A 45,040-nucleotide genomic window follows, 5' to 3' on the forward strand; every position below is an offset into this window, starting at 1 on the left:
GCACGGAAATCGTGCCGTCGGGCGACCATGGCCGACGGTGTCACTCCTCTGGTCCGATGTCCTACACCCCGCGACGAATCAGATCGTTCGCCTGCTCGATCAGTGTGCGTGACTTTCTGGTTCGGATCGGCACGATATTAGTCGTCAGATCAGTCTCGCTTAGTCGGGCAATCGCCCCGGCCACCAGGTGCGCCTCGTACTCGGATTTCAGGTCGAAAATCGCCACGCAGCAGGTCGTGTCACACTCAACAACTTCAACTCCCGCCTCGACCAGGCCCAGCTTGCTCAGGATGTCACACATCTGATCCTGGTTGAGCGCCAGCTCCCGGCTGACACCATCGACACTGAGATCATACCCCACCGTGTGATAATGACTGAATGGTACGAATACCAACGCCAGTACTGCGACTGCAACAGCACCCATAGTCCAGCGCATTCCCGGCCTCAGCAGAAAGGACCATCCCGAAGCAAACGCGGCCGCGGGCATCGTGCGGTGCACCACGCGGTGTCCGGCACGGAGCCTCTGGTCCACCAGCTCACGCTGTTGATCGAGCGATATGGTGCTGCCGGTGTCGTCAAGTCGAGCCGTCTCGAACGCAGTCTGAAGCATTTGACCGGTCCGGGCGTACTCGGCGCACTCTCCACAGTCATGCAGATGGACCTGCAAGTCGAAATCTGCGGTCCCGGCGCTCTCGTTCTGACCGAGCACGTCTATTCTGCGTCTGGCTTCGCGACAACGCATTGTTCTCTCGCGACAATAGGTTTCTTGTTCGTGGCGGCAACACGAGCTGCTTTCAGCAAAGCTGCCTTCATTTTCTTCCTCGCCCGAAAGAGCTGTAGTTTGATCGCTCCCTCGGATTTGCCGTAAAGAGCGGCCAGTTCCAGCAGCGGCCAACCCTCCAACTCATGCAGCGTGATCAGGGCCTGGTCGTCAGCGGAAACCGCCTCGAACGCTCGATTCAGCCATCGACGGGCGGAGAGGCTGTCGCCGGGGTCGGGGGGGACCATCAACGCTTCGTGCTCCGGGGCCAGCGCCACCTTGCGCCGCCACCACGGGCGGCGAACCGTCCCGTGGAACGTGGTTATGATTATCCGATATAGCCATGGGCGAAAGGCGGCCTGATCGCGGAGGTCGCCAAACCGGGTGCAGGCGACAACCAGGGCGTCCTGGTAGAGATCGTCGCCCTTATCGCGGTCGCCTATCAGCTTGCGGCAGAACATCATAGCACGATAATACTCCGCTTCCAGGAGCTTCCAAAAGCGGTCCTGTTCGCTCATGCTTCGTACCATAGACGCCCGACCGATCCGGCGGGTTACGGACAATGTTGATCGGTTTGGGAGATGGGTCAACGGTTATTATACGGAGACGGGCCGCCTGGGTGCCTCAGCGCTTGTGCTGGAAGGGCCTACGCGGTGCATCGAATGTAGATTTCGAGGAGTCGGCCACCCACAGCAAGCTGTGGGCTACCTGTTGGGGCAGACCGGAGGTCTGCCGCCCTCGAATACCTCGTTTGTGGGGATAGCGACGGGTCGAGCTAATTCCGTGCGAATCGCCGCCCCCAGCGTCTGCAGAGTGTACGGCTTTTTCACGTACTGTCCCGCGCCGAGTTTCTGCATCTCTTCGACTCTCTCAGTCGAGGAAAACCCGCTGACGACAATAACCTTCTGGCCCTGTCTGAACTGTATAATCTCGCGATAGGTGTCCAGGCCGTCGAAATCCTTCTCCATGATCATGTCAAGGACGACGATGTCGAACGACTCGCGCCGGAGGACTGCCAGCGCCTCGTGGCCGTTTGCAGCGCAGGCGACAAGGTAGCCCAGGCTGCCCAGCAGTTCCGAGGCCATCTCGCGCTGGTTGTCATCATCGTCGACCACCAGCACGCGTTCGGCGCCGCGAATTTCCGGAGCGCACTCTTTCCGGGCTTCCTCACCGACCGCCGTTATCGGCAGGTACATGATGAATTCGGTCCCCTTGCCGACTTCCGAGATGACGTCGTAGTACCCGTTGTGGTCCTTGACGACCCCGTACACAACCGACAACCCCAGACCGCTGCCGCTGCTGCCCATCTTCTTCTTGGAGTAGTACGGCTCGAATATCTTGTCGATATCGGCCGGATCAATGCCGGTTCCTGTGTCTTGCACACTGAGCACGGCATAGTCGCCATGCTGCACGTCTTCGTAGCCGCTGAGGAGTCGGTCGAGGTGTTGCCGCCGTGTGCTGATGGTCAACGACCCGCCGTGGGGCATGGCATCAAATGCGTTCACCACGAGATTCATGATAACTTTCGACAAGTGCGGCGCGGAGCCCATGATCTTGCCGATACCGGGATCGAGACCGGCACTGAAGGTGACGCTGCCCCGGGTCTCGCGCAGTTTGGCAAATCCCGGCGTGTCGAGATAGCCCTCCACTACGGCGTTAAGATCGATTGGCACCATTTCGTAGCGGCCCCGCCTGGCCAGAGTCAGCAGGTCCTGCACCACGCTGGCCGCCTCGTTGGCGGCCGTGCCGATGCGTTGGACATGCTTCCTGATCGGGCTGTCCTGCGGAAGCTTCAGGAGAATGAGCTCGGGATAACCGACCAGCGGCCCGAGCATGTTGTTCAGATCGTGCGCCACTCCGCCGGCCAGGACGCCGATTGATTTCATGCGTTCGGCCCGGTCAAGCTCCTCGCGCAGGTGACGCTGCTGTTCATCCGCGCCTTTGCGCTCGATTACTCTTGCGATTGGATCGGCGATCGACATCAACCAGTCAAGATCGGCGTCGCTGTAGGCCTCGGGGTCGTGGTAATTCTGCACCGCCAGCACGCCAATCGTGCCGGTGGCAGTGCGAAGCGGCACGCCCATCCACGCGGCCGCGGGTGTACCGGCCGACCTGATCTCACCGCGCTCGTCAAGAAGCCGCTGTTGCCGGTCGTCCACCAGCAATTGTACGCCATGTTTCCTGACATAATCGGTCAGGCTGCCGTCGAGTCTCTGAGGCGAGTAGTCCTCGTCCGGATGCTCGTCGTGGCTGTACGGGAATGTATAAAGTTGACGCTCGGAGTCCCAGAGCGCGACGTAGAAGTTCTTGGTGTCTATGAGCCCGCCGAGCTGGTGCTGCACGGTCTTGAGCAGGCTCTCGAGACTGTCGGTTTGGTTAGCCGCTTCCGCCACCTTCATCAGGATCGTGTGCGCCTGCTCAGTGCGGCGACGATCGGTAATGTCGCGCGCAAACGCGCAGTTATAGGCCTTTCCCCCGAATTCGACGTAGTTAGCGGTGATCTCGACCGGATATTCCCTGCCGTCTTTCCTCCGGAACGACGACTGAAAGGTCAGGCTCCCTTTGCGCCGCAGTTCGCTCCAGTGAATCGGCCAGGCTTCGGTGGGGAAATTCGGGTCAATGTCATGGATAGATTTGGCCAGAAGTTCCTGGCGACTGTAACCGAGCGATTGGCAAGCAGCCTCATTGACATAAAAGAAACGAGCGTCCTGGCGCATCCAGAAGGCCGATTCGGCGGCATGGTCGACCGTAAACTGGGTGAACTGCATGTGCTCGGTGGCGCGTATCCGCTCGGTTATGTCGCGGAAACTCCATACGCGTCCGGCCAGCGTGCCGTTCTGGATCAGGGGACACGAGTAGCGCTCGAACACCCTTCCGTCCCTGAAATTTAGGATGTCGGTAGATTCGTCACGAGAGTCGTACAATTCCCGAACCTTGCCCAGGAAAGCCGGAGCGTCGACGAGCTGGTCGAGGACATGGGCGAGCAGCCGGTTGTCGTCGCGCGTGGCCAGCAGCTCGTCGGGAATGTGCCACATGTCGGCAAATCGTTTGTTGCTGTGAGTCGCCCAGCCCTGTGAATCGACCACCAGGATGCCGTCGGCCGTAGATTCGATCGTCGCGCGAAGCAATTCGCGGCCTTCTTCCAGAGCTTTCTCCGCTCTTTTCCGTTCTGCCAGTTCCTCCTGGAGGGCGCGAGTGCGTTCCTGAACGAGTGACTCAGACTGGTCGCGCGCCTGGCTTATCTCTCCGAAAGCGCGCCCCAGGGCCGCCTGCATGTTGTTGAAGGAACTGCCCAGGGAGACGAAGTCCCGATGGAGGGGGGCAAGATCGATAACCGACTTCATGTCTCCTGAGCTGATGCGCGCCGCGGCCTGCTCAAATGTCTTGATGGGCTGAACGACGCGACGTGATACGACGATGCCGATCACGCCGGTGAGGACGAAGAGGCACGCGGCCACGGACAGGGCTATGCCCATACTCTTCCGCAACTGGACGAGCATTGCCTCCTCACTCACTACCAGCCACAGGCAGCCCACGGTCCGTCCCTTGACCGTGACCGGCCGCTCGATCAGGCACAGAGGACCGCGGCGAGTGATTTCCAGGGAGTTGACGAAATTACACGAATCGGGAATCGGGGCTTCCCGGTTGTAGCCTGCGGAACGAAAGACCTGTCGGCGGTCTGTGTCATAGATGCTGATACCGACAACATTGCTGTTGCCGATAGCCGTCGTCGCGATTTCAGCGACATAAACGCTGTCGTTGAACTCCAGGCCCGGGCCGATATTGTCGGCCAGGAGCCGGGACGTGCTTATGGCATTTTCGTCAAGGCTGCGGCGCAGATGGCTTCTGACCTGTACGATTGTCAGCAGAGTAAGCGTTACCACCACCACGGTAACCGCCATCAGAACCAGAAGGAAGATCTGCCATTTGAGCGACAGGTTTCTCACGACTTACGACTTTCCTTCCCAAATCTCACACAAGCGCAGCAATTGTGCGCCGAAGCGGCTTCCCTCGCTTTGAGCCGCAGCAAGATTTACGATGATGGCATTCTTTTTCTCGTCCGGCCTTACGCTGACCGCCACTCCAAATGGAATCTGTACGGCATCAAAGGCGAACGTCCTGATGCGGGTTCCGCTCTTGAGATCAGCAAGGAGGCGGGTTTGTTCCTCGTTCAGGCTTGTCAGCATCATGATGTTGTAATCATCGGGGGACAACTGATCGACTATCGTTCTGAGGCTGTCACAGCAGACCGGTTGAAAACGGATTCGGCTGCCCAGCACTGTCAGGTCGGCGTTCTTTTCAAAGTACCTCTGGGCTACCCGGTACTGCTCGTACGAAGGCGCTTCACGGCGGTCGTACGGCAGGTAGACCGTGACAGTGCGATCAGGCCCGCCTTGAAAGCTCTGATCGTACGACACGATTTTGAGAAAGAGCGGTATCGCCTGGGCTGGATCGAGAGCCTCTGCGACGGACGATGCGTGGCTGCCCAGCAGGAAAAGACCGATTATGAGTACGTTTCCGGGATGCTTCACGTTGTCGTTTTCCCGTACCGATCGAGCTGCTTCAGCGCAACTCGTGTCATTACCATTTCGTAGCCAGCCGCAAGCTCAGGAACGCCGAGCGACCCGGACGTTCGATACTTGTGGAGGGTGCGTAGTCAAACGAGAGCGGAACTCGATACTCTTTGTCGAACACGTTTTTGACTCCGACCCCGATGTCCAGGGCGCCAACAAGCCGGCGCGACTGCAACATCGCGTCCAGAAGCCAGACCTGTGCAAGCCGCCCACCATCCCAGGTGGTGCGCGTCGAGATGTGCTGGGCCTTGACCGAGAGAGCCAGTTTATCCTGCCGCAACTGATAGGTAAGTCCGACATTTGCGAGCCAGCGCGGCGAGTTGGGCAGACTTTTATGTATGCCGCCCTGGTCCTGAACCGCCTCCTGCCAGGTGAGGTTGGCGAAGCCGCTAAAGCGGTATGCCGGGCTGCTGCGAAGCGCCGCTTCCACGCTCTTCAGGTGCATCTCGCCGCCGTTGCGGAACTGGAGGATCTCCTCCTCATAGGGATTGCCGGGGTGGCCGGGATCGGTCGTGTCGACCTGGGTCAGTCGAATCAGATCGGTCACCAGGCTGGAGTTGACCGCGACATCAGCGGCCAGACCATACGGGAATTGCTGGCTGACAATGACCTCATAAGAGGCGATAAGCTCCGGGACCAATTCGGGATTGCGGTAGTAGAACGATGCGTCGTCGAACGCCATTTCATAGAAGGTGGGTGAGCGGAAGCCGCGGCTCGCGATGAACTTCCAAGTAGCCCCGCGATACGGCGTGACGATCAGCACTCCCTTGGGCATAACCTTGCCGGTGGTATAGCTGAAACTGTTGAAGTGCACGCCGCCGACCACGCTTGCGAACGAGGTCAGTCGGTAGTGATCCTGGGCGTACAGATTGTAAAGCCGACCATCCAACTCGACATGCGCCGCCGGAATGACGTTTTCCACTACGCTTTCACCGTCGGATTCGGTCTCGCCGGAGATTTGCTTCAATCGATGAAACTGGCCCTCGCCGCCGACTATCAGCCGGTGCCGGTCGCTGAAATCGAAGTCCAGGCGCAACTCCGCGCCGACGTATCGATCCTCTTCCCAGTCCGTCCATATCGGCCCGGGGAGATACGAGGGCGACGTTTCGAGGGACGCGTAATTGTAGAGGATGTAATCCTGGAACTCCCAGTAGCTGTAGATCAGGCGCGCGTTCATGCCCACACCCGGCGAGACGACTTTCTGGTAGGTGAGATCGGCATAGTGGCGGGCCTCCCAGTAACGGTTCTCCGGTCGCTGAAACAGCGAGCCCCAGGCGCTGTGAGCCAGCCCGGTCTCCAGCCGGGCCAGGTGCAGGGTGAAGCTGATATCGCCCAGGGTAAGCCGACTGTGGGTCGAGAAGTTGCGCCGCGTGTTCTTGTCTCTGGCCCAGCCGCCCGTAAAGGCTGACGAGTCCAGGTAGAACTGGTTGTACCCGTCATCGTCGAGGCGCAACAGGGTGCTGTCGCCAAGATCGCTGAATTCGCGGAAGAATAGATCGCTGCCCTGCTGATCCCGAAATGAACCGGTGATCTTAAGCGATACGTCGTTGTCGAAGCGGCGAAACAGCTCCATGCTGGTGGTGCGTGTGTCCGCGCCGCCGGAATAGCGTCCGGTTACACTCATGCCATCTTCTGTACTCTGCCTGGTGATCAGGTTGATCAAGCCGAAGAAAGCGTTGGAGCCGTAGAGCGACGATGCCGGCCCCTTGATAACCTCTATTCGCTCGATGTTGTCGATGTCCAGGCCGGAAACGTCGATCGAGGTGCTGCCGCTGTATTGCTCGTTAAGCGTACGCCCATCGATAAGCACCATCACGTGGCTGTTCCAGTCACCGAACGCGGAGACTCCCCGGATGCCGATCTGGGTCAGGGAATAGTCATCGGTGATATACATGCCCGGGGCGAGGGCCAGGGCCTCGGCGATCGACTCGCAGCCGTAGTTTTCAATCATGGCGCGAGTCACGATATAGACATTGGCCGGAGACTCCTCGAGTGTTTCCTCGTGCTTGGAAGCGGAGACCACGACATTGTCCAAGAGATTCTGCAGGTCGAGGTCGGCTACGTCCCGAGGCCGATCCGCAAGAGCGGTGGTTGCCGCCACGGAGACAGCCAGAGACAGAGCCAGCCGTATTGCCCTCCCGGCAAAGGAAATCGGTCGTTCGGTCATTTCAGATTCGTTCCTCCTGTCGAAGCCGCTTTTCAATACGTCTGATTATCGACAAAACTGCCTTAAACGTGACGTACCAATCCCGGTGTCGACTGCCCAGAAGGCGGCTGATGAGGCCGCTGAGCTGTCCAAAAAACGGTCAGGAAACACTCCCTGGTTTTGGTCGACAGGAATGAAGTCAAGCCTGTCCGGAGGCCCGGCGATAAGGGACCCACAGACATGATTCGACCGCTGTTTCAACTTTGCCTGAGGCGTCACCCCGGTTTTGCTCCATTGGCGCAAGGTCTTAGTTGACAAACGAGAAAACTGTTGTTAGTTAGGCATGTACCTGCCCGCCGGGTTCCGATTCGATGTCGAGGTTACTCGAAACGCCGGGCGGTGGATTCCCCACATCCGGGGCGGTAGTGAAAGCCACCGGAACCGAGCCCAGGTTGCTGTTTGTGAGACTTGCCACAGTGGAGTTACATCGATGCCCTGCCTGCTCAATTGTCGTGATCTGAAAAACAGGCTTCTGCTTGTTGCGCTGGGACTAATCCTCGGCACACGGGGGGGAAGCTCCGCGGAGACCATCAAAGCTGATTCCCTCAACTGGTGCGGCACCCAGAAGAAGTTCGACGATGAACTGCGGGTGCTGGGCCTGGGCGCCGCGTCGGCCGCCTACGCCTGCCCCGAGTACGGGCCGTGCGACAACCCTGACACCCGTGACGGTTGGATTCCCGACCCCGGCGCGCCGATCACGCGAGTTCGGCTGGCTATACATGTTCTGGCCAATTCCGACGGCTCCAGTCCGTTCACCACGCCGGCCTCGGTGCAGAACGCGGTCAATCTGATCAACCAGCATTACGCGCCCAGCCGCATTCAGTTTGATCACGTGTTCGACCAGGTCAATTTCACCGAGTGGCGCCTGCTCAGCGAGTACGAGATCGACAATATGAAGACCTACTCGGCGTTCGATGCGACCCGCTGGCTCAATGTCTGGGTGACCAGTGTGGACTACGGGTATTCATTCGGCACCTTCCCGTTCAGTTCCGATGCCCTCGGGCCGACCGGCGGGATTGTTTTGGGGCATTTTCACTGGGGCGGCAATTTCAGCACGTTTGCCCATGAGATCGGCCACTGCCTGGGGCTATGGCACACGTTTCACGGTGTAACCGAGGTCAACCGCTGCGGCCCGTGTTACGAATTCGTGGGCGCTGCAAATCGCGACGTGCTCGGCGATATGTGTGAAGACACCCCGCCTACCAATGTCTGGTACGAATGCAACTCGGCTACTGGTGTCGATTCCTGCACCGGCCAGCCATGGGGGTTCACCCAGCCGGAAAACATCATGGGTTATACGCCCAGCAGTTGTCGTACCATGTTTACGCCGCAGCAGCAAGCCCGCATGCGCTGCTGGATCGACGACAAATTGAGCGGGTGGATCAGCGGCGTACTGATACAGGCTGACACGTTGTTTGGGCCGGCGCCGCTTGGCGTCAATATCACTGCCCTCACTTTCCGCCAGGTGAATTCCTGGTCGTGGGACATGGGGGACCAGACAATCATCAATCTGTCGGCCGCTTCCCACACCTACGCACAACCCGGCATGTACACAGTCGGGGTGGCAATACAAACCCCGGACGGCCCATTCTCTGATACCCGTCCCGATCTGGTCTGGGCTTACGCCGACACGGTCGCGCTTGTCACCGGCGCCATAGTTCCGGAAGAACCTGTGCGGGTCGATATCAGCGTGCGGAACTTTGTCCCGATGTCCGAACTGCTCATTCCGATCACTTGGACCGCGGGCAACAGCCTCCGCCTCGACTCGATTTCTACCGCCGGTCTCCGCGGTGAGACTTTCGACACTCGCTCTTTGGTGCATGTAAACAACACGCTGCGCCAGGCGACACTGCTGCTGGTTCCGGATAACGACGGCCAGACACTTCTACCGCCCGATTACGGCCCGGTCGCGGCGCTGTACTTCACTCCCCAGGAGGCGTTGAGAGACACCACCTCTATCGCCGTTACCAGCTACGATTCCTACGCCCCCTTCTTTGCTACGCCTGTGGGCCTGTACCAGCCGAGTCTCCTGGCCGGAGAAGTGTATGTCAGAGGATGTTGCCGTGATAGAGTCGGGGATGCCAATAACTCCGGCGACGATGAGCCGACTGTGGGCGATGTTGCCGCGATAATCGATATGCTCTACATAAACGGCACGGCGGTCGACTGCATGGCAGAGGCCGACGTCAATCAGTCCGGAGGCCCTGACCCGTCGGTGGAAGATATCACGGTCGGCGACGTCAGCGCGCTCATCGACTACTTGTTTATTACCGGCCCTTCACTTGGCCTGCCCGACTGCCTCTGATCTCTGTTAAACGTGCCCCGGGCGAGCCTGCCTGGGGAAATCCGTGCGCAAGTTCACGCACCTTTTTCGTGGGCGGCAGACCTCCGGTCTGCCCCGTCTCGCTCGGATCCAAGCAGCTAACTCCTTGATCCTTGTTGCTTCGATCTAGCCCCGTGCCTACTTTGCCTTCAGGTGCACCAAGTCTATGATCTCACTTAAGGAATGGGTGAAAGCACACCCGCTCGGAGCGGTGCTCGCGGCGGCGATCGCAGTCCGACTGCTCGCGGTCATCTGGTCGCAGGGGTTTATCCACTCCGACGACCATTTCGAGACAGTCTCGGTGGCCTGGGATTGGTTGACCAGCGGATTATCGGGCGACGATGGTTTCCTTACGTGGAAACACAAAGGGGCCGAGACCATCACCCGCTTTCCGCTCTACACGCTCTTCCTCTTTGGGCAGATGAAGCTGTGCCAATGGCTCGGAATCGATACGCTCGGCGCCATGATGTACGTTATCAGATTTGTCCACGCCCTGCTGTCGCTGGTACCGGTTTGGGCGGCGTTTCAGATAGCGCGAACCGTTACCGGATCGGTCCGCTGGGCCGTAGCGGCCGGGCTGGTCATGTCGTTCCATTTCGCCCTGCCGTTTTTGGGAATGCGGAACCTTATCGAGGTGGTGGGCGGGGGTATCTGGCTCGCGGCGCTGGTTTATCTGTACCGCTATCATGATGACAAACGCATCTTTTGGCTCAATGTCGCGGGCACGCTTACCGGGCTCGCCTGGATGATACGGTTCCAGATCGCCTTTGCCGTACTCCCGGTGCCGCTACTGCTCTGGTGGAGGGAGCAACACATTCGACCGGCCGCACACTACTCGGGAGCGGTGGTGGCGACGATTCTGCTATCTGGCCTGGCAGACTGGTGGCTGCTGGGCGGGTTCGCCCGGTCGACCTTCACCGGTCTTGCCAGAAACTTCGGCCTTCAGGCTCACTACCACACGATCCCGCTGCTCTATTTCGTGATGCTTGTATTGCTGCTCGTGCCGCCGATCTCGCTTGTCATGCCCTTCCTGGCCTTTCGCCGCCGGTTCGTCCGTGAGCAAGCACTGTTAGTCTGGTCATCAGTCAGTTTTGTCGTGTTCCACACCCTCCATCCGTTGCAGCAGGAAAGATACGTCTTTCCAATCGTGCCGGCCGTGATCGTGATGGGCATCCTTGCCGTCTGGCACTACCTGAACCGCGACCGACAAACTGCGCTGTTGCCACAGTGGCTGAAGCTCACGGCATGGGCCTCGTTGGCGGTCAACATGGCCCTGCTCTTCTTTTTCACGTTTGCCTACGGCCACAAGGGGATGATCGAACCTCTGCGGTGGTTGCAGGACACCGCCCCGGACGCGCGCGTGATGTTCGTGCAGCCGGAGGTCAAGCGCTGGGTACCGATGGAATACGGGGGGAAGTCTTTGCGGCCCGTGTACGTTCGAGAATGGGAGTCTTTACGACAGTGGTCGCCGAGTCAGGCAGGGGAGCCTGAATTCGATTACTTTGTTATTTACCCCAAGACCGATACCCGTTTGCCGGCCTATCTCGATTCGCTGGAGATCAGATTCGGACCGCTGGAGCTGGTAGAGCAGATACCGCCGTCATACTATGACCGGACCCTCCACCTCTTGAACCCCGGCCATAATGATGACTTTGCGGCGTATGTCTACTGCCCGGCTGGCGGCCATCAGTAAAACCTTCGCCCCTGAACAGCGGAAAAAACGAGTCGGCCGTTTTGCGCAACCGGCTCTTGTTCCGTGCTGTTATCCGCTGTTAGTTTTGGATGTACTTGCCCAGGATACGGCTCATCCGATTGGTCATGATCGTGTTGGTCAGTACCTCGGTCGCGCCCGCCTTCATGGCAGCTTGCATCTGATCGGCCATGACATGGGGCGAGTAGCAGACAATAGGAATCTGACTGGTCGCCTTGTATGACCGCAGCTTATTGATCAGCGAGGGCGCCTCGATCCCGTTCAGGTTAAGATCCATGATGATAAGATCGGGCTGCATCTCCTGAGCCTTGGTGAATATGTCATCCGAGCGGATCGCCTTGATCCCCTCGGCCTCCAGATTGTCCAAAATGGACATAATCTTAGAGGTGAAAATCATGTTGTTTACTGCCAGGATAACTTTACGAGCCATACCCAACCCTCCCTTGGACACCTGTCCAAGATAGGTCTTCGCGTTCCGTGCGCGTTCGAATATAACTAAATCCTAACTCAAAATCAATACCGGTTCCAAAACAAGCCCGTCCGCGGCAGATAACGCGCAACGCGTTGTCATACAACCGGATAGTATCAGTCTCGAAGCGTCGAGCGTGGCCGGGATCGCCTACTTTTTGTTGATTTCGGCCCTCCGACGCGCTCTTTCTCCTTGTCCTTGTACCATTTAGAACAATAATGCGTTCGATCCAGATTGGCAAGAATGAGACAACATTTTGTAGGACAAAGCGTTAACGACACAGAACCATTCCGACGGTGGTTGACTGCCGGACGGTTTTCGTTGCTTCTGCTCCTTCTCGCCCCTTTGATCTCGCCGGGAAAAGCGTGGGCCGGGAAGCAGATCGCGATCACGTTTGATGAACTCCCTGCCGCGCGATCTTTTGACGAGGTCGACCGCCAGGCCATCAACGACACCATCCTGGCTGTGCTCAAGAGGCACAAAGTCAAGGCGGCCGGGTTTGTGATCGGGGAGCAGATTGAGGGTGCCTATGATATACTGGGCGCCTGGCTGAACCAGAGTCACCGGCTGGGCAACCAGACGTTTTCCGGACAGGACTACAACGAACTCACACCCGAGCAATTCATCACCGACATTCGCCGCGGAGCGGACGCCTTGGAGCCGATGCTCTCCGGGTTCGGACAGAAGAAACGGTATTTCCGTTTCCCGTTCCTCCACTACGGTGACACGCCGGAGCGGAGAAAAGCGGTTACGCCGTTCTTGAACGACCGGGGCTACGTGGTCGCTCCCGCGACTGTCCTGCCCGAAGACTACCTGTACAACCTGAATCTGCTCAAGCTGGGAAAGACCCCCGATTCGGCCAAGTTCGAGCGGTTGCTCAATGACTACATCAACCACGTGCTGGACGAATTGGAGCGCGTCGAGCGACTGGCGGAGAATCTTGTCGGACGCCAGATCCGGCACATTCTGCTGCTCCGGGCCAACCAGCTGAACGCCGCCTATCTGGATGAGCTGCTCATGGCATTAGAGGCGGCCGGGTACAGCTTTGTGTCGCTCGACGAAGCCCTCAAGGACAAGGTCTACAAGATGACCGAGGGGTATTACAGTCTCAAGGGGGTAGGCTACCTGGACATGATCGAGCAGAGCGACCCCGACCTGCTTCCGGCGAACTAATAGTCGCGCTGCGGCTGACCGGGTCACGTCGCGAATCCCATTGGCGCTTGGCCGACAGCGCGCGTATCTTCGAGTCGCGCTATGCGGCACCGAATTGTAACAGGCGTAATCCTGGCGGCACTGGTCGGGCTGTTTGTCTGGCAGTCGCTGGTGTTCGACTTCTTCCAGGACGACGCCTACATCTCATACCGTTTCGCGGCGAACTATCTCGATGGCCATGGGCTGGTCTATAATCAGGGCGAGCGGGTAGAGGGCTATACCAATTTCGGCTGGGTACTTGGCCTGGTCGTCAGCGGAGTCCTGGGTTTTGACTACGTTCTGGTTTCTCGCGTCGTAGGCATCGGGCTGGCGAGCGCTGCAATCATCTTGACTTTTCTCTTATCCCGGCGGTGTCTAGCGGGGAGTTCACCGTACTGGTCGCTTCTGCCGGCGGCGCTGGTGTCCCACAATCTGTCGCTTGCTTACTGGGCGCAGTCGGGGCTTGAGAGCACCGCGTTCGTATTTCTTAGCGCACTCGCACTTTACCTCTACCTGTGCCGCTCATGGCTGCTAATTGCGGTGCTGGTTGCGGCCGTGCTGATCAGGCCTGAAGGTGCGTTGGTGGCTGTGCTGCTGGTTCTGTTGGAGATACTGGTGCGGCGACAGCGGCCATGTTATCCCCTCCGTTCTGCACTGATTGCGCTCGCGTTCACTCTCCCGTATCTCGGGTTTAAGCTCGCGTATTACGGATCCATCTTGCCCAACCCGTTTCATGCCAAGACGGCGTTCGATATCGAACAGGTAGAGGCAGGGATAGCCTACGCTCAGACGTTCATCCAGCATTACCCAGTTCTGGCCGCCGGTTTCATTCTTCTGCCGGTTTTGTGGCGTCGTCTGAATACCGATTGCTGGTCACTGTGGCTTTTCACGCTCGGTTACGCCGCGTATGTCGTTTTGATCGGCGGCGACGTGCTCATGGTGCATCGGTTCTTCCTGCCGGTGATTGTCACGCTAGCGATAGCGTCATCATCGGCAATTGCACTGGCCGCGCGGAAGCTGAGGGTAATCTTCCAATACCCCCTGTTGATCGTTTCGGCTGTGGCCATGGTTTATCTGGGTATGGCGCTGCCGAACGAATATGTCACGCGGTACGCGAACCTCGAGAAGGGGCTGGTCATCAAGATGGGTTTTTTCGCCGAGCGATTGAAGGAGATCGGTCAGGGCAATTTCACCGTGGCGGCATCGACAATCGGCCGCCTTGGGCACGACCTTCGCGGACATCGGATCATTGATCTGCTCGGACTGACCGACTCCACTATCGCGCGTCACCCGGAGCCACTCCCTTTCAGCATGGAATCGACCTGGCGGGAGAGATCGTTCAATTCGGGTTACGTACTTGGGCAGGCGCCCGATTTCATCGTTTTCTCCACCGGGCTCAAACCTTCGGCGCCGGCCGAGCGGGCGCTGCTTCGCTACAGCCAATTCCTGGACTGCTATCGCGGCGCGGCCTGGTATTTCGATCCGACCGACAGCCTGCTGACCGGTCAATTGGTGTCGTTGTTCGGCAAGGTCTGCGAGCCCGAACCGCCCCTTACGCCTGTCTATCCTATTGAGTTCGTCAACTACTACACGGCCGGCTGTAATGCGATGAACTCAGGCAAGTATCACGCGGCCGAAGACTATTTCGGGCGCGCTCTCGAACTCGGCGGCAACCCGCCGTATGTCTACCTGCTGCATCGACTGTCCATTACTTCCTTCCAATTGAATCAGGACGCGCGAGGAGAGAGTCTTCAGAATTGGGTGCTCGAAATCGATAGTACAGTGGCGGAGGTGCAGGGCGACCTGTATGTTTACGAATACATCATCGGCAATGAAGAGAAGGCCGCAACACATCGTCGGTGGCTGGAATCGCTATGGCCGTGGATGGTGGAGCGGTACGATTCGCTGGCCCGGTCCCGAGCGGAGGCCTGGAAAGCCGGGCAATCGCGTCAGTAGTCGCGAGGCGCGGGGTGACAGGACCGGGCGTCTCGGCTCAGGGAACGAACGTGGATCGGTAGGGCGCGTTTGCTTCATACCCGCCACGCTGTCATAGTGTCCGGCTGTTGTCGGGTTTCTCGCTTGAATTGTCAATGCTCGGAACCCGACCTACGGCTGGTATCCGGAAGTCACAGTCCCATTAAACAAAACCCGGGGTCGTTCGTTCTTAGGCTCAGCAGGCTGGGAGCCAGGGGACAGGCACCAAGAAGGCACCGGATTCACAGGGTAAATCGCTCCGGCACCAATTCGGGGCGCAACAAGAACGTGGGATTACGCACCCTGGTGAAAAGAGGACTCTGGCAATGGTACATTCCTGCAAGCACTGGTCTCGGTCAGTCTGCGTCAGTCTGGTCGGAACAAGCCTGATACTCGCGACCGCGGTATCGGCGACCACTACATCCCCTCTGGTGTTCAACCCGAAACTGGAGACGCGCAAGCTGGCCAGTGAGATCAAGATCGACGGCAAACTCGACGATACCGGCTGGTACTCGGCCGGGCGTGCGGCTGGTTTCGTGGAGCGGTACCCCGGCAACAATGCGCCGCCGCCCGTCAGGACCGAGGCGTTGATTACCTACGACGACAGCAAACTATATGTCGCGTTTGCCTGTCTCGACGATCCCGGACACATCCGCGCCACCATGGCGCAACGGGATCAATACTACGGCGACGACGAGGTCATTTTCTGCCTCGACACTTACGGCGACGCCGCCTGGGCGTATGAGTTTCAGGTAAACCCGTACGGAATCCAGAAGGACTTCCTGTGGACCAAGGTCCTCGGAGAAAACCGGGGATTCGATCTCATCTGGGAATCGGCCGCTCATATCAACGATTCCGGTTATACCGTGGAGATGGCCATCCCGTTTGCCAGTCTTAGATTTCCAAACAAAGATATCCAGAGCTGGCGGGTCGACTTCCAGCGCGGGCATCCGCGCGAGACTACCCGCTTCTACTCCTGGTCGCCGAACACCTATGACGAACAGTGTTGGCCATGCCAGTGGGGGACTGTCGAAGGCATAACCGGAGTTCGCCCCGGCAAGGGGCTGGAAATACTGCCGTCGTTTGTCTCCACCCAGGCCGGCGAGCTGGCCGGGATGCGGGAACTGTCTACTTCCCAGATCAATCCCGATACCTCGTTCCAGAACGGTGATATTCTCGGCGAGCTTTCGATCGGCGCGAAGTACTCGGTGAACTCCGACGTGACAATCGAGGGTACTTACAATCCGGATTTCAGCCAGGTAGAAGCCGACGCCGCCCAGGTGGATGTGAACTCGACCGTGTCGCTCTTCTATCCCGAGCGGAGGCCGTTTTTCCAGGAAGGCTCCGATCTGTTCATAACTCTGTTTAACTCATTCTATACTCGAATGGTGAATGATCCCGACGTTGCGGCCAAAGTGACTGCACGATGGAACCGTTTTAGCCTGGCCTATACCATGGCGCACGATGAGAATTCGCCTTACTCGATACCGGTCGAGGAACGGGGCTGGACCCCGGTGATCGGCAAGAGCACGGTCAATGTGGTGCGAGGGCTGGGCAATGTCGGGAGCGGCTCGACACTCGGTTTTCTGGTGTCGCACCGAGGGTATGAGCACGACGGCGCCGGTTCTATTCTGGCTGGTGACATGGAAATCAAACTGAGCCGCAGCTACACCGTAGTCGGCCAGGGTGTGATCAGCCACACCAGAGAGCCGAAGATTACCGACCCCGTTCAGATTGAAAAACTCGCTCTTCCGTCCGGGTCGATGTTTGACAACAATAAATACACTGTGGACCTTGACGGCGAAAAGTACTGGGGTACCGCGTTTATTTCCCAGTTCCGGCGCCGCGCCCGACACTGGAATTTCACCATTAACTACGATCAGCTGACGCCCACTTATCGCACGCAGGTAGGATACGATCCGTGGAACGATCAGAAGACCTTCTTTGCCTTTACAACGTACAATTTCCGCCCGACCTCGGGCATTTTTGAGCGAATCGGGCCGCAGATCGGGGTCTCTCGGCGATGGAGTTTTGGCGCCGGGGACGAGGAAGTTGTCCGCAAGTGGGCGCGCTTCAACACTAACGTGAGCGCCAACCTTCGCTGGGCACAGACCTACATTGAGATGGGTACCGAACAAGGATCGCAACGTTGGTTCGGGCACGAGTACGACAAGTTGTTTACCGCCCGTCTGACAGTCTTCAGTCAACCGCACAGCAAGCTGGGCTACAACTTTACGTACAGGTACGGCCAGGGACCGGCTGTCTTTGCCAATGCCAAGGGAAACGAAACCGGCGTTAACGCCGGACTGGATCTTAAGCCGATCGATCGCCTGGTGGTCGAGCCCAGTTTTAACTACTCGCGAAGCAAGCACACTGACACCCACGATGTGCTCTTTGAAGAGACAATTCTTCGCTCACGCTTCCGGTTTCAGGTCAATCCGCGCTTGTCGCTGAGACTGGTGGTGCAGTACGATGACTACGACGTCAACGTGTTTGTCGGTGCGCCTGCGTACTACCACATCAGCGGCCGTACCTGGGAGTTCGATCCGCTCTTAACGTATCGCATTAACTCGTTCTCGATGTTCTACTTCGGTTCCACTCATGACCTGCTCGATTTCGGCGTGCCGACCGACGGTTTCGACCTGCCCGACAGCGCTCCGTCGCAATGGCGCCAGTCCAGCCGCCAGTTCTTCATGAAGCTGCAGTATTTGTTTCAGATCTGACAGAATTGCAGCGGCTAAGCCGAAAACCCCGCCCCGCAAGGGCGGGGTTTTTTGCATGGGATTAAACACCGGTTACAGAGCAGTAGCGTCGGGTTGCCTCTCCATTCGGTGCCACTGAGCAGGATGTGATTGCGCGGTCTGAGACTTCCGATATACTTGAGTACTAGGGAATCGTGGCGGACGTGGACGTCCGCCACGCACTGGAGTCACCCTTCGACAGGCTCAGGGTGACGAATTGCTGTAGGTCGAAACCCCTGCGGTTTCGACATTGTTAGAGACTGTGACCATGTGGACCAAAAAAGACATACCGCTTACCGACAACGCTCGCGCCGTACTCCAGCGTCGCTACCTGCGCAAGGATCAGCACGGGCGAGTGATCGAGACTGAACGGGAGATGTTTGTCCGCGTGGCTCGGTTCATCGCCGAGGCCGACCGCAACTACGGCGCTGACTCCGACCAGATAGATGAAACCGCCGCCGGCTTTTTCGATATCATGACCTCACTTGAATTCCTCCCCAACTCGCCTACCCTGATGAACGCCGGGCGCGAACTGGGCCAGCTTTCGGCCTGTTTCGTGCTTCCAGTCGAGGATTCGATGGAGGGGATTTTCGAGACCAACAAGCACGCCGCGCTCATTCACAAGTCGGGCGGCGGCACCGGCTTTTCGTTTTCGCGTCTCAGACCCCGCAACTCGGTGGTAGCATCGACATCGGGGGTGGCGTCCGGACCGGTTTCGTTCATGAAGGTCTATGATGCCTCCACGGACGCGGTCAAACAGGGTGGAACCCGACGCGGCGCCAATATGGGGATACTCCGCGTCGACCATCCGGATATTCTCGAGTTTATATCCTGCAAGGACGATACCGGCGAGATTACCAATTTCAACATCTCGGTGGCAGTCACGGATACCTTCATGGACGCGGTAGGGAAGGGCGAGAAATACGCTCTGATTGATCCCCGTTCCGGCAAAACGTATTTGAAAGATGGCCATGAGCAGCTTCTCGATGCCCGCGAGGTATTCGACCAGATCGTGCAGCACGCTTGGAAAACCGGCGAACCGGGCGTGATTTTTATCGACCGGATGAACCGTCTCAATCCGACTTACCCGACCGAACAGATCGAGGCCACCAATCCGTGCGGCGAACAGCCCTTGCCGGCCTACGACTCCTGCAATCTCGGCTCGATCAACTTGAGCCGGTTTGTCTTAGACCCGCTGCCAGATAATTACACGACCGGCTCGCCTGGCGACGGTGTCGATTGGGAGCGGCTGGGCGATGTTATCCGCAAGGGAGTGCATTTTCTCGATAATGTCATCGACCAGAACCAGTACCCGATTCCGCAGATTGAATTTCAGACCCGCAAGAACCGTCGTATCGGGCTCGGCGTCATGGGCTGGGCCGACATGCTCATCAAACTGCGGCTGCCGTACGATTCCCCCGAGGCGCTCGCCCTGGGTGAGCGGTTAATGGAATTCGTCCAGTCCGAGGCGAGAAAGCACTCTTCCGAACTCGCCAAAGCTCGCGGCCGGTTCCCCAGCTGGGACGGTTCCATCTATGCGCGGGACCAGGTCGCGATGCGTAATGCGACCGTCACCACGATTGCGCCCACCGGCACGATCTCGATTATTGCGGGGTGCTCATCGGGGATTGAGCCGTATTACTCGCTTGCGTACGAGCGCAATGTTATGGACGGCACCCGCCTGACAGAGTTCAACCCGCAGTTCGAAAAGGCCGCACGCGACGGCGGATTTTATTCCGACGACCTGATGGCGAAAGTGGCTTCCCAGAGAAGTATCGCCGACCTTGACGAAGTGCCCGCGTCGGTGCGCGCGGTCTTTCTTACAGCCGCCGATATCTCCCCGGAGAATCATATCAGAATGCAGGCCGCGTTCCAGAAGCACTGTGACTCATCGGTGTCCAAGACGATCAACCTTCCGGAAAGCGCCGGGCCGGAGCAGGTCAGATCGGCGTTTGAACTGGCCTATGAGTTGGGCTGCAAAGGGGTGACGGTCTACCGGGATCGTTCCCGCCCCGACCAGGTGCTTTCGCAGGTTACCGAGACTTCGGAACGCGCTGTTGCCGATGGAGAGCCAGCCCGCGCGCGAATTGTTGCCAAACGCCCGCGGGTGCTTCAGGGAATCACCGAGAAGATTCGCACCGGCTACGGAAACCTGTATGTAACGGTGAACCTGCGCGAGGGCCATCCATTCGAAGTGTTCGCTCATATCGGCAAATCGGGTTACACGACGATGGCCGATACCGAGGCTATCTGCCGGCTCATATCGCTAACATTGCGCTCAGGAATCGGGGTCGATCAGGTCATTCGCCAGCTTCGCGGAATCGGCGGCTCCAGCCCGGTGTTTACTGAGGGCGGGAAGGTGTCATCGATCCCGGATGCCATCGCCCAGGTTCTTGATCGAAACTTTAGATCATCGATGGCTGCCGGGCGGAGTGAGCCTGCAACAGCCGACGGCAAATCCCGGGGCCAGCCGCTGGAAATCTGCCCTTCCTGCGCCTCGCCCATGAGCTTCGATTCCGGATGCTACTTCTGCCGCTCCTGCGGTTATTCCAACTGCTAATCTGCCGATAATGGGCCGATAGGGACCATTCCGCCGGTCCCTGGGTATACTATGGCCAGGACAGACCTCATACCGACCGGACGAACCTCGCTGGTGAAGCTCGGCGCGACCGAACTCCAAATCCAGACCGAGTACGCCTATCGTCCTGTCCCGCGCATTACCACAACCGTGCTGCGCACCGGACAGGTGATCCAGAAAATCGAGATGAATCTTGACCAGCCGATCACCAGCCTCGCGGAGAAAGACCGAATCGAGGTCGCCATGCGGAAACAGCATGCCGAGGTGATCGATATCATTCAGCGCGGCAGTCAGCGTATTCCCATCCCTGTGGAATTACAGGAGAAACCGATCCGTCCCAGCTACAAGCCGAGCCTGGTTGCGTCGGAGCCGAAACCGTACCCGGAACCAGAGCCCGTGGCTACCATGCTGGAGCGTCTGGAGCGCCTTCCGGGGATACATCGCGTCTATCGCCTCGACAACGGGGGGAATTTCGAAAACGCCGCAGTGTCGAAAGAATTCCAAAAGGCCTTCAAGGATGTTTTCAAGAACCTGCATGATGTCCTGACTGTGTTTGCCGAGGTGCCGGGGATCGGCCTGACTCGCGAAAGCGGTGTGATCGAGATCGAGCACGACGCGCTCTATCTGGTTTCTACGGGATTAGAAATCTACATCTTCTGTCTTACCCGCCCCGATTATTCTATTGATTACGAAAAGCAACTCCGCGCGATGCTGCGGTAGTTCGGTGGCCCACCCGCTTGCGGGTGGGGGCGAGCAACGCGGCATCGATCCGAATCCCCTCCCAGGGCAAGCCCTGGGGCACCGTAGCGACGATGCCGGGTGGGGAGTGATTGGCTTAGGTGGCTCACCGGTGCCCCACCCAATGGGCGGGATCTTCGTTGAGACAATCGAATCAGGTTTGTAGCTGGCGTACGTCCTCGTGCGCCAACAGAACGCGTGGCAAACAATGTAGGTCAAAACCCCTGAGTCGAACGCGTTAGCGTGAGACGTGGTTTTGACGTTTGAGTTCTGTTCAGATGCGAACAACCCACAGCGAGCTGTGGGCTACCAGACTGCGATCGCGACAGCCCATGAACCCCCGATCGTCGTCGGGCGTGACGGACCTGGGCGCCGTCGGTCTACGCGCCGTGATCGACAGACTTCACTTCTTCAGTAGCTTGAATGCGTGTGTCCAGCGGTTGTGGCTGAGTCCAGGTATGCACCAGAGGATCGCCAGCGGTTCAATCGCACGCGCTGCCTCTACCCTGCCCATGTCTTCGATTTCCCAGCCGAAAGTACCAAGTATGTTAGTCACTTCCTGCTTTGCGCCGGTGTCGTTGCCGCAGATGAACATGGTCGGTTTGAGGCCGCCGAAGTCGGGATTGACCATCAGCGGACTGCCTACACAACTGAACGCCTTCACGAAACGCGCCTCCGGGGCCGCCTTCTGCAGCCGCTCCATCAGGGAGTCGTTCATCGGTGTGAAGTACTGAAGGACACCGTTGACCGGGGTAACCGAGTCAATAGGATTGGTAGCATCGATCACTGTTTTACCCCGCAGGTTTTCGATGCCAACTGACTTGACCGTCGCTTCGGCCGCGGCTCCCTTGACCGCGAGGACCACTGTCTCTCCGAACCGGGCGGTTTCGGCAAACGTGCCAACCGCTGCCTTTCCGTTCGTCGCTTTTTTCAAATCGTCGTACTTATTCCGGCTGCCAGTGCCAATCATGACGTCATGGCCATGTCTAACAAACCCGTTGGCCAGAGACTGCCCGACCATTCCCGATCCAAGAATTCCGATTTTCTTGCTCATGTTATTGCTCCAGTTTGGTGTTGCATCTCAAACAGGAGTGGGCGAGGTTGGGTTCCGCGCAGGCTGGGTTGGGCAAAGGCACAAAAAAACCACCCCGAAGGGTGGTTTCAAATCTGGGGGAGAGAGCGACGAATTTGAAAAACCTCCACATACCTTACGGTAAAGGGTTTTTACAGCCACCTCGCGCATTCTGTTTTCGCTACCGGCAATCCGGCCGGGTCACGGCGTTCACGCGGCGCTGAAGAGACGACCTTCATAAGTGGATTGTTAGAAGTTTTCAAATGGCAGCTCTCTCCATATTTTCTTCTCGTCTGCAGTTAATATACGCAGATTGACAAAACGCAAACAACTCTTTTTTGGCCGTTGCCCAATGTTCACACGTAGGGTATGTTCCGCTCGATTTGGCAACGAAACCCGCGTAAGATGGCTGATTCCATAGGTATCGACATCGCCGATGTAACCCGATTCCAACGGCTTCTGGACCAATACGGCCCCCGGCTCATTTCGCGAATTCTCGGGTCGCAGGAACGCGAAGTAATTGCCCGGCGGCATGATCGCGCCGCGTTCCTGGCCGGTCGTTTTGCTGCCAAAGAGGCGCTTATCAAGGCGCTGGGCAAGTACCTCGCGAATCGGCCGGCGATGTCCAGCCTCGAAGTCCTCGGGGATGACAGCGGCCGCCCGACAGTTCATCTTCCGCCGTCACTGTCAACCCAACTCGCTTTCCTTCAGATAGAAATCTCGATCAGTCACGAACAAAGTCATGCCGTCGCTCTGGCGGTGATCACGGAGAAACGATGAACCAGGACGAGATACTCAAGCTGTTTCGCGACTCAGGCGCGCTATTGACAGGCCATTTCAAGCTGACTTCGGGGCGCCATTCCGACGTCTATTACGAGAAGTTCACGCTGCTGAAAAATCCGGCGGTGGCCACGCAGCTTTGTCGCAGCATGGCCGAGAAACTCGCGCCGGTGGGTCCGGAGGTTGTAGTCGGTCCCACCACCGGTGGTATCATCATCGCCTACGATGTCGCCCGCTATCTCGGAATAGAAGCGCTCTATGCTGAGTCAGGCGAGAACGGCGCGGGACGCGTTTTCAAACGCGGGTTTTCTCTTAATCCCGGGCAGAGCGTGGTGATTGTCGATGACGTTCTCACGACCGGCCGGTCGATTTTTGAAGTGATCGCACTGGTGAAAGGCTACGGAGCGGAGATAGTCGGGATAGGCGAACTTCTTGATCGTTCCGGCGGCACGGTAAAGTTCGACTATCCCTTCTTCCCGCTGGCCGCGGTCAGCGCGCAGAGCTGGGAGCCGGAAAAGTGTCCGCTCTGCGCCAAGGGGCAGCCGCTGACACAGCGCGGGAGCAGGAAGTTCTGAATTCTCCGGATCAAGGGTGGTGATGAGTGCCGGGCTCAGTGCACCGGCACCGGCTCGACGGCTTCGACTGCCATGGGAAAGCTGATCGCGATTCGCGTCCCGTTGCCGGGCGATGATTCGATATCGAGTTCGCCGTGATGATTGTCGATTATTCGACGGCAGACCATCAGGCCGATTCCGTGCCCCGCTTCTTTCGTGGTGAATTGCTGACGGAATGCCTTGGTGAGTGCGTCGGAATCGAATCCCACGCCAGTGTCCTCGATTGTAAGGCGAAATCGACCGAGTTCCTGATTGGTTTCGACTCCCACCCGAATCTCTCGCACCGGGCAGTCGAGCGTGGCATCGGCGGCATTGCGAAAGAGGTTGTACAGGAGCTGCTGAATCTGGGTCGAATCGGCCTGCAGCGACACCGGTTCGAGATCCTGGGGCACGATCAGCTCCACGTCACGGAAACGCTTCTGAGGGCGAAGGTACTCCACGACCTCGACTAACAGCTGATCGAATCTAATCAGCTCCTCCTCCGAGGAAATCGATCTCAGATCCATCAGGTTTTCCGCAAAAGACTGGACCTTGCCCAGGGTCGAAGAAACGGTGTCGAGGTATTTCCCGAGCTTGTCGTAGTTGCCCTTGCCCAGGTGATGCGACAGCATTTCGACATTGCCGACCACCACGCCCAGGAAATTGTTCAATTCGTGACCAATCTCGGCCGACATAATTCCCCGGGTGGCCATTTTTTCCAGCTCGATAGCCTGGTCCTGCAGCTCCTTCAGGCGGCTGTAGGCCTGCTGCGCTTCCTCAAGGAGATTCAGGTTTTCCAAGGAGATGGCCAATTGACTGGCTGTAATGGACATGAATTTGAGATCGGTCTGCTTGATTCGGACGGTGTCTTCGCTGGGCGTCAGCAGCATAATGCCGTAGAAGGAGGCCGCCCTGACTACCGGAACTGCGATCAGCTGTTCTTGCTCCCCTGTCCATGGGGGGAGCAGAAAGCGACGCAGGTCAGGGTCGGGCCGCTTGCGGTAGATGGGATGATCCTCGAGGTTGGAGACCAATGTAGGCTCATGAAACTCGATCAACATGCCGTCAGAGACCATCGCGTGGAGCGGATCTCGGCCGATCACCTCCTCGTGGGAATTACCGGCCTGCTCGGTTAACATGACGTAAGCCTCGGAGGCGGTGTCGAAGTAGAGCACGGAACCGCGCTCGCACTTCAGGTGCATCATGGCGAACTTCAACGACGACGCCACCAGCGACTTGCGGTCGCCGGCAGCAAAGAGCATGTTGCTGAGATCGGAGAGCGAATTCAGCTGGTCATGGGAAGCTGCCGCGGCGACAGCCTGCAGCTTGTCGAGGCTGTTGCGAACCGCCTGGCGAATATCGGAGAGCTCGAAAGGCTTCATGATGTAGTCGAGCGCTCCCCGCTTGATGGCGTCTTTGGCCGAACTCAGCGAGGCGTAGCCGGTCATGAAGATCACGCCGATACTCGGGTTGAGCGCGCGCGCCTGCTCCACGAGATCGGTGCCGCTCATTTTAGGCATGCGGATATCGGTGATCAGCAGATCGATCGGTTGAGTCCTCAGGATCGCCAGGGCCTCGGCGCCGCTGTTGGCAGTGAGCACATGATACCCCTCCTCCTCAAGGGCGTCGCGCACCAGCGACTGTACGATTTCTTCGTCGTCTACCGCCAGGATGCGGCAAACCCAGGACGTCGTGTCGCTCATTTGACTCTTGCCTTTTCCAGGCCCTTCTCGATTACGTCGCGAAGCTGTTCGAGTCCGAACGGCTTGCGCAGGCAAGTGAATTCAGTCGAGCTTTGTATCATATCATACAGCTCATCGGGGAGCGAATCGGTGAAGACGAACTCCATTCCGTGGCGATCCTTCCCCAACTCTTTCAGCAGCTGATATCCGTTCTTGCCCGGCAAGTGCAGATCACAGATGCAGATATCATAGCCGCCGCTTCGCGCCTTCGCGAGGCCATCCTGGCCGTCGGAAGCGGTGTCAACCTGGTGGCCCAGCTCGCCCAGGTATTCGGTGAGCAGTTCGCGAATGACCGAGGAATCGTCGACGACCAGTATCTTAGCCATCGCTGCCTCCGTTGGGCTCGAGCGCGTCGCTGACAGCTTGCATCAGCTCTTTGATACTGAACGGTTTGGCCAGAAAGGCGCAGGCCCCGTGGCTGACCGACTGGCTCACCGTGTGGAGACTGGAATAGCCGGAGATTACAATCACTTTGGTGTTGGGGTGAAGCTCCCGGGCTGCCTTGACGACCTCCTGACCCGGCACCTTCGGCATACGCAGATCGGTGATGACCAGATCGAATTGGCGTTCCTTGAGCCGGGCTATGGCTTGATCGCCGTCGCAGGCCACCGCAACGTCGTATTCCTCAAGTACTTCCGACAGGAAATCACGGATGATCTCCTCGTCATCTACGATGAGAATGGAATGATTTGCAGTCGCTCCCATGTGCCGTCAGCGCGTACTAAGCTTTCTGTTCGCTCTCTGCTTTTTCCGCTATATCGGCTGACGGCTCCGGTTTCTGTACAGGTATGATAACGGTGAACGTGGTTCCACGGCCCGTCTCGGATTCGACGGTTATCTCGCCGCCGTGCTCCTTGACGATTCCATAGCTGACCGACAGACCCAGGCCGGTTCCCTTGCCGACCTCTTTGGTCGTGAAGAACGGCTCGAAAATCTTCTTGAGGTTCTCCCTGTCGATGCCGTGGCCGTGGTCGATTATGGCGACCTCGACTGTCCCCCCGAACTGGCCAAGAGCCGGGCAATAACGGGTGCTGACCGTGATGGTCGACCCCGGCTTTGACGCGTGCATGGCATTGATTATCAGATTGGTAAACACCTGCTGCAACTGGCCGGCGTTGCCCTGGATGACCGGGATATCAGATGCCATTTCCACTTTTAGTTCCATCTGGCTAATGCGGAGCTGATGCTCGACAAACGACAACGTCTGTTCGAGGGTTTGGTTGATGTTTACTTCCTCGAACTCGACGGTCCGCGAGGACCGTGAGAACCTGAGCAGGTTTTGCACGATCGTCTTGCAGCGCCTGGCCTGGAGTTCGATATCGCCCACGTACCGAACGTAGCTCTCGATCTCCTTGGGCGTGGTCCTCTCGGGTGTATTCTTGCGCAGCTTTTCGAGCGTGAACTGGGCATAGCCGAGGATTCCGCCCAGTGGGTTATTCAGTTCGTGAGCTACTCCCGCCGCCAGTTGGCCGATAGCGCTCATTTTCTCCGACTGAATGAGCTGGGCCTGGGCTTCCTCGAGCTGCTGGGTGCGCTCGATAATCTTCTCTTCCAGAGTCCGGTTGTACTGCTCAATCTCCTCGCGCGACTGCTTGAGGAAGCTGGTCATCCGGTTGAAAGTCTCGGCAAGCCGGCCGATTTCGTCGCTGCGATCGACCGTGACGATCGTACTGAAATCACCGCGGCTGATCTGGTCGGTCGCCTCGGCCAGCAGCGTGATCGGCTTGACCACCTTGCTGACGATCACGGTCACCACGATGATCGTTAGCAGCAATACCAACGCAGCCAGGAGGATGACGGCGCGAGCCGCTTCGGTGGTGGCCTTATCCATGCTGTCCATGGACATGCCCAGTTCGATCCAGCCGATAGTCTCCGCGACTGTTGACGCGGTCATGGTCTGATCGAGACTTCCGGTCAGGCCGAGGGACTCGCGGTGGACCACCTGCTTCTCATGGGTAATCGGAGCGATCAGTACCAGCAGCTTGTGGCCGTGCTCATCCTCATAGTAGTCCGAAACGAGCGTCATCTGATGTTGGGCGTCCTCGCGTAGCGCGGTCAGTTGCTCACGGGCGAGATGGTTCTGGCCTAAATGGGAAAGAACGATACCGTCAAGGTTGCGAATCAGGCAGTAATCAACTGACGCGAACCGCTGGGTGCCTTCCAGCAGGGCGTCCAGTTCATAGATGGACTCGAACAGCACGCCGCTCTCGGCATTTACCGCGAGGATCTTGATAATAGTCTCGCCGGTGGCACGAAGCTCCCGCCTAAAACCGTCCGCTTGGCGGTTGATAAGGTAGCCGCTGATGATGGCTATACAAACCACCACGATTACGGAGATCGGCAGTACGAAACGCAGCCTGAGGTTGGCATTGGAGGCCAGCCATCGCCGGGTCATCGGTAGACCTCCTTGGCGACAGCCACCAGCTCGGCCGGAATATCAACCTGGACATGCTTGGCGGTTTTTTCGTTATAGTGAAACCAGATGATATCCGGAGTAGTGACCGGGATGTCACCGGGTTTGGCTCCGTTCAGAATCTCGATCGCCAATTGACCGGCCTGGCGTCCAATGGCCTTGTAGTCGAAATCGAGTGCGAAAAGCGCCCCGGACTCGACCACGTACCGGGAAAAACCCATGAAGGGGAGTCCCTTGCGAAGTGAATTCAACAGAATGAACTTTGTTGACTGCGGATCGAACAGGTTCTGGTCGGCCACCGACCAGAGTCCCTGCGCGCAGGCTGCCAGTGAGTCGAGAGCGCGGGGGAGATCTCTGGGGGTGGTTATTTCCAGAGAGATAAGTTCCAGCCCCATGGCCGATGCTATCACCCGTGCAGGGGCGATCAACTTGGCGGTATTCGATGTGTACAGCACGCCGACTCGTTTGAGATTCGGTATGATCTGCCGGAAATACCGAAATTGAATTTCGACTGGAATATCGAGCGACGCGCCAGTTACATGGCCGCCGGGACGACCAACGGATTGCACGAAGCCGGAGATGACCGGGTACTTCACGGAGGAAAAGACAATGGGCAGGGTGGGAAAATTATCCTTGGCGATCTGGGTCGCGCCGCTGCCCACGGTCACCAGCAGGTCCGGTTTCAGCGAACGGATCGACTGCAGCTCACCCGATATGGCCGCCGGGTCCGCGCTGAGCTGTACCGTATGAACGACCGCTGAGTCGCTCTTTTCCTTAATAACGGAACGGGCGCCGCTGATGGTCCGGTTGGTGGCGGTGAGCGTGTCGGTCGACAGGATCACCACGGTCGGGGACGCAGCCACAACAGCACCGCTTGACAGGCACAGCGTTGCCAGGGCGATGAGGAGTATGTTGCGAGCGGCGAAGTTCACAGAATCGGGCAGTCCTCGGTTTGTCTAACCTCTTTTCCCCCCGACACATCGCGGTTTTCGGGCACACGTCGGCAATTGGCCCGGCTCAGTTCTGCTCTGAGTCGACCGCTGTTCCTATTTGTTATCGGGCAATAGGCGTGAAACTTGACGGATAGCCCCGATGGGAGGGTTCAAGAATCGGAAACTTATAGCTTCCGCTTCAGTCAAGGAATTCGGTCCGGAGTCGATACTATAATCGTGAGAAATCGCAAGCGGGTCGTTTCGGCGTTCGCAGGTGCCGAGCCGGCCAGGCTCCAACACTAATACTAAACGGTGGCATTATGGTTTTGCAGAGACGGCTGACACTAACGCTTGTTGCGCCGCTGCTGTTTGTACTCATGGTGGCATCCGGTCAGGTACACGCGACCGTGACAGGGAAAATCTCCGGGGTTGTTATTGATGCCCAGACAGGTAAACCGGTAGAAGGGGCAACGGTATCCGTGGTTTCCAGCAATCTGGCGACCAAAACGGACGAGGACGGCGAGTACTTCATCATCAACATTCCCATAGGGGAGTACGACCTGGCGGTTACCCATGTGGGTTACGAGCGGGTCGCCAAGAAGGAGGTGCGCGTCTTGGTAGACCTGACAACGCCGGTCGATTTCGAGGTGAAGCAGGCTACAGCCGAACTGGCCAATGAGGTGGTGGTATACGCCACCGCGCCGCTCATTCAAAAGGACCTGACGGCATCGCGCATGATCTTCACCGAGGAAAGGCTGAAGAACCTGCCGAACATCACCACGGTGCAGGCGATTCTGACGAAATACCCGGGCGTAGTCAGCGACCAGGACTACCAGTTGCACATTCGTGGGGGGCGCTCGGGGCAACTGTCGTACTATTATGACGGCTTCTCCGTTCAGGATCCGTTCTTTGCAACGTCGGGGATAAGAATCGTGCCCACGGCGCTAGGCGAACTGTCGCTTACCTCGGGAGGATTCTCGGCCGAGTACGGTGAAGCCCTTTCGGGTGTGGTCAGCGCTGTCACCAAGGAAGGCGGCCCTGATTATAAAGGCAACCTGCGTTTCTTCAAAGGCGCCACCCATCCGTACGACATCTATTCCGCCGAGTGGGGCAGGCTGAAGACCGTCTCCTCTCATTCGATTGCCGGAAACTTCTCAGGTCCGGTCCCGGGGTTGGACCAAAAGCGTTACAATTTCTTCGCCTCGGGCGAATACCTGCGCGACAACGGCTATCTCCCACACAACTGGCTGAACTCATATGTCGGAATCAGCAAGTTCACGATGCAGCCGCTTCCGCGCCTGAAAGTCAAAACCAATGTGTCGGTGGAACAGTCCGATGGAGCCACTTATACCCATCGTGATGTCAACAACCGGTCGTACGATTTCAACCTCGACGGCCTGCCGGTATGGGAGCAGGATGCCTACCTGGTGGGCATGGTGAGCAACTACGCCGTCAATGACTGGTCGATCGCCTCGCTAACCTACAACCAGTTTTACACCGAGCGCCAGAGCGGGCCGGCCCATTTGAAAGGGGTTTACTGGAAAGACTGGCCGGGATACTCCGAGGACGCCAACGGAGTGTACAACGGCACGATCGATGATGACAACTACGGCAGCGATATAGACTGGACCGACCCGATGCAGGTCACCGGCTTCACGGTCGGCGACGATTTCGAGCCGACCTACGCCTACCGGCAGACCCGATACCATTCTCTGTCGGGCAGCTATGTCGCCCAGGTGGACAAGCGTAACCAGATCAAGACCGGGTTTGAGTACCGCCGCTATCACGTGGAATGGGATAAAAAGCAGTTCTATAATGATCAGCCGTACGGTGAAAAGTACTCGAGTCGCCCCAAGTTAGCATCGGTCTATATCGAAGATAAGCTGGAACAGCGCGATTTCGTGGTGAATATCGGCCTGCGCTATGATTACCGCGACGCCGACATCTCCTACAACGCGACGCCGGAGGACACGATCGCGCGATACGAGCAGGCCGAGTCCAAGTCGCGGCTCGCTCCGAGATTGGGCGTGTCGTTCCCGGTCTCTGACCGCACCGCCCTGCACTTCAACTATGGCGTCTACTACCAGGCGCCGCAGTATCGCTTCCTGTACACGAATCTGCAGGGTGACCGCACTAGCGGACTGCCGATCCTGGGCAATCCCAACCTGGAGCCCGAGGAAACTGTCGCCTATGAGATCGGAGCTGATCACATGATCGGTAACCAGCTTCGGCTCGACGTCACTGCTTATTACAAGGATATCGAAGACCTGGTAACCACGCGCGAGGTCGGTCAGCTCTCCACCTATCCGGTGACAAGGTATGTCAACGAGGACTACGGCACAGTAACCGGGTTCGACGTCTCCCTGGAGAAGTTGCCGGTATCCGGGCATCTCAGCGGTTCGATCTCCTACGGCTTCATGATCGCCAAGGGGAACAGCTCCGATGCCAACGAACCGTACTACACATATCTGACCTCGAATACCGATACGCTGCCTCCGCTGTCTCAATACGCCCTTGATTTTGATCAGCGTCATACGGTCACGGCGGTCTTAGACTACCGGGTACCCGCGGGCTGGAAAGGCAACTGGCTGGGCCTGGGGATTCCGGGGGCATGGGGTATTTCAATGGTTGGTTACTTTGGATCCGGGCTGCCTTACTCGCGCACCGATGCCGACGGCAACCGCCTGGGTGAACGAAACGAGAACCGCCTGCCGGCGACATACTCCGTCGACATGCGCTTCAACAAGGACTTCTTCATGGGCCGGGCCGGGCGGATCCTCACGTTCTTCGTCGAGGTCGACAACCTTTTCAATCGCAAGAACGTGCTTGACGTCTACTCCCGCACCGGGCTGCCCGATGATGACGCCAATATCCAGGGCGCGGGGCTTTCGCTCGACGAAGACGAATTGAACAAATACGATGAACTGTTTGATCACGATCCTCAGAACTTCTCTCCGCCGCGGACTATCCGCACGGGGCTGGAGCTCACCTTCTAAGCCGGAGACAAGGGCATGAAGAAAGCAATGATACTGTTAACCACCCTGGCCGTCGGGCTGGGGTTTACCCTTGGAGTCGTTGCTGAGGTCCGGGCGGCCGCGCCGAAGCATGGCAACCCGCCTCCCTCGGGGGCGCCCGGCGGCGACGGCGATGACCCCGCGAGAACACCCGCGCCGGTGACTATCGACATGATTGTTCACGATCAGGGGAATATTGTCACGACTGTCGACAACTACGGCCTGATCGGAAGCCATCATTATTATGGGTACCCGTCCGGGGAGTGGCCCCGCAATTCCGGCCATGACTACCTCGCCGAAATCAACTACTGGATGGGCACGGTGACCGTCGACGGTGACACGCTAGTGGCCGACACATACGAAGACTTTCAGGCGATTCCTTCATTAATAACCGGACAGGCCCAAAACCGGATACTGCTTTCGACCGACAGCACCCGCTACTTCGACTTCGACCCCGCCGATACTGTCGGCGCGGGCGGCGGCAACCCGGCTCGGGGCTGGCGGGTATGGAGCGGCGACTCGGCGGCCTGGGTTTATCCGCTGAACTACAACCCGACCACGTCCAGCTTTTTCAGCGGCGGACCGTTGTCGGTACAGGAATCGCACTATCGCTTCGGCGACCACGCCCTGGGCACATCACTTTTGGGCCTGGAAATGACCCACACTGTGCTCCAGTGGAACTACTGCTATAATGAAGACTTCATGTTCGTGATTCTCGAAATCACCAACACCTCCACAGAGGACTACAACAACTTCGCCTTCGGCCTGTACTGCGATATGGACGTCGGCGGTTTCGACGGTACCGGCGAGAACGGCCGGTTGGGCGACCTGGTCGGCTCCGATTCCACCGAAAACCTCGCCTGGATATACGATGAAGACGGGTATGATCCCGGTTGGGGACGCAACGTGGAAGCCGGCTTTATGGGCACCAAATACCTCGAAACGCCCGGCGGCGGCGGCATGACTGCGTTCCGCACCGGCGACTGGGCGCTTCTGCCTGACGACGACCCGGGGCGCTACGCCCTCATCAACAGCACGCAGTACGACGGATCCTTGCCGCCAACCGACCAGTATTACGTGCAGTGCACTCGCGGCATCACTTTGGCTGCGGGAGCTACTGTTCGGGTCGTGTACGCGCTGGTAGCGGGTCAGGATGAGGCCGAGCTCCGCGATAACGCGCAGCTCGCCCAGGAACTCTATGACAATTATTTTGTTGGTCCGGAACCGCCGAACACGCCTGCTCTGACCGTGCAGGCGGGTGACGAGAAGGTATACCTGCGCTGGAACGACACTGCCCAGCATACGATCGACCCGCTTTCCGGTGAGAACGATTTCGCCGGCTACAAGCTGTACCGCAGCGATGATCGCGGCCGTACGTGGGGCGATCCAATCTACAACACCGGCAACGACTGCCTCGACCTGGACTACAAGCCGATTGCCAAGTACCAGGTGAATAATCCTGACGATCCAATTCAGCGCAGTATCATAGATACCGGTCTCATCAACGGCGTCGAATACTGGTACTGCCTGGTGGCCTATGATACCGGCGCCAGCGCAACCGGTGTCGACGTGCTGCAGACCGGATTTGGCGTGCCCGGCTCGTCGCCAAACATCGTGTCGGTCAGTCCGCGCACCGATCCGGCCGGTTATTACGAGGCTGCCGGTACAGTCCGGCATGTCTACAGCGGCACCGAGGAGCCGTCCGAAGGCAGTGTGGTGCCGGTGGTGTTCGACCGCAGCCAGACCAGCGGCGATGATTATCAGGTAGTATTCGAGGACACGCCTGAGAGAACCTACTGGCATCTCATAAACGTCACGACCGGTGATACGGTGCTGGTATCTCAGACGCTTGAGAATGCAGATCCCGGCATGTACGAGGTGGCGGAGGGGCTGCGAGTGGTCGTGCGCAACGCCGACCCGGTGCCGCGCTCGATGGGCCAGACCGCTTTGGGCGGGGCTGACACCAACCTGGTTGTTACGTCAAACAACTTCTTTGGCACAACCACCGAGTTCTTCCTGGGCGAGAATTTCGGCAGCGAACCCCATCGCGCCACCTACGAACTCCGGTTTAGCGTCGACAGCACGGTCGCATCGGCCATCAACGACGACGTCGGCATGGGCATGGCCTGGTCGATCCCGTTCGAGGCCTGGAACGTTTCGGCGAATCAGCGGGTAGCCCTGGTCATCTATGACATCGGACTCGATGGCGCCTACGACCCGTGGGATCCGCTGATCATAGTCAATACGCCCTACGACCCTGTTACCGACCCGTTTACGACGGCCTGGCCATACGACTTCAGTTGGATGTTTCGCTTTAGCTATACGCTCTACAACCCGAGTATAGGCGACGTCTATACCATTCAGGGCGCTCCGATGAACAGCCCCGAAGATGTTTTCGAGTTCTCGTCGGATGCAGTCAACAGCTCCAATGCCAGGGGCCAATTGGCGCGCGTCAAAGTAGTGCCCGATCCGTATTATGCTTACGCCTCCCTGTGGGAGGTCGGTGCGGGTGAATCCAACCTGCAGTTCCAAAACCTTCCTGATCGCTGCACCATTCGCATTTACACGCTCAGCGGCGAGCTTGTCAAAACGCTTGAGCACACCAACGGCAGCGGCACCGAGGAATGGAACCTGCAGAGCGTGGATCAGCGCCTGGTGGTTTCGGGCGTGTACATCTATCATATCGAATCAAGGTACGGTGAGCGGCTCGGCCGTTTTGCCGTGGTCAAGTAATGGAGGCCTGGCGTGAAAACCGTAATTAGCCTTCTGATAGTTCTCGCGCTCGCCGTGCCCGTCATGGCGGGCGGAAACAACGGCGGTTCGGTCGGTGCGCAGTTTCTCAAGATCGGCGTGGGTTCGAGATATCTCGGCATGGCCGATGTCGGTGTCGTGACCGCCCATGACGCCTATGCCGCTTATTGGAACCCGGCCGGCCTGGTCGAGGTCGAAAACTGGTCGCTGGCGTTTACTAACGTAAACTGGCTGGTAGATATCGACCTCAACTATTTCGCGGCGGCGCGCCAGTACGAGGATGTCGGTGTGTTCGGCGCCTCGGTGGCGGTTCTCTCCGCCGGTGAGCAGGAAATCACCACGGTTGCGGATCAAGACGGCACCGGCAGCACTTATCGCATTTCGTCCTATGCCATCGGCCTGTCGTTCGCCCGACAACTGACGCACCGGTTTGCATTCGGTATGTCGGCCAAGTATGTCGGGGAGGAAATCGGCGAGGTGGACTCGCGGGGATTCGGGGTGGATTTCGGCACCATGCTCTACACCGGCTTCAACTCTCTGCGGGTGGGTATGGCTATTACCAACATGGGGCCGGATCTGCGCTTCTCCGGAGCGGCGCTGAAAGTCGATTATGACGGTCAGAGCGGCAACGATTCCGACGCGCCGGTCGACGCTGAATTGAGCACGCGGCCGTACAACTTGCCGCTGACTTTCCGAGTCGGCATGGCTTACGACTTTGATTTCGGACCGAGGTCGGTTCTGACCCTGGCCGCCGAACTGAACGACCCCAGCGACGGACGTCAGCGGGGAGCTTTCGGGGCCGAGTTGGGCTACATGGAGCGGTTCTTCCTCCGGGGCGGATACAAGCTCCGGTACGAAGAGCAGGGCCTGGCGGTGGGCGGTGGAGTAGTGGCGCCGCTTGGCGAGAATACACGGATGACTATCGACTACGCCTGGCAGGACTTCGGCCGATTGGAATCAACCCAACGCTTCTCGGTCGGGTTTACTTTCTGAGCCGGCGCAATCGTCAAAGCAAAAGCCCCGTTCGCGGGGCTTTTTTTTGATCGCCGGTGGACAAAGTCGGTACAAAGATTTATTATACGCGCCACAAAATCATAATAGGGTCTGCAGAAATGAGTAGATTGTGTAAAGCCGCCATAGTTACGGTGCTGTCGATGCCGATCTGTTTCTCCGGCGCCCGTGCTGAAGACTCCTGCCCCGCCGCCATTGGGGTCATAAACGAGTACTTCGAACTGGTAGCCCGCGGCAGCTATGACATCGCCGGCGACATGTGGACACCCGAGGCTCTCGAGCGCTCCGGCCGCTTCAGTATCAGGTTCAACTCTGTTCCTCTGAAAGTCGACTGCAATTCGCCGATCATGCGCAATGTCGATCAATTCTCCGGGAAAGTTATCGCCCCGATACGTGCGTGTCAGCAGGTCGACAGCACTGACTGGTATCGGCTCGAATACGCCGATATCTACGGCAGCAGCTTGTTGCGTCACGACTACTTCCTACAGAAACGGGGCGACTGGTTCTGGATCGGCTACCCGCAGGATCATTATGCGGCCACCTGGTCGGTCACCGAATCTCGCTACTTCAGAATTCGAACTCATCCCGATGCAGAGAAGTACCTGAACCCGGCGGCGATCGCCGAGGCGGACAGGTTCGTCGAACAAACGTGCTCGCTGCTGGGTATCGCTGACTCGACACTCCGGAGGATCGCGGCCCCGAAGATCGAATATTACTTCTGTCCGACCGACAGCGTTGTAAAGCAGATCACCGGCTTTCTGGTGGTGGGGACGCTCGATCTGGCATCCAACGACATCATCACGGCTGATTTCCCGCATTTCCACGAATTGACTCACTTGCTTATCAACATCCGCTTGCGGGAAGTGCCGCTGTACACATTGCCGATTATGCGCGAGGGTCTCGCAACCTATCTGGCCGGACGCTGGGGAAAACACCCGGCCCCACTGATGGACCTGGCGATCTTTCTCTATAACGAGGACCTGGTCACGTTCGACTCGATCTTCACCATGGCCGGATTCGACACCGATTCGGGAGCCGATATCGTTTATCCGGTGGCCGGACTGTTCTGCGGCTACCTGATAGAGAAGCTGGGTATGTACGGCTGTCTCGATCTATATGTAAGTCTGTCCGGCAGGTTCCCCGAGGTAAACGGTCTGACTCCGGCGGACGTCCAGTCCAGGATCTGTGCCGCGGTCGACCAACCCCACTGGGCTGGCCTGAAGACTGACTTTGAGGCTTATCTGGCGCGGTACCAGGCGGAGCGGGTGGTGGCGCTCCCCGGCGAGGGCGCCAGGGGCGAAGCGATAATGAACGGCGACCGTATCGCTGTCTACGACGCCGGCGATTGGATCGGCTTTGAGTTTGTTGCGGCTCCTGACGATACACTCTGTCAGGGCAACCTGGTTTTCGCGCCGGCGGACGGGCTCCAGGGTCAGAGGTCACAGTTGTTTGAATCTCAGTACTCCGAAAAGCAGGCTTTCGAGGGATACCGCTTCGGGGTTCGCTATGATCGGAATGAGGCGGGGCTTTACGATTACGCCACCAACCAGTTGCTGGCCAAGTTCATCATGGGCATTACGCCTTCCGATGACTACTTCGATGCGGAGCGGAAGATTATCAAAGTGCGCTTCCGCAAGTCGCTGCTGAACGGACAGCTTCCCGCATCGGGGCAGTACCGTCTGCTCCCGCTTTAGAGGCTGGCGTGGAAATACCTTCCTCAGTCCTTTTTGTCCTCTGGCTTGCCGTTCTTCTGGTGCTCGTATGGATAGCCGTCCGCCTGAGACCGGGTCAGGGCGATCGCACCGCCGAGCGCCTTGAGTCCACCGTGGCCATGCTGAAGGCGGATCTTATCTCCCGGCAGGCGGACTCACTCCTGGCTATGCGGGACTCGATCGATTCCGCCAATCGCATCATCAATGAGCGCCTGGCCGAGGGAACGATTAGTCTTGATCGCCGGATGGCCGTTCTGGGAGAACTGGAGAGCCAGCTTGGCAAACTGGCGGTGCAAGCGAGCAATATAGAAAACGTCGGAAAAAACATTCAGTCGCTCTCGGACCTGCTGCGTCCGCCCAAGCTGCGCGGCGCGGTAGGAGAACTGCTGCTTGAAAATATCCTCTCGCAGATTCTGCCTCCCGCCGGTTACGAAACACAGCATTGTTTCCCGGACGGTTACCGGGTGGACGCGGTTGTCAAACTCTCGGGACGACTGTTGCCGATCGATGCGAAGTTCCCTCTCGAAGCTTTCGAGCGCGTGTTGAAAGAACCTGAAGACCAGAATCTGCAGAAGCAGTTCGCTCAGAGTCTGCGGAAGCACATCGATGACATCGCTCTGAAATACATCCGCCCGGCCGACCAAACTCTCGATTTCGCGATCATGTACATTCCGGCCGAGGCCGTATACTTTCAATTGATTTCGCAAAACCACCAGGACGGACTTGAATACGCCCTGTCCCGGCGAGTGATTCCCAGTTCGCCGGGGCATTTGTATGCGTTCCTGGCGACTGTCGCCGCGCTGCACTCGCACATAGCCGTGTCGGCCCTGGAGATGGGCGAGGGGAGTCGCCGGCTGCAAACGGGGCTCGATCAACTCTTCGAAGCGAGTGAGCAGCTGGCGCGTTATCACAGCCGAATGGAAGGGTCGCTGAGGGCTCTGACTGCCGCCTTCGAACGAGCCAAAAGCGAACTTGATCAAATCAGACTGCAACTGGAGAAGCTGCGCCAGCCGTTCGAAAGAGCCGAATCGCCCTTGTCAGATATAGCAGCCCAAAGGGATTCTGAAGCGCGTTGAGGGCTGGCACAACGGTTTTGGCTGCGAACTATTAGCATGGAACACAGCACTTATGATTTAGTAGTAATCGGCTCCGGTCCGGCCGGAGAGAAAGCAGCGGTCGAGGCGGCCGGCTTTCACAAACGCGTGGCAATTGTGGAACGCCAATCGGTGCAGGGGGGAGTCTGCCTGCACACCGGTACTATACCGTCCAAAACACTTCGCGAAACGGTGGTTTATATCGCCGGGCTGCGGCAGCGTTCAGTTTACGGCCTGGTGCCGCCTACGGTGCTCAACGTGACCCCGCGCGAACTGATGTACCGCAAGGATCAGGTCATCCGCGAGGAACTGGAAGTTATTCACCAGAATATGAGCCGCCTCGGTATCGAGGTCATCCACGGCACCGGGCGGATCGAAGATCCCCATACGGTGAGTGTGACCTCCGGCGATGGCCGGCCGCGGACGCTCAACGCCGGTGTGATTGTCATCTCCACCGGCACCCGCTCGTATCGCCCGGCCAATATAGACTTTGACGGCAAGTACGTTTACGATGCCGAGACCGTGCTCGATCTCGATATTATCCCGCGTACACTGACCATCATCGGCGGCGGCGTGGTCGGCTGTGAATATGCATCGATATTCTCCCATCTTGGCATCCGCGTGACCATTGTCGACACTCGCGATCGACTCCTGCCGTTTCTTGACAACGAAATCGCCGAGGCGCTGTCGTACCTGATGCGTAAGTACGGAGTGACACTCGTACTCAAGGAGACCGCCGATCAGATCGTTGTTGAGAACGGCCAGACAATTACGACTGTCCGCTCGGGGCGGAGAATTGTTTCCGATCGGCTTTTGTACGCGGCGGGAAGATGCGGCAATGTCGAGGGACTCGGTTTGGATAGACTCGGTATAACGACCGATGACCGCGGACTGATCATGGTGAACGAACGGTATCAGACCAGCGTCCCCAACATATACGCGGTCGGCGACGTAGTCGGGTTCCCGTCGCTGGCGTCAGTGTCGATGGACCAGGGGCGCCTGGCCGCGAGACATGCGTTCGGGCGCGGCGATATCAGTTGCCTGAACAGCCTGCTGCCCTTTGGCATCTACACGATTCCGGCGGTTTCGATCGTAGGCGAGACAGAGCAGTCCCTGGCCGCTTCCGGCCAGAATTATGCCATCGGCACGGCCCGTTACTATGAGCTGGCGCGCGGCCAGATAATAAATGACCACGACGGGATGTTGAAGATATTGTTCGATCCCGAGTCAAAACGTATTCTCGGTGTCCATATCATAGGCGAACGTGCCACAGAACTGGTGCATATCGGGCAGGCGGTGATGTCACTCGGGGGGAATCTCGACTACTTTATTGAAACCGTGTTCAATTATCCCACCCTCGCTGAGGCTTACAAAGTTGCAGCTCTGGACGGCCTCACGCGGCTGAGTTATCGGCAGTAGTTGGTGTTTTCGGTCATGTCGTCTTGTATATCGCGACCCTTGCTGTTCTGACACTGGACCTGAGGCGATGTGGGGTGGGGTCGTACGCACGCGGCGACAGCTAATCCCCCGCGCGAGCGGGTGGGCCACCAAGGCCGCGCTGCCGGATGTGAACTCAGACAAATCAGGTCATCTTTGATTACAGCCAAATGTATTGACAGCGCATCGCTACGGCGGTACATTATTAGAGTGACGCGTGTGTCAGGTGGGTGGTTTTTCGCCATGCGCCGGAGCCGAACGGCTTGTATCAGCGAGTTCAAACATGTCACGAAATCGAATCGCTCGAACCAGCTTAATCATGATTGCTGTGGGGATACTTGTACATCTCACACTATCAGCCAGTGTGTATTCACAAGGAAGTTGCTGTGTCGGCAGGGTCGGCAATGCAGATGGTAGTGGTGGCGATGAGCCGACAATTGGCGATGTAACCACCATGATCGGTTCGACGTTCATCTACGGGTGGCAGTATTGCGAACAGGTCTATCAGTGTGTGGCGGAAGCCGATATCAATCAGTCTGGCGGCCTGAATCCTGAGTGCACCGACGTTAGTATAGGCGACATTACAATTCTTATCGACTACCTGTTCATCACTGGTTCGTCACTGGGTTTGCCCGACTGCTTGCAGCAGTCGAGCGACCCTCATGGATACGCTGTTGGCTATGGTGGTTGTAAGGGAGCAGCGGGTTTGGATGGCGGGCGGATTGCAAGTATGCAAACATGCGTTTCATACTCATACGATGGCTCCGGCATTCTGGCTCTTACTCATGTCGATGCCGGATTGAACTGCTGCCCGGTGACAACACTTGGTGTCAGCATCACAGGTGATACGATAAGAGTGAGCGAATACGACCTCGGTCTGTGTGATTGCTCTTGCCTCTATGATATTGAATACCGAGTGGAAAACCTCCCTACGGGGAGTTATCGGATTGTTGTAGACGAAGCAATTCCGAACGATGGCGAACCCCTCGATTTCACGGTCGACCTGGCGCTCGCGCCAACCGGGGTTTTTTGTGTGGCGCGTACCCAGTATCCTTGGGGCGGCGGCACCGCGGGTTACTTGTTTTCGCGCTCTGACTGCAAAACTAACTTCGGCGCGGCCCAGGAAAACGGTGCTATGGCGACTTCAAGCTGCATCGAGTATGTTTACGATGGCTACGGGACGCTGATGATGACACACGTGAACGCCGGTCTCAATTGCTGTCCGACCGAAATCTCGGCGCAATTCAGTTTTGAGGGTTCGACGATTACGGTGACCGAGATCGAAGACCTCTCAGGCGGCGGCTGCCACTGTCTCTGCTTGTATGATCTCGAGTACCGTATCCTGAACCTAGCGCCAGGTGAATACCGGCTCGTGATAATCGAGCCGTACGTGGAGCCTCCCGTCGCGGTGCTTGACTTTACGCTGGGCCTGACAATCGCCGCTTCCGGCGTGCATTGCGTTGAGCGGACAGTCTATCCGTGGGGGCAGTAGACACTTATTTGCCTACAAGGCGGTTTGTGAATCGGTAGGTCTGAAGCAGATCTGCCCTACTTGGCTATTCCCCCTCCATCTCCTGTCGTCCCTCAAGCGCACGCGAGAGCGTCACCGAATCGGCATACTCCAAATCCGAGCCCACCGGTAAGCCTCGTGCAATCCGTGTGACTTTCGGTCCCAGCGGTGAGATTAATTTGGCAAGGTATAGCGCCGTCGCCTCCCCCTCCACGTTGGGATTCGTGGCAATTATTATTTCTTTGACTTCGCGGTCGATCCGATGTAACAGTTCTTTGATGCGCAAATCATCCGGCCCGATTCCATCCAGCGGCGACAGCCGTCCCCCGAGAACATGATACAGACCGCGATACAGATCGACTTTGTTCAGCGCGGCGGCATCCATCGCGTCCTCAACCACGCAGATGACATCACGACGACGCCTTTGGTCGGAACAGGTCGAGCAGGGATCGGTCTCGGAGATGTTATAGCATACTGAGCAGAAGCTGACTTTCTCTTTGACCTCGCGAATCAGGTCGGCCAGCTCGAGCGCCTCCTCCGACGGTAGCTTCAGAATGTGAAACGCCAGCCGCGCGGCGGTCTTGCGCCCGATTCCGGGCAGGCGCGACAACCAGTTGGCGAGACGCTCAATTGATCCGGCGGATTCGAACATCGTTTTTGCGCCTCGCTCAAAACGGAAGGTTCAGCCCCGGCAGACTCAGGCCTCCGGTGAGACTGGACATCTGCTGCTGCTGAATTTCCTGCGACTTTTCCCGCGCCAGATTGAGCGCGGCCACAATCAGGTCCTGCAGCATCTCGACATCATCCGGATTGACAACTTCGGGATCGATCGTAATCGACCTGATCTCATTCTTGCCGCTGACCACGACCCTCACCATGCCGCCACCGGCGCTGCCCTCAATCTCGGTTTGTTCCAGTTGCTGCTGGATTTCAGCCATCTTGGCCTGCATCTGCTGCACTTGTTTCATCATATTGCCCAGGCCGCCCTTGCTCATATCACTTCTCCTTGGTTATTCCTTACTCAATTCGCCGGATGTGTGCCCGTGATCAGTCTTCCGCTTTCTTGATGCCGATTATCTCGCCGTTCACCATATCGACCAAACCCTTTAGCCTCGGAGAGCGCTCGACCAGTTCCTTTGGATCGACTTTGGGTTTCTCGGGGCTGCTCTCGGCGGGTTCGACCTTCTGCTGGTCAATCTCGAACGTTATCGACAGGCTCGCCTTGAAACAGTCGCGCAGGGTTTGCTCGATCAATTTCAAATTCTCCGGTTTGGTAACCAGTTGGCGTGAGGCCTCGCCCGACGCCGCAAAGAACATTTGCAGGCGGTTGTCTTTGATCGCGCGAAGCTCCGCCATGCGCACCTGCGAAGCCAGCATCGGGCTCGACTTTCTCAGCACCGCCAGAAAACTCTCCCATCCCGATTGAATTGTCGGCATGTTGACAACGCGCGTACCCGCTGGCGGCGTCTGCGGCGGCAGAGGCGTGCCGAGAACAGTCGCCGACTGCGTCGAGGAATGACGTTTCGATCTGAACAGATCGCGCTCAGTAGTGTTGTTGGACGACCCGCTGTCGGTCGCGCCCTCGTTCTGCTGGAGGTATTTGAGAATCTCCTCGAATCGGACTGTCGATTCCATCTCGGCCATCTTCACCGCGGCGGTCTCGAGCAGGAGACGCTGATCGATCCCGCGCTTGAGATCGTCGTATAGGTCAACGGCGATTTTGACCAGGCGGAGCATATCACCGAGCTGGAAAAAATCCGCCTGGCGCCGGTACTCCGTGGTCTCTGCGGCATCCAGTTCGAGGAGTCGTCCCGCGTCCGGGTCGGACTTGATGACGATCAATTGTCGGAAATGCTCGAGCAGCTCCGCCGTGAAATCCGACACGTCGATACCGGCGTCGAATACCGCCTTAATGAGATGCAGCGCCTTGCGCCGGTCCGAGGCTGCAACAGTCTCGACAAACTCAAATAGAAACCGGCGATCGACCAGCCCCAGCGCGCTCACCACGTCTTTCTCGGTGACCCGGTCGCCGGAAAACGCGGCCACCTGATCGAGCAAAGACAAGGAATCGCGCACCGAACCGTCGGCTTTTCGTGATAGCAACTTGAGCGCCGGTTCGTCGAACTCTAATTTCTCTTTCGCCGCGACATCTTTGAGGTGAGCGGCCAGATCGTCAACCGAGACCCGGCGAAAGTCGAATCGTTGGGTTCGTGAGAGAATCGTATCCGGCACTTTGAGCGGCTCGGTAGTCGCCATCACGAAAATGACATGCTCCGGCGGCTCCTCAAGCGTTTTTAGAAGCGCGTCGAACGCCGATCCGGATAGTCGCTGGACCTCGTCGATAATGAAGATCCGTTTCTTGCCGCGTGTCGGAAGATACCGCACGTTTTCACGCAGCGTGCGGATGTCATCGACTCCAGTGTTGGAGGCGGCGTCGATCTCGAGCACGTCCATCGATGATCCCGCGGTGATTTCGATACAGGCGGGGCATTCTCCACAGGGCGTTTCCGTGGGGCCGTTGATGCAATTCACCGCCTTGGCCAGCAGGCGGGCCACAGTGGTCTTGCCGGTGCCGCGCGGCCCGCAGAACAAGTACCCGGACGCCACCCGTCCGTTGCGAAGCGCGTTTCTGAGCGTGCGCGTAACGTGTTCCTGGGCCACGACTTGATCGAACGTGGCCGGACGGTACTTCCTCGCGAATACCAGATAGCTCATGACCCGTCAATATACGCCAAATGCAATAGTGAGGGTATCATATTCTGACCTGCCCAACAGGCGCTGCAGAACTCCGGGTTCACGTGCGCCAAAGGTCTCTCGCAGTTGTGCGGAGCAGACCTCCTGTTATTCGTGCGCGGCAGACCTCCGAGAGACGTGCGCGGCAGACCTCCCGAGAGACGTGCGCGGCAGCCCCCGGTCTGCCCGGCCATTACGTACTGGCTCGCAGACATCGCAAGCGCGAGTTTTCTCTTGCATCGCACGGTACCGTAGACTATGGTATTTGTAAGATCCGGTATCCCGCAGCTCTGCTGTGGGTGGGCTGAACTGGAAGACCGTAGGGTGGGTTTGCTTCATACCCGCCACTGGTGACTGGTGGCCCACAGCTTGCTGTGGGTGGGCAGAACTGAAAGCACGGGAGGTCGCGATGGTGAGAATCAAGAGTACAAAAGTAGTGTTTATGGGGGGTATTGCTTGCCTGTGTCGCCTATCCTCTTGGGGCACAATTCGGTAGCTGGATGGATGCCTTGCGGCACATGTGGAATGCCGATGAGTATCGCAAGCAAGCATCGGAGCAGACCGCCGCAATCCTGAGGAAAATGGGGACGATCCAGGTGGGCGATACCCTCGCTGACTTCAGCCTTGAGGACATCGATGGTCAGTGGCATCGGCTGTCGGAGTTGGTGATTGATAAAACGCTGATTACATTTGTTAAGCCGGACTGCGATGCTTGCCTGATTGAGCTTGAGAGGTTGAGAGAATCAGCCCGCGGTCCGGATGATTACGAACATGTCTTACTGATTACGTCAGCGAATCCGCTACACTTGCAAAAGCTCAGAGCGGATTACGGTTTGGGGTGTGCGATCTTATATGATGAGGAGCGTGCTTTCGGAAACGCTCTGAAAGTTCAGAGCTTCCCGTTTAACATTGTTGTAAACAACTCGCGTGTTATCGAAGAGATTCACGCGAACACGTTGTTCCCCGACGATTACGAGCGGT

General features: G+C 57.9%; 32 protein-coding genes. 17 read left to right on the forward strand and 15 right to left on the reverse strand.

Going from position 1 to position 45,040, the window contains the following annotated elements; genetic code table 11:
• Positions 1-61: 61 nt before the first annotated feature.
• From AB1772_07210 to AB1772_07230, 5 genes are all read right to left on the reverse strand, one after another.
• Positions 62-742 (reverse strand): hypothetical protein, encoded by a 681-nt coding sequence (locus tag AB1772_07210; protein MEW5796134.1) that lies wholly within the window; start codon positions 740-742, stop codon positions 62-64.
• Positions 712-1,278, reverse strand: coding sequence for an RNA polymerase sigma factor (locus AB1772_07215; GenBank protein MEW5796135.1), 567 nt, complete (start codon positions 1,276-1,278; stop codon positions 712-714). Before AB1772_07215 ends, AB1772_07210 begins: the two co-directional genes overlap by 31 nt.
• A 186-nt stretch (positions 1,279-1,464) precedes the next feature.
• Positions 1,465-4,707 (reverse strand): ATP-binding protein, encoded by a 3,243-nt coding sequence (locus AB1772_07220; protein ID MEW5796136.1) that lies wholly within the window; start codon positions 4,705-4,707, stop codon positions 1,465-1,467.
• A 3-nt stretch (positions 4,708-4,710) separates the two neighbouring features.
• A complete protein-coding gene (locus AB1772_07225) occupies positions 4,711-5,292 on the reverse strand; it encodes a hypothetical protein (GenBank protein MEW5796137.1) in 582 nt (193 codons plus the stop codon).
• A gap of 49 nt (positions 5,293-5,341) precedes the next feature.
• On the reverse strand, positions 5,342-7,501 hold the full coding sequence (locus AB1772_07230) for a TonB-dependent receptor (protein MEW5796138.1): 2,160 nt from the start codon (positions 7,499-7,501) through the stop codon (positions 5,342-5,344).
• A 469-nt stretch (positions 7,502-7,970) separates the two neighbouring features.
• Between AB1772_07230 and AB1772_07235 the strand changes: the two genes are divergently transcribed.
• Both AB1772_07235 and AB1772_07240 read left to right on the forward strand, forming a co-directional pair.
• Positions 7,971-9,845 (forward strand): M43 family zinc metalloprotease, encoded by a 1,875-nt coding sequence (locus AB1772_07235; protein ID MEW5796139.1) that lies wholly within the window; start codon positions 7,971-7,973, stop codon positions 9,843-9,845.
• Positions 9,846-10,029: 184 nt separating this feature from the next.
• Complete coding sequence (locus AB1772_07240) at positions 10,030-11,556, forward strand: glycosyltransferase family 39 protein (GenBank protein ID MEW5796140.1); 1,527 nt, start codon at positions 10,030-10,032, stop codon at positions 11,554-11,556.
• Between the two features lie 79 nt (positions 11,557-11,635).
• Here the strand turns inward: AB1772_07240 and AB1772_07245 are convergent, their stop codons facing one another.
• Positions 11,636-12,004 (reverse strand): response regulator, encoded by a 369-nt coding sequence (locus AB1772_07245; GenBank protein MEW5796141.1) that lies wholly within the window; start codon positions 12,002-12,004, stop codon positions 11,636-11,638.
• A gap of 360 nt (positions 12,005-12,364) precedes the next feature.
• Between AB1772_07245 and AB1772_07250 the strand changes: the two genes are divergently transcribed.
• The 5 genes from AB1772_07250 to AB1772_07270 all read left to right on the forward strand — a co-directional run bounded on the left by AB1772_07250 (position 12,365) and on the right by AB1772_07270 (position 21,247).
• Positions 12,365-13,216: a polysaccharide deacetylase family protein gene (locus AB1772_07250; GenBank protein MEW5796142.1), complete on the forward strand. Its 852-nt coding sequence runs from the start codon at positions 12,365-12,367 to the stop codon at positions 13,214-13,216.
• Between the two features lie 81 nt (positions 13,217-13,297).
• Complete coding sequence (locus tag AB1772_07255; GenBank protein MEW5796143.1) at positions 13,298-15,190, forward strand: hypothetical protein; 1,893 nt, start codon at positions 13,298-13,300, stop codon at positions 15,188-15,190.
• A gap of 344 nt (positions 15,191-15,534) precedes the next feature.
• A complete protein-coding gene (locus AB1772_07260; protein MEW5796144.1) occupies positions 15,535-17,931 on the forward strand; it encodes a DUF5916 domain-containing protein in 2,397 nt (798 codons plus the stop codon).
• 286 nt (positions 17,932-18,217) lie between these two features.
• The gene (locus AB1772_07265) at positions 18,218-20,509 is read left to right on the forward strand and encodes a vitamin B12-dependent ribonucleotide reductase (protein MEW5796145.1); all 2,292 of its coding nucleotides are present in this window, start codon (positions 18,218-18,220) and stop codon (positions 20,507-20,509) included.
• Positions 20,510-20,560: 51 nt separating this feature from the next.
• Positions 20,561-21,247, forward strand: a complete 687-nt coding sequence (locus AB1772_07270) for a hypothetical protein (protein ID MEW5796146.1) — start codon at positions 20,561-20,563, stop codon at positions 21,245-21,247.
• A 421-nt stretch (positions 21,248-21,668) separates the two neighbouring features.
• Here AB1772_07270 and AB1772_07275 read toward each other — a convergent pair whose 3' ends face one another.
• Entirely contained in the window at positions 21,669-22,319 is a 651-nt protein-coding gene (locus AB1772_07275) for an NAD(P)-binding domain-containing protein (protein MEW5796147.1), read from the reverse strand.
• Between the two features lie 423 nt (positions 22,320-22,742).
• Here AB1772_07275 and acpS point away from each other — a divergent pair, with 423 nt between their 5' ends.
• Entirely contained in the window at positions 22,743-23,117 is a 375-nt protein-coding gene (acpS, locus tag AB1772_07280) for a holo-ACP synthase (protein ID MEW5796148.1), read from the forward strand.
• Positions 23,114-23,692 carry an orotate phosphoribosyltransferase gene (pyrE, locus tag AB1772_07285; GenBank protein MEW5796149.1) on the forward strand — a complete coding sequence of 193 codons (579 nt, stop codon included), beginning with the start codon at positions 23,114-23,116 and terminating at the stop codon, positions 23,690-23,692. Before acpS ends, pyrE begins: the two co-directional genes overlap by 4 nt.
• A 35-nt stretch (positions 23,693-23,727) precedes the next feature.
• Here the strand turns inward: pyrE and AB1772_07290 are convergent, their stop codons facing one another.
• From AB1772_07290 to AB1772_07310, 5 genes are read right to left on the reverse strand one after another with little or no spacing between them, the layout of a single operon-like run.
• A complete protein-coding gene (locus AB1772_07290; GenBank protein MEW5796150.1) occupies positions 23,728-25,413 on the reverse strand; it encodes a response regulator in 1,686 nt (561 codons plus the stop codon).
• Positions 25,410-25,778: a response regulator gene (locus AB1772_07295; GenBank protein MEW5796151.1), complete on the reverse strand. Its 369-nt coding sequence runs from the start codon at positions 25,776-25,778 to the stop codon at positions 25,410-25,412. Before AB1772_07295 ends, AB1772_07290 begins: the two co-directional genes overlap by 4 nt.
• The gene (locus tag AB1772_07300) at positions 25,771-26,157 is read right to left on the reverse strand and encodes a response regulator (GenBank protein ID MEW5796152.1); all 387 of its coding nucleotides are present in this window, start codon (positions 26,155-26,157) and stop codon (positions 25,771-25,773) included. The genes AB1772_07295 and AB1772_07300 overlap by 8 nt, the downstream gene beginning before the upstream one ends.
• Positions 26,158-26,173: 16 nt before the next feature.
• Positions 26,174-27,847, reverse strand: coding sequence for an ATP-binding protein (locus AB1772_07305; protein ID MEW5796153.1), 1,674 nt, complete (start codon positions 27,845-27,847; stop codon positions 26,174-26,176).
• The gene (locus AB1772_07310) at positions 27,844-28,797 is read right to left on the reverse strand and encodes an ABC transporter substrate-binding protein (protein MEW5796154.1); all 954 of its coding nucleotides are present in this window, start codon (positions 28,795-28,797) and stop codon (positions 27,844-27,846) included. Before AB1772_07310 ends, AB1772_07305 begins: the two co-directional genes overlap by 4 nt.
• Positions 28,798-29,117: 320 nt before the next feature.
• Between AB1772_07310 and AB1772_07315 the strand changes: the two genes are divergently transcribed.
• The 7 genes from AB1772_07315 to AB1772_07345 all read left to right on the forward strand — a co-directional run bounded on the left by AB1772_07315 (position 29,118) and on the right by AB1772_07345 (position 41,308).
• Positions 29,118-31,793, forward strand: coding sequence for a TonB-dependent receptor (locus AB1772_07315; GenBank protein ID MEW5796155.1), 2,676 nt, complete (start codon positions 29,118-29,120; stop codon positions 31,791-31,793).
• A 15-nt stretch (positions 31,794-31,808) separates the two neighbouring features.
• Positions 31,809-34,544 (forward strand): hypothetical protein, encoded by a 2,736-nt coding sequence (locus AB1772_07320; protein ID MEW5796156.1) that lies wholly within the window; start codon positions 31,809-31,811, stop codon positions 34,542-34,544.
• A gap of 12 nt (positions 34,545-34,556) precedes the next feature.
• The gene (locus tag AB1772_07325) at positions 34,557-35,555 is read left to right on the forward strand and encodes a PorV/PorQ family protein (protein ID MEW5796157.1); all 999 of its coding nucleotides are present in this window, start codon (positions 34,557-34,559) and stop codon (positions 35,553-35,555) included.
• Positions 35,556-35,674: 119 nt separating this feature from the next.
• The gene (locus AB1772_07330) at positions 35,675-37,267 is read left to right on the forward strand and encodes a hypothetical protein (protein MEW5796158.1); all 1,593 of its coding nucleotides are present in this window, start codon (positions 35,675-35,677) and stop codon (positions 37,265-37,267) included.
• 8 nt (positions 37,268-37,275) lie between these two features.
• A complete protein-coding gene (locus AB1772_07335; protein MEW5796159.1) occupies positions 37,276-38,361 on the forward strand; it encodes a DNA recombination protein RmuC in 1,086 nt (361 codons plus the stop codon).
• Between the two features lie 36 nt (positions 38,362-38,397).
• Positions 38,398-39,798, forward strand: coding sequence for a Si-specific NAD(P)(+) transhydrogenase (gene sthA, locus AB1772_07340; GenBank protein MEW5796160.1), 1,401 nt, complete (start codon positions 38,398-38,400; stop codon positions 39,796-39,798).
• A gap of 301 nt (positions 39,799-40,099) precedes the next feature.
• Positions 40,100-41,308: a hypothetical protein gene (locus tag AB1772_07345; GenBank protein ID MEW5796161.1), complete on the forward strand. Its 1,209-nt coding sequence runs from the start codon at positions 40,100-40,102 to the stop codon at positions 41,306-41,308.
• A 64-nt stretch (positions 41,309-41,372) separates the two neighbouring features.
• On the opposite strand, the gene recR is transcribed toward AB1772_07345, so the two are convergent.
• From recR to dnaX, 3 genes are read right to left on the reverse strand one after another with little or no spacing between them, the layout of a single operon-like run.
• Entirely contained in the window at positions 41,373-41,978 is a 606-nt protein-coding gene (recR, locus tag AB1772_07350) for a recombination mediator RecR (GenBank protein MEW5796162.1), read from the reverse strand.
• Positions 41,979-41,994: 16 nt separating this feature from the next.
• Positions 41,995-42,321, reverse strand: coding sequence for a YbaB/EbfC family nucleoid-associated protein (locus AB1772_07355; protein ID MEW5796163.1), 327 nt, complete (start codon positions 42,319-42,321; stop codon positions 41,995-41,997).
• A 52-nt stretch (positions 42,322-42,373) separates the two neighbouring features.
• Positions 42,374-44,041, reverse strand: coding sequence for a DNA polymerase III subunit gamma/tau (gene dnaX / locus AB1772_07360; GenBank protein ID MEW5796164.1), 1,668 nt, complete (start codon positions 44,039-44,041; stop codon positions 42,374-42,376).
• A 518-nt stretch (positions 44,042-44,559) separates the two neighbouring features.
• Here dnaX and AB1772_07365 point away from each other — a divergent pair.
• Positions 44,560-45,040: redoxin domain-containing protein (locus tag AB1772_07365; protein MEW5796165.1), on the forward strand; the 481-nt coding region annotated here is incomplete at its 3' end.

Source organism: Candidatus Zixiibacteriota bacterium (genome assembly GCA_040752815.1).
GTDB lineage: Bacteria > Zixibacteria > MSB-5A5 > GN15 > FEB-12 > JAGGTI01.

Excerpts from the sequence above, each read along its gene's own strand:
- AB1772_07210 (MEW5796134.1), bottom strand. The coding sequence starts at position 742 with ATGCGTTGTCGCGAAGCCAGACGCAGAATAGACGTGCTCGGTCAGAAC.
- AB1772_07215 (MEW5796135.1), bottom strand. The coding sequence starts at position 1,278 with ATGAGCGAACAGGACCGCTTTTGGAAGCTCCTGGAAGCGGAGTATTAT.
- AB1772_07230 (MEW5796138.1), bottom strand. The coding sequence starts at position 7,501 with ATGACCGAACGACCGATTTCCTTTGCCGGGAGGGCAATACGGCTGGCT.
- AB1772_07235 (MEW5796139.1), top strand. The coding sequence starts at position 7,971 with ATGCCCTGCCTGCTCAATTGTCGTGATCTGAAAAACAGGCTTCTGCTT.
- AB1772_07240 (MEW5796140.1), top strand. The coding sequence starts at position 10,030 with ATGATCTCACTTAAGGAATGGGTGAAAGCACACCCGCTCGGAGCGGTG.
- AB1772_07245 (MEW5796141.1), bottom strand. The coding sequence starts at position 12,004 with ATGGCTCGTAAAGTTATCCTGGCAGTAAACAACATGATTTTCACCTCT.
- AB1772_07255 (MEW5796143.1), top strand. The coding sequence starts at position 13,298 with ATGCGGCACCGAATTGTAACAGGCGTAATCCTGGCGGCACTGGTCGGG.
- AB1772_07260 (MEW5796144.1), top strand. The coding sequence starts at position 15,535 with ATGGTACATTCCTGCAAGCACTGGTCTCGGTCAGTCTGCGTCAGTCTG.
- AB1772_07265 (MEW5796145.1), top strand. The coding sequence starts at position 18,218 with ATGTGGACCAAAAAAGACATACCGCTTACCGACAACGCTCGCGCCGTA.
- AB1772_07270 (MEW5796146.1), top strand. The coding sequence starts at position 20,561 with ATGGCCAGGACAGACCTCATACCGACCGGACGAACCTCGCTGGTGAAG.
- AB1772_07275 (MEW5796147.1), bottom strand. The coding sequence starts at position 22,319 with ATGAGCAAGAAAATCGGAATTCTTGGATCGGGAATGGTCGGGCAGTCT.
- acpS (MEW5796148.1), top strand. The coding sequence starts at position 22,743 with ATGGCTGATTCCATAGGTATCGACATCGCCGATGTAACCCGATTCCAA.
- pyrE (MEW5796149.1), top strand. The coding sequence starts at position 23,114 with ATGAACCAGGACGAGATACTCAAGCTGTTTCGCGACTCAGGCGCGCTA.
- AB1772_07290 (MEW5796150.1), bottom strand. The coding sequence starts at position 25,413 with ATGAGCGACACGACGTCCTGGGTTTGCCGCATCCTGGCGGTAGACGAC.
- AB1772_07295 (MEW5796151.1), bottom strand. The coding sequence starts at position 25,778 with ATGGCTAAGATACTGGTCGTCGACGATTCCTCGGTCATTCGCGAACTG.
- AB1772_07300 (MEW5796152.1), bottom strand. The coding sequence starts at position 26,157 with ATGGGAGCGACTGCAAATCATTCCATTCTCATCGTAGATGACGAGGAG.
- AB1772_07305 (MEW5796153.1), bottom strand. The coding sequence starts at position 27,847 with ATGACCCGGCGATGGCTGGCCTCCAATGCCAACCTCAGGCTGCGTTTC.
- AB1772_07315 (MEW5796155.1), top strand. The coding sequence starts at position 29,118 with ATGGTTTTGCAGAGACGGCTGACACTAACGCTTGTTGCGCCGCTGCTG.
- AB1772_07320 (MEW5796156.1), top strand. The coding sequence starts at position 31,809 with ATGAAGAAAGCAATGATACTGTTAACCACCCTGGCCGTCGGGCTGGGG.
- AB1772_07330 (MEW5796158.1), top strand. The coding sequence starts at position 35,675 with ATGAGTAGATTGTGTAAAGCCGCCATAGTTACGGTGCTGTCGATGCCG.
- sthA (MEW5796160.1), top strand. The coding sequence starts at position 38,398 with ATGGAACACAGCACTTATGATTTAGTAGTAATCGGCTCCGGTCCGGCC.
- AB1772_07345 (MEW5796161.1), top strand. The coding sequence starts at position 40,100 with ATGTCACGAAATCGAATCGCTCGAACCAGCTTAATCATGATTGCTGTG.
- recR (MEW5796162.1), bottom strand. The coding sequence starts at position 41,978 with ATGTTCGAATCCGCCGGATCAATTGAGCGTCTCGCCAACTGGTTGTCG.
- AB1772_07355 (MEW5796163.1), bottom strand. The coding sequence starts at position 42,321 with ATGAGCAAGGGCGGCCTGGGCAATATGATGAAACAAGTGCAGCAGATG.
- dnaX (MEW5796164.1), bottom strand. The coding sequence starts at position 44,041 with ATGAGCTATCTGGTATTCGCGAGGAAGTACCGTCCGGCCACGTTCGAT.